Here is a 56,524-nt window from a genome sequence, read left to right as displayed (position 1 = left end):
CGAGAGCCGGCTCGTCTTCGTCCGGCGTGGGCAACTCGCGCACCGCGCGCAACACGGGATGGCGCCAGGCGATCAGGCTCAGCACCAAGGTGCCGACACCCGCAAACAGCAAGGCCGAACGCAGCCCCATATGCTCACCCAGCCAGCCACCGGCGAGCGCGCCTGGGCCAGCCGGAATCAGGATCAGCCAACGCATGGTGCTGGTCATACGGCCCAGCATTGGCGCCGGCGTTACTGCTTGGCGCAGCGACAAAAAGTTGATGAAAATCAGCACCGCGCCGACACCAAAAGCAAACAGCATGAAGGCAAAGGCCGCGATGCCGAATGTATTGGACGGCACCAAGGCCAGCAGCAGCCAACCCAGGCCAGTGACCGCAATACCGAGTACCAAGCAAGGGCCGGGGCCGAGCCGGCGGCTAATCCGGTGGCCCAAGATACTGGTCAAGACCGTGCCAGCGCCCAGCGCGACATAGCTCAAACCGACCTGCTGCGCACTCAGGCCCAGCGTGCGGGTGGCGAACAGAATCTGCACCACCTGGGCGGCGTTGTTGAACAGCTGCCAGCTGCCCACCGCACAGGCCAGGCCGATCAACAAAGCGCGCTCGCGCACAAAGCGCACGCCCGCTTTCAAGTCGCGCCAAAAGGCCGCGCCATCGCCCTTGTGCAAGACTTCATCGACCTTGATGCCGCGCAGAATCAGCGCCGAAATCAAGACCAAGATCGCATCCACCGCCAAAGTCATCGGCGCGCCCATCAGCTTGATCAACATGCCGGCAAGACCTGGCCCCGCCACCTCGGCGCCGCTGGAGGCCAGCGCATTCTTGGCATGGGCCTCAACCAAGCGGTCACGGCTAACGACTTGGGTCAAGACGATTTGCGCGGCGCTGCCTGCCGTGGTGTAGACGGTGCCCAGCACAAAGCCCACCACATAAAGCCAGGTCATGGTCAGCCAACCCATCAGCGCGGCCAAGGGCACGGTGGCCACGGCCAAGGCCAGCAGCGTCTCGCCCCAGATGTACACAGGCAGCTTGCGGACGCGGTCCAACCACACGCCCGAGGGCAGGGAGAACAGCACGAAGGGCAAGATCTCCATCGTCGTCAACAAGCCCATCTGGGTCGGGCTGGCATTGAGTAACACAGCGGCGGTCAGGGGCAGCGCCAGCATCGTGATCTGCCCACCCAAGGAGCTGATCAGGATGGACGACCACAGGCGCCGGTAAACGGCGTCGCGCAACAAGTCGGTAGCCGGCAGTGTCAGCGCACGCCGTATTCGTTCAAACCAAGAACTGAGCAGGGTTTGCTGCATGGGAATGTCTCCAAATTGCGGGCCACAACGCTGGGGTACAGCGAGGGCCGGGCATAAATCTGCTGTATTTGTTGCGAAACTCGGGCGGGTACAAGTTTCGCTGGGTAGCGCGGAAAACAGCGCGGATAAAAATCACGCGCCGGGCTGGCCGAGCACCGTCAATGCGCAAGCACCGGCGCGGGCCGACCAGCCTTGCCCGCGCGAGCGCGCACGCCAGCGGCACGGGGCGTGCTGCGTCGGGTGCGGTCGAGGAGTTTGGTCATGGCTTGGCGGTATTTTGGATTGACTTCCGTCAACTTTGAACACAATCGTAGCAGCCCCAGTCCTGCCTGAACAAGTGAAAAAAGACATGTGCCGGGCGATCTGCAGCGGACTCAGCACACCATACAGAACCTTCGGCCCGCGCTTAAAACCCCACGGCGGCACCGTCCCGGCGCGGATCACTGGCCGCCACATAGCCTTGCGCAGCAGGGTCGCCCATTCGCCAGATGAACTGGCCGGCGCCAAAATCTTGATAGCTGTCGTGGATATCGCCGATTTGATGGCCTAAAGCGCGCAGACCGTCAATGGTGGCCGCTGGCATATGTGGCTCAATATTGAGCGACAGCCCCTCGTTGAAGCGCCAGCGCGGCGCATCACAGGCAGCTTGCGGATTCTGGCCAAAGTCCAGCATACGCACCAAGGTCTGCATATGGCCTTGCGGCTGCATATTGCCGCCCATCACGCCGTAGCTCATCACCGGCCGACCATCTCGCATCAGGAATGCCGGGATGATCGTATGGAAGGGCCGCTTGCCCGGCGCCACGACGTTCGGATGGCCGGCTTCTAAGTTGAAGCAGTGCCCCCGGTTTTGCAAAGACACGCCGTAACCCGGCACCACCAAGCCCGAGCCAAAGCCCATGTAGTTGCTTTGAATAAAGCTGACCATCATGCCGCTCTCGTCGGCGGTCGTGAGGTAGATGGTGCCGCCCTTGACCGGGTTTCCGCATTTGAAGTCCTGAGCCCGGCCCATGTCCACCAGCTTGGCGCGCTGCGCCAGATAGCTGGGCTCCAGCATTTCGGCCGCCGTCACTTTCATGCTGCGGGGGTCGCTGACATAACGGTATACATCGGCGAATGCCAGCTTCATCGCCTCAATCTGCATATGTTGTGCAGCCACGCCATCCACCTCTTGCGAAGGCAGATCCAGATGCTTGAGGATGCCCAGCGCAATCAAGGCCGCAATGCCCTGCCCGTTGGGCGGTATCTCATGCAGCTCATGACCTGCATAGCTTTGCGAGATCGTCTCCACCCACTCGGGCTTGTAGTCCGCAAAGTCGGCCGCCGTCATCGCGCCACCGGTCTCGCGGGAAAATTTCTGCACCGCCTCGGCCACCTCGCCTCGGTAAAAGGCCTCGCCCTTGGTCTGCGCAATCAAACGCAAAGTTCGAGCGGCATCGGGGAACTTGAACAACTCGCCCACTGCGGGTGCCCGGCCTCGCGGCAAAAAGGCCTGGGCGAAACCGGGCTGCTCGGTCAACTCGGCAAGGGCTGCGGCCAGCGCCCATTTGCTCTGCACGATCACCGGCACCGCATACCCACGATCGGCAATCTCTATCGCCGGCGCCATCAAATCAGCAAAATCCAGCTTGCCGAAACGCTCGCTCAAAGCGACCCATCCGGCCACCGCGCCTGGCACCGTCACGCCGCCCCACCCGCGCTTGGGAGGCGCCTTGAGATCGCGCCCATAGTTCTTGAAAAAATGCTCAGGCGTCCAGGCGGCAGGCGCCGTGCCCGAGGCATTCAGGCCATGCAACTGGGTGCCATCCCACAAGATGCAAAAAGCGTCCGATCCCAGGCCATTGCTGCAGGGCTCGACCAGGGTCATGCAAGCTGCGGTGGCGATAGCAGCGTCAACCGCGTTGCCGCCTTGCGCCAGGATGCGCAAGCCCGCTTGCGCCGCCAAGGGGTGCGAGGTCGACACGATATTGCGCGCAAACACAGGGCTGCGCACGCTGGCGTAACTCTTGTTCCAGTTGAAAGGACTCGTCATGCTTGGCTCTCCCAGTGATTGGCCGGACTGTGCATTGTGAGGGGGCCGGCGCGGTGGCTGAAGCGTTCGGCGCGAACAACGCACAAGACCCCTACTTGGCCCGATCTCGATTCTCTGCTGGGCTGTTTGTAACGCTTTGCAACGCTGCGGCAACAGGGTCAACCCTTGCATCCGCAGCGTCGTTGAACCACTACCTTTCGCAACCCTTGGAGAAATCCTGATGAAGACCACCATGAAAAATGCAATGATCCCCGCTCTGCTGGCTTTCACAGTGGGCGCCGCAATGGCACAAACGGGCGCTAACGCTAGCCCTGCAGTGACAGCTACCGCCACTTCTACAGCGACAAAAGTTGCGATCAAAGCAGCGACCGACCCAGCCGCAGCCGCGCAAAAGTCCACCCTCAGCACGACCAGCACGCCCCCCACGACTACGGCAGCACCGGCAGCTATAACGGCGACAAAGACGGCAACAACAGCGGCAACGACCACTGCGCCAGCGACTGCCCCGGAGGCCAAGCATTCGGCCAAACATGGTCACAAGCACAAGGCCCTCAGCAAGCCCACCGACGCGACACCCAGCAGCGCCAGCGCTGGCACCTTGCCCGTGAAGACGGAAGCGACAAGCGCCAGCAAAAGTGCTGAGCTGAAGAAGGCCGAGGCGCCTGCCAAGTCTTGAATTGACACAAGGGTTTCTGACCTTGCAATGAAGCGTTAGGGCCGGCGCGACAGAATTTCGATCAGCGATGCTTTTTCTTTGCTTTTCGTCAAAACGCTGTCACAAAAGCCCCGCACAATAGCGTTCATTCAAGGCAAGAACCGGCTGCAGATTGGGCAGAGTTCTGGAACCCGTCACCAGTGCCAAGAAAACCGTCGCCATCCTTGATGGTGTCCGGAAGTCAGAAGGGCCACAAACCGAAAGGTGGTGGCCCTTTGCTTTTGTGCTGGCAATTTCCTTGCAGCCCATGTTGCTTGCCCCTCACGCTCTTGCTTACGGCACTTGACCCAGGCCCGGCCGCGCAGGCACACTGCGCCGCTTCCACCCCTCAACTCATCAAGGAGCACAGCATGGCCACAATTGATATTGCCTTCTCGTCGTCGGCCGCCTTGCTCCAGCACCGGGCTCTTCCCGCTGCGCGATTTATTGAGCAGGCTCTCGCCACTGCATGATTGTTTGAATGCTTGAAGCAGCGCCGCCTTGATGGCGACCCAACTGCTTCACTGGCTCGTGATCAAGCAGGCCTGAGCTACCGCCCGAACTCGCAAGTTCGCTCGCGGCCGACGTTTCGCATCCCCGCTCCGTTTGAGCCTGGCCTTGATTTGGCCCGGATCTGCGGTCATGCCCTGTGCCGCCCAATTTTTGGGACCGCCACGGGCTGGATACGTTCACCGTCAACACCCTCATGTTCAATTTAGAAGCCCATAATTTCGAAAACCTACGCACACTCGGACTCAATTTCACTCAACTTCGCCCTGCCCTTGCGGCCCTCGACTGGAGCGGCGGCGCCCGGCTCTGCCGCCTGACCGAGGTGCACCGGGATTCATTCGGCCTGCAGTCCGCCGACGCGCCGCCGCAGCAAGCGCGTGCGCTACCCGCTTTGACTCAGTCGCTGCACGCAGCAGGCGAGAACTTGAGCGTCGGCGATTGGGTGTTGGTCAGGCAAAACGACTTCGGCGAAAGCTGGATTCACGCTCGCGCCGCGCCGGTCAATAGCTTGAGCAGACGCGACCCCGAAGGGCGACGCCAAGCCTTGGTCAGCAATGTCGACTTGGCAGTGCTGGTGATGGGTTTGGACCGTGACTTCAAACTCGCCCGCCTCGACCGCTATCTGGTGCTCACGCATTCGGCCGGCGTGCCCGCCCTGATCGTCTTGAGCAAGGCCGATTTATGCCCTGATGTGGCCGCTCGAGTCGCCGAGGTGCGCGCGCACCTGAGCCGCAGCCACGGCGGCGTGCTGGACATTCTGGCCGTGGACGGCAGCGCCGCCAGCACCCGCTCAATGCTGCAACCCTGGCTGGGGTTGGGCCAAACCCTGGTGCTTTTGGGTTCCAGCGGCGCGGGTAAGTCGACGCTGACCAATACGCTGTGCCAAGCGCCCTTGCAGGCCGTCGGCAGCGTGCGCGCGGATGACAGCCGAGGCCGTCACACCACCACCGGGCGCAGCCTAAAGCGTTGCCTGGGCGGCGCCTGCATCATCGATACACCGGGTCTGCGCAGCCTGGCTTTGGACGGCGATGTTGCCAGCTTGAAGCTGGCTTTTGATGACGTTAGCGAACTGGCCAGCGGCTGCAAGTTCCGCAATTGCGCGCATCAAGGCGAGCCCGGGTGTGCGGTTCAGGGCACGCTCAGCCCGGCTAGGCTGAAGAGCTTTCAAAAACTGCAACGCGAGGCGGCGCGCGATCAGATGAGCTATCTGGACAAGCGCGAGCAACTGGCCGTTCGCAAAATCTGGGGCCGCATTGGCAACGCCGCGGTGCGGGCAAAGCGCGGCAGCTAAGCAAGGCGGCGGCTAAGCAAAGCAGCGGCTAAGCTGCTACGGCAGCCAGGGCGGGCGCATGCGAAACTGCGCCCGCCTCTCAATCGAGGCCCAAAAGCAGACAGGAACGCACCACCATGAACCGCACACCGACCGAACTCGCTCAGGACCAGTTGCTGGCCTATAACGCCAAAGACCTCGACGCCTTCGTCGCCTGCTACAGCGAGGATGTGAAGGTTTGGCGCATGCCGGCGGAGGTGCCGAATCTGCTCGGACGCGCCGCTTTTCGGGCCAGTTACCAAGCCGGGCCGTTTGCTCAGCCACAGGTGCAGGCCGAAGTCGCCCAGCGCATGGTGATGGGCAATACCGTCATCGACCATGAACTGGTGCATGGTCGCGGCGACTCGGCCCAGCAGGTCGGCGTGGTCTACCGCTGCCGCGACGGGCTGATTGCCGAGGTCTATTTTTTCGGCGCCGACTGAGGGCGAAGTTCGCACTCATGGGTCCATCTTGGTAAAGAAGTTAAAACCAGAGGCCACCAAACCCGAATAGTTGCACTGGTATGAGATGCTTGCGCCCTCAGGGTACTTTGAGTTTTCGCCGCCGCAGGCTCTGCCCCTCCTGTCGACACGAATTCGCCTTTTACTCCAGATGTTTTCCTCAAAAATTCTCGCCACTCCACTGGCGGTCTTGCTGCTGACGAGTGCCGCGCAAGCCCAAACCAAAACCGAAGCCAGCGTCGAGCCCGCGCCGGCAGCCAGCGCAGCCAAGCCATCAACACCGACCAAGGCCGAGCCGAAAGCAGCTCAACTTGAGCGCGTCGAAGTCAGCGGTAACGCCAGCGATGACGCCGCCAGACGAGCCTCCAGTGCATCCAAGATCATCATCGGCCGCGACGAGATCGAGCGTTTTGGTGACGCCACCGTCGGCGAGGTGCTCAAGCGCCTGCCCGGCGTGACGACGGGCGGGCGCCCCGGGCGCGGCGGCGACATCCGCATGCGCGGCATGGGCAATGGCTACACGCAAATTCTCGTCAACGGCGAGCGCATGTCGCCGGGCTTCTCGCTCGATCAGTTGCCGCCCGAACAGGTCGAGCGCATCGAGGTGATGCGCGCACCGACGGCCGAATACGGCGCACGCGCGGTGGCCGGCACTATCAATGTGGTGCTGCGCGAAGCCTTGGCCAAGCGCCTCAATGATCTGCGCCTGGGCCTGGCCTCGGAGCGCGGCCAGTTGCGCCCTAACGCCGGCTGGACCCGCAGCGACAAGCTGGATGAGCATGGCGGCGCCTACAACCTGAGCGTCAATTTGCAACAGGCCGACACACTGGATGACCTGAACACCGTCAACCTCACGCGCGACCTGCACAGCCAAGAAGTCAGCAGCCTGCAAACACAGGCGCAAACCAAGGCACAGCGCCAGGCGGTAAACCTGAGCGCCCGATTGCAATGGCGTTTGGGCGAGGGCGAGACTTTCAATCTGCAGCCCTTTGCGATCGCCTCACGCAATAGCAGCGACAACAACTCGCAACTGACGCACCAGCCCTTGCCGACTGACGGCAGCTATTACTACGACCACTCGCAAAGCCATGGCGACAGCCGCAATGAAATGCTGCGCTTGAACACGCAGTGGCAAAAACAACTCGACGAAAGCAGCAAGATCGATCTGCGCGCCGGCTTGGGGGCCGCGCAGGCCAATGGCAGCAGCACGCTGCGGCAGTATCTGGGCGACGCCCACAAGCAAGTGCGAGAACAGGTCGATCACAACGACAGCCGCGACCGCAGCTGGAGCCTCAACGGCAAATACTCGCACCAATTGGAAAACGAGCACAGTCTGGTCGGCGGCCTGGAAGGTGAAGGCACACAGCGCGAGCAAACCAAGACCTGCCTGCAAGACGGTCTGAGCTGCCGCAGCCAGCTGGAATTCGGCGATGAGCTCTTGGCCAGCACCCAACGAATCGCCGCTTACGCCCAAGACGAATGGAGCGTGGGCAAGCAGTGGTCGTTCTACGTCGGCTTGCGCGGCGAGACGATTGCCACCAAGAGCAGCTCCATCGCCTATGCGGTCAGCAACCGCTCCAGCGTCTGGACACCGCTCTTACATGGCGTTTGGAAGTTTGATGAAAAAAGCCGCGACCAATTGCGCGCCAGCCTGACGCGCAGCTATCGGTCTCCCAATTTGCAAGACCTGATCGCCCAACCGGCCATCAACTCACAATACCCCTGCCCGGCCAATCAGCCTTGTGGCCCCAATACCGTTGACCACGCCGACCGTTCGGGTAACCCGAACCTAAAGCCTGAGTTAGCCACTGGGATTGATGTAGCCTACGAGAACTATCTGAGCAAGGGCGGCATTCTCAGCGCCAGCGCCTTTGTGCGCCGCATCAACGACCTGATGCGCAATGTGACCTCGCTGCAAAACGTCGCCTGGGCGGACGTGCCGCGCTGGGTGTCGCAGCCCATGAATATCGGCCGGGCCACGACCTATGGGCTGGAACTCGAGGCCAAATTCCGCCTTGACGAATTCTTCAGCGAGGCTTGGCCCGTGCAGGTGCGCAGCAATCTAAGCCTGTTCCGCTCTTCGGTGGACGGCATCCCCGGCCCGAACAACAAGCTTGATCAGCAACCCAAAGCCACAGCCAATCTGGGCGCCGACTACCGCCTGCGCAGCCTGCCACTGAGCATGGGCGCCAGCATCAATTGGACGCCCGCCAACACAGTGCAACAAACCCTGATCACCGAGGCCAGCACCAGCCGCAAATTGGTGGCCGATGCGTTCGCCCTGTGGACCGTCAATCAGCAAACCTCCTTGCGACTGTCAGCCAGCAACTTGGCGCCACTGGACTACAGCAATGGCAGCGTTACGCTGACGCCCGACAGCCAAGTGACGAGCAAGTCGAGCGGCGCCAGCTATACCCAATGGGCGTTGCGGCTGGAAATCAAAATCTGATCAATGCTTGCTGCTGCCGAGCAAACGCGCGGGCAAGTGCAAGAGCGTGCGCAGCAAGTCAAACAAGGCGTCCACGCTGATGCCGATCAATCTGAAGGGCAGGCTCAAGAGCCACAACAGCGGCCAAAGCAGCAGCGCCAACAAGGCCAGCGGCCAGCACAGGACCAGCAAAATCAGCCAGAGCAGTAAGTTCATGAGGGCACGCACCGGTTCCTTGGATGGCCCCATCATAGAAACAGCTGCCACCACAGGGAGGCAACTTTGCGACCAAGCGGCGTTTGGGCGGTTCAGGCCGCTAGAGCGGTCACCGCATGCGGCGGCGCCTCAGACTCCGGCAGGCCGATATAGCCCTGCGCAAACGCTTGGGCCGCCAAGCTCAGGGCCAGCAAAATCGACCAGGGCACAGTGCGGCTCGCCTTCTTCATTTCGACTCCTTCCATGGGCAGACGCCGCGATTGTGTGGGCAGCAAAGCCGACTCAGGCCCATCGGTCACCGACTGTTACCGCTGTACACTTGGGCTAACAGTTTTGCTCAGCTGACAAGCGCGAGTAACACTTGAAAAAACGAGGCCCCAAGTAGCCAGGATGCTGTCATGAACGCAATTCCTTTTGTTTTGGCAGGCGCGCAACTCCTGATCCCTTTGGCGTCCGACGCTGCTGAGCCCGGCCAAGCACAGACCCTCAACAGCATTGGCATGCAGTTGGTGCGCATTCCGGCGGGCAACTTCATCATGGGTAGCGAGGAATCTGCCGACAGCTTGGCCAAGGCCTTCCCGCATTTGCCGCGCAAGCGTTTCGAGAACTTGCAGGATGAGGCGCCCGCCCACCCTGTGCGCATCAGCCGTGACTTTTGGTTAGGTGCCCATGAGGTGACGGTGGGCCAGTTTCGACGCTTTGTCGAGGCGAGCGGCTTTGTGCCCGAGTCCATCCAGGATGGCACTGGCGCATATGGCTATCGCAAAGACTACGACCCCAGCCTAACCGTGCGCGGCGACGCCTTCGAGGGTCGAAACCCACGCTACTCCTGGTTGAACCCGGGCTTCGCGCAGACCGACGCGCACCCGGTCGTCAACATCAGCTATGCCGATGCCCAGAGCTTCGCCGCTTGGTTGAGCCGGATTGAGGGCCAACACTATCGTCTGCCGACCGAGGCGGAGTGGGAGTATGCGGCCCGTGCCGGTACGCGCACGCGCTACCACTCCGGCGACGACCCGGCTTCCCTGCTCAAGGTCGCCAATGTGTTCGACGCCGACAGCGCGGTCAATTGGCCCCGCTGGACAGACATGGCCTTGAGCGGCCATGACGGCTACGCCTTCACCGCGCCGGTCGGCAGCTTCGCGCCCAATGCTTGGGGGCTGTTTGACATGCATGGCAATGCCTGGGAATGGGTGTCGGACTGGCATGACGACGACTATTACGCCAAGTCACCCGAAGTCGACCCACAAGGCCCGGCCACCGGGGACGCGCGGGTGCGGCGCGGCGGCTCCTGGCACACCTGGCCGTTTTACGCCCGTGCCAGCTACCGCAACTACAACGAGCCCAGTTCCCGCTACACCTTGCTGGGCTTCAGAGTGGTGCGCGAAATTAGCAGCTCTGGCACACCCTGAACGCCTCGCCAGCCCTAGGCAGAAGTGATCAAGGCCTGACCCTGAGGCGAATCAAGATGGGGCACAGTGTTGAAGGTCAGCATGGCGTGGCGCTTAGGCCCGAAGCTGAATTCACTGACCGCGCTATTGCGGATGCGCAGATTCAGGTCAATGACGGCCTCGCAGGACGCTTGCAAGAGCTGACCGATAGCGCTGGAAATGGGCCCGCCGCTGGACACCAGCAAGACCTGACCCTCGCATTGCTCACGCACCTCGGTCAGCACGGCGGCGATGCCGGCCGAGAACTCGGCGTAACTTGGCATACCCTCGGGCTCGGTCTGGCCCGACATCCAAGCCCGCAGGCCTGCCCGCAGCAGGCGGAAATACTGGCGCGCTGATTCCGCGTCGCGCGGCCTGTCCAACGGCCCGCTGAACACGCTGCGGATCAAGGCCTCACTGTCATATTCGTTCAAACCGGGGCGACGCTGCACTGCCGGCAACTCGGCTTGCCCCAAGCCCTCGGCTATGGCGGCCAGCGACTGCGCATGGCGCTTCATACCGCCGCACAAGACCGCATCAAAGCGCAGGCCGCGGCTGCGCCAATACTCGCCCAATAGGCGGCATTGCTGCTCACCGAGCGGGCTGAGTTGGTCGTAATCGGACGCCCCCAAGGAGGCCTGACCATGGCGGACGAGATAGAGAGTTCCCATGCCTCACATCATGAGGGCAAGAGGGAGGAAGCGCTGTCGCAAGTGCGACCGCCTCCACTGCAAGCACCGCGCACCAAGGTGCGGCGGCACGCACCAAGAAGGCGCGGCCACAGCTACACACCAAGGTCCGTCAAATATCGCTCATCACGATCAACCATTGCCCTTCGCCCATCGTGGCGGCATCCGCCTCGTGCAGCCTGAAACTCAGGCGCTTGCTCAGGCTCCGCTTGCGCGCATTGCTGGGCACATGGGCGGCAGACATGGTGGGGTTGTAGGTGCTGGGGGTTTGCGCCAAGACCGTCAAGTCCTGAGCCGGCGCGCCCGCACGCCGCCGCAGCGCCTCCCGGTGCAGCCACAGCAGCAACTCCGGCGGCAAAAAACCCCTCTCGAAGTGCCCGCCAATAAAGTACTCCGCCATTAAACGGCGCGCCAAAGGGCTGCGCCACAGGCAGCGTCCGTCGGCCTGCGCGACGGTCAAGCAGGCATAGCCAAAAGCATCCAAGGCGGCGCGTGGCGCGTCGATGGCGGGGTCACTGTCTGGGAAGTGGGCATGCACTGCGTTCATAGATGAGCAAGCTATGCAAGCCGCGTGCCAAGGCTTGTGACGCTCGAATTGAAGGTCAGGCACGCTGGCATTTGCTTTTCCCCTTCTTTTCCTGCTATCAACTCTGACCTCAGCGCTGCCGCAGGGCTTAGAGTTCAGGCACCATGACGGGGTCTGCCGATTGATCGTGCAGCGCACTGCCAATGATCGTTGCACAGGCTTTCAAGCGGCCCTTTTATCTCAATCCCCAAAACAACCGCATCCATGGATCGACTGGCCGAGCAGGTGGTGGCATGGCATAACCGCCACCCCCTTGCAAAACGGATCACCATTTACGACGTCCACACGATTGGCGTCGTGGCTTTGCCGTTCATGCGCAACGCGCAAGCCGATGCGGCCGCCCGCGGCCGCGGCGCCAAGGGCAAGGTCGAGCCGGTATTGACCGATGAGATCTCGCCCGAGAGCTTGGCGGCCGCCTGGGATGAGGAAGGCCTGACGATAGCGGTAGACCCCAACGCCGCCCACCTCGACGCGCTCGCTGACCAAGAGCCGCCGCCCAAGCAAGGCCAGCCAGCTTGGCGCGAACGGTTGAGCCGATTCGCTTTTTGGCGCAAGCCAAGCGCTACAGAGGCCAAGTCTTGGCCGGTGTTCAGCGAACGCTTTGTCAGCCATTTGTCGCCCAAACGGATTGCCGCGTTCGCACAAGCGCATGGCTACACCAGCCAACCCGGCGATGCATCCTGGCCGCAGCGCATCATTCCGATCGACGAGACACTGATGGACAGCGACGGGAAAGCCGGTTCAAAAGGTGGCGGCGCTTGGCCCTTCGAGCTCTATGTGATGAGCGCTGCGATAGACGCCGGCCGCTCGCGCAGCCGCATCTTGCTGGGCCGAGGCCGCCAGCCGGCCATCACCGGGCGCCGCTGTTTGAGCCCGCGCCGTTTGGCCTTGGTCGCCTTGCTGCTGCTGGCTTTGCTGGGCGCAGGCGCTGGGCTGCTGCTGCCCAGCGCGAAGAAAGCGGATCCGGCCTTGGGCCCGGACCCCGCTGCTTCGGCTGCGGCAACGTCCGCCTCGGCTGCGGCCTCCCCGCCTGCCCCGCTGCCCGCCCCTCAAGAGGCTTCTGCGCCACCGCAAGCCGCTTCAGAAGCGGCCTCAAGCACTGCGCCGGCAGGCTTGCCACTGACACCGCTGAACGCCACCAGCGTCGATGGCAGCGGGGCCGTGGCCTCAGCAGCGGCATCTGCAGCAGTAACGGGCACTGCTGCCGCACCCCAAGAAGCAGCATCGCCGGAAGAGCCCAGCATGCTGAAACCGGACATCCGGCCGATGTTCGTCAAACCTATTCCGGGCCGCACAGCGCCGCCGCTGGGCGCGCCGCCCAAGCAGGCGCAACTGGCCGAGCCCGATGAGGCCAAAAAAGAAGATAAGAAGCCGGAGGACAAGAAGGCCGCTGCCGACCTGAAAGCCCAGCCCGAGCCGCCTCAAGAGGAGCCGCCAAAACCCAAGGCCAAGTCTGCGCTGGCTCATGTCCACAAGCCCAAACTGAGCTCGGAAGGCAGCGAAACAGCCGCGCAGAATGGTTCGGCAGCGACGCCCGCCGCGACCACGCCAGCTGGCAAAACAGAGACAGCGACGACTGCGCCTCCCAGCGGCAAGGCCATCGCCAAGGCGGCCGCCCTGGCCAACAAACCCGTGGTTGCCCTGGTCGGACCCATCAGCGCCAACAAGGCCGATGCAGAAGCCACCCTGGCTCGCATGCGGGCGATGCTGTCCCCGCAACAAGGCGGGGCCGGCGGTGCGGCCTTGCAGGCGCAGGTGTTTCAAACACCCGAAGGCTGGCGCCCGGCGGTCTGGCCTTTTGCCAGCCGCGAGGAGGCTCAGCTGATCAACGCCACCTTGATCGCGCGCGGCATGCGCACGCGGGCGGTGGACTTCTGATCAACTAACGGTCAAGACCGGTAGTCGGCGTTGATGCTGACGTAATCGTGGCTCAAGTCGCAGGTCCACACGGTGGCCGAGGCCGCGCCGCGATGGAGGCTGACGCGCACCGTGATCTCGGCCTGCTTCATCACGCGGGAGCCGTCTTCTTCGCGGTAGGCTGGGTGACGCCCGCCCGCCTGCACGACCAAGACCTCGTCCAGGTGCATATCGATCAGGGTCTGGTCCAGATCATCGATGCCGGCATAGCCGACCGCCGCCAGAATACGGCCCAGATTCGGGTCGCTGGCGAAAAAGGCCGTCTTGACCAGTGGTGAATGCGCAATGCAATAGGCCGCCTGTTTGCACTCGGCCTCACTGCGCCCGCCCTCGACGACGATGGTGATGAACTTGGTCGCGCCCTCACCATCGCGCACGATGGCTTGCGCCAGCTGCTGCGACAGCTCAATCAGCGCCGCGCGCAAGGCCTGTCCCTCGGCCGAGTCCAGGGACTCGATGCGCGCATGCTTGGCTTGGTGCGTGGCGATCAGTACAAAGGAGTCATTGGTGGAGGTGTCGCCGTCAATCGTGATGCGGTTGAATGAGGCGTCAGCGGCTTCGGTCACCAGCGCCTGCATCAGCGAAGGGTTGATGTTGGCGTCGGTCGCGACATAGCCCAACATGGTGGCCATATTCGGGCGGATCATGCCGGCACCCTTGCTGATGCCGGTGAGTGTGACCGTTTGGCCCTGGATCTGAATCTGGCGCGACGCGGCCTTGGGGATCGTGTCGGTGGTCATGATGCCCAAGGCCGCCTGCCCCCAAGCATCCGCGCTCAAGGCGGCAATGGCCGCAGGCAAGCCGGCAATGATGCGATCGACCGGCAAGGTTTCCATGATCACGCCGGTCGAGAAGGGCAGGATCTGCTCAGACCGCACGCCCATCAAGCCGGCCAGCGCTTCGCAGCTCTGCTGGGCGCGAGCCAGGCCATCGGCACCGGTGCCGGCGTTGGCATTGCCGGTATTGACCAGGATCGCGCGGATGGCATGGCCGGCAGCCAAATGCTGGCGGCAGAGTTGTACCGGTGCTGCGCAAAAGCGGTTACTGGTGAAGACACCGGCGACGCTGCTGCCCTCGACCAACTCGATCACGCTGAGGTCACGCCGGTCAGCCTTGCGTATGCCGGCCATCGTGACACCTAAACGGACGCCGGGCACGGCATGCAAGGAGGCGGGATCGGGTGCGTGGAGATTGACGGGCATGGTGAAAAACTCTATTCAAAAAAATACAAAAAATGACTGCGTCCAGGCTTCAGCGAATCGGTGCCAAATTGCGCACCGCATGAATAGCGCCCTCGCCCATGGCCGCACCAAAGCGCTTGGCCAGCCGTTCGGCGACGTTGTCGCGCGGGGTGTAGTCGATCACCTCTTCGGCCTTGACGACCTCGCGGGCCACATAGTCGAGATTGCCAAAATGGTCGGCCAAGCCCAGCGTGACCGCCTGCTCGCCGTTCCAGAACAGGCCAGAGAAGGTCTCCGGTGTTTCCTTCAAGCGCTTGCCGCGCCCTTCACGCACGACCGCGATGAACTGCTGGTGAATTTGGTCCAGCATCGCCTGCGCAAAGGCTTGTTGCTTAGGGCTGACCGGCGAGAACGGGTCCAGCATGCCCTTGTTGGCGCCGGCCGTCAGCAGGCGACGCTCGACACCGAGCTTGCCCATCAGGTCGGTGAAGCCAAAGCCGTCCATCAAAACACCGATCGAGCCGACCACCGAGGCCTTGTCCACATAGATTTCGTCCGCCGCAGCCGCGATGTAGTAAGCGCCCGACGCGCACATTTCCTCCACCACCGCATAGACCTTTTTGCCATGCTTCACTTTGAGGCGCTTGATCTCGTCATAGACGATGCCGGCCTGAACCGGGCTGCCGCCGGGTGAATTGATGCGCAAGACCACAGCCTGCGAGCCGCTGTCTTCAAACGCGCTCTTCAAGGCGGACAGCAGCAATTCGGCGCTGGCCTCGGTATCGGCTGCGATCTCGCCACGCACCTCAACCAAGGCGGTGTGAGGGGCATTCGGGTTTTGCATATGGTGACGCTGCAAGAACAGCGACCAAACCACCACCGCGATCAGCGCCAGCCAGAGCAGCCTGAAAAACAGCTTCCAGCGCCGCTCGTTGCGCTTGTCCAGCAGGTACTCGCGAGCGAACTGGGCCAGCAAAGGCTCGTAGCTCGCGGCGCTGGGCCGGGGTGATTCAGGGGAGGCTGTTTGTGCCGTGATGCCCGCCTGCGGGTCATGGATGGGCTTGGGCAAATCGTCGGATGAGTTCATTGTTGTAATTGTGAGGTCGTTCGCTGGGTTCAGTCTTCGAAAGCCGGTTTGGTGTCGCGTGAAGGGTACCAATAGACCTGACCTTCACGTTCCTGCACCTCGATTTTCGTCAGCCCTATGCGCCCGCACATGCCCGTCACGCAGCGCCCGGTCAGCGGGTCATAGACCGCACCATGGATGGAGCACATGATGAATTGCTTGTCGCCGTCGAGGAATTCGCCTTCTTGCCAGTCCATCTCGGTCGGCACATGGGCGCAGCGGTTCAAGTAGGCGACCACCTGACCCTCGAAACGCAAGGCAAAGGCGCGCGCCGGTTGGCGGTACTGCAGCACGTCGAAGCTGTGTGCCTTGCCGCGCTCGACCAAGTCGTCAGAAGAGCAAAGCGGCAGCGCGGGTGTGGATTCTTCGGTGGGATTCATATCAGGCATTCTTGATCAGCCAATCGTGCAGTTCACGCACCGAATGCGCCACATGCAAAGGGGCAAACTCGCCAAAGCTGCCATGGTCATGGGCGCCATAAGAAACGCCGACGCTGGCCGTGCCGGCATTGCGGGCCAGTTGCAGGTCGTGCGTCGTGTCGCCAATCATCAAAGTCCGCTCCGGCGCGACAGCAAATTCACGCATCAGCTCGTTCAACATCTGCGGATTGGGCTTGCCGGCGGTCTCGTCGGCCGTGCGCGTGCCGTCGAACAACCCGCGCAAACTGTCCACATCCAGCACCTCGTCCAAGCCGCGCCGGCTTTTGCCGGTCGCCACCGCAAGCCAATGGTGGCGAGCCTTCAAGGCAGCCAACAAGTCCAGCACGCCGTCGAACAGCGTCACCTGATGTTGGGCGGCGAGGTAATGGTGGCGATAGCGCTGGCCCAGCTCGGGGTAGCGGTCCGGGCTCAATTCCGGCACCGCATAGGCCAAGGCTTCCTGCAGCCCCAAACCGATCACATAGCTGGCCTGCGCGTGACTGGGCTGGGCCAAGCCCAGGTCTACAGCGGCGGCCTGGATGCTGCGGGTGATCACGGCGGTCGAGTCGAACAGCGTGCCGTCCCAGTCGAAAACGATCAGGTCAAACTGTTGAGGTCTCATTTTTTCTTCAAGGCCAGAATCAATTGCTCACATTCGAGCGGCAGCGGCGCGGTCAACTCCAGCTCGCCCGTGCCGGCCGGGTGCATGAAGCGCAGGCGCTTGGCGTGCAAAAACATCCGCTCAAAGCGGAGTGCCCCGCGCGCCAAGGCCCGGTTGGCCTCGAAATCGCCATATTTGGGGTCACCGACGATGGCATGGCCGCCATAAGCCAGATGGACTCGAATCTGGTGGGTGCGGCCGGTCTTGATGGTCACGTCCAGCAAGCTGTAACCGTTCAAGCGCTGCGCCACCTTGACCAAGCTGATTGAGCGCTTGGCTTGGTCTGCGGACGGATCGTTCGGATTGGGCAGCGCCCTGACCCAGCGCTCGCCGTCACTGCCGATGAACTTCAGCAAGGGCACGTCGATGACTTTTTTATTGTCGGCCCAGTCGCCTGCCACCAGAGCCGCGTAGGTCTTGCCGGTCTCGCGCTCGCGGAACTGTTCCTGCAAGGCGACCAAGGCGCTGCGCTTCTTGGCGATCAAGAGCAGGCCCGAGGTTTCCTTGTCCAGCCGGTGCACCAATTCCAGGAACTTGGCCAACGGCCGAGCTTGGCGCAGCTGCTCGATGACGCCAAAGCTGACGCCGGAGCCACCATGTACGGCCACGCCGGCCGGTTTGTTGATGGCGAGCAGGTGTTCGTCCTCAAACACGACCTCGAATTCGCGCGCCGGCACATAGTCGGGCCGCTCCAACACGCGCTCGGGCAGGCGCACCGGCGGCACGCGCACCTCGTCGCCCAGTTCCAGCCGGGTGTCGGCGTGCGCCCTGCCCTTGTTGACGCGCACCTCGCCAGCCCGGATGACGCGGTAGATATGCGTCTTGGGCACGCCTTTGAGCTCGCGCAATAGAAAGTTGTCGAGGCGCTGGCCGGCGGAGTTTTCATCCACTGTGACGCGGCGCACGGCCGGCGCCACTGCAGGGGAAGGCGCGGCGACCACCTGTGCGGGCGCCGGCGCCACCGGGCGTGCTGCCGGCCTGGGCACAGTTGGCACTCGCTCACTTCGCACCTGGCCTCGTGCAGGGCTGTTAGTCCCGCGCGCAGGCAGCCCGCTGCCGGGCCGCGCAGCCGCTTTTCTGCGGGTTTGTGTGGCGGCCGGCGCTTTGGCTTTAGCCCTTATAATGTTGCTCACCACGTTATAGCCGTAAGTATTTGATTTATCTGATTTTACCTGGGCCATGGCCACAGGCAGTTTTGCTGAAATCAAAGCTGAAACCTAGATAGATCAGTGGCGAACAGGTGGCATACAAAGCGCTAAAGTCGCGCCTCGTATGGAACAAATAGGTGATGCAACGCGCATCGGCTGTAAGCGGGCCTTGTCCCCATGTGACAAGGCGGCTTCGGGTGTAGCGCGGCAGAGCAATAAAGATAGAGCCACGCTGATGCGACTTGCAGTTCGAATAAGAACAAGAGCCGCCTCGGTATAGACAAGGTTTTTTAAAGACATGAGGCAGTTCGGGTCAAGAGCCTAAGCGCCTCGGTTTAGCGTCCAACAGTCCTCGCGGATGATCGCCAATCCCCTCACCCCCCACCGCTCATCTCGAACACAGCCCCGGCCCAGCGCCGGCGAGGCTGTTGGGATTGGCCGTGGCCGGGCCGCGCAGCACCACCGGGCCTCGGCCCGGGCTGCGCGTTCATGGGACGGGCCATCCGCGCCGCCTGCTGCGTCGCACGCGCCAACGCTGAATTGCTGATCGCACGCCGAACCCGGTAGCGTCTCAATTCAGTCCAGGGCGATTCCTTCCTCGGTTCATCGACTATTGCTCGTGCATCAATGTGTTGCCGTAGCGGCCGCCTGAGCGGGGCTGCTGCTGCAACGTGTTGTAGCGCGTTCGCGGGCTTGATGCCCCGGGCGCAACAGGAGTAAGACATGAAACGCATGTTGATCAACGCGACGCAGGCTGAAGAACGTCGCTTGGCCATTGTTGATGGCCAAAAGCTGATGGACTTCGAGACCGAAATCGAAGGCCGTGAGCAGCGCAAGGGCAATATCTACAAAGCCGTTGTGACCCGCGTCGAGCCCTCGCTCGAAGCTTGCTTTGTCGACTACGGCGAAGACCGCCACGGTTTCCTTCCCTTCAAGGAAATCGCTCGCCAATACTTCCGCGAAGGCGTGGACGTGCGCACCGCACGCATCCAGGACTGCATCCGCGAAGGCCAGGAACTGCTGGTTCAGGTCGAAAAAGAAGAGCGCGGCAACAAGGGCGCGGCTCTGACGACTTTTGTCTCGCTGGCAGGCCGGTATCTGGTTTTGATGCCTAACAACCCACGCGGCGGTGGCGTGAGCCGTCGCATCGAAGGCGAAGACCGCGAAGAGCTGAAAGAAAACCTCGACCAGCTCGAGTACCCGAAAGGCATGTCGCTGATCGCCCGCACCGCCGGCATTGGCCGCTCAGCCGCCGAGCTGCAGTGGGACTTGAACTACATGCTCAAGCTCTGGACCGCCATCGACGATGCGGCCAAGGGTGGCAAGGGTGCCTACCTGATTTATCAGGAATCCTCGCTTGTGATCCGCGCGATCCGCGACTACTTCACCGCCGATGTCGGTGAAATCCTGATCGATACCGATGACCTGTTCGAACAGGCGCATCAGTTCATGAACCACGTGATGCCCGATCAGGGCCACCGCGTGAAGCGCTACCGTGATGACGCGCCGCTGTTCAGCCGTTTCCAGATCGAGCATCAGATCGAAACAGCGTTCAGCCGTACCGTCAACCTGCCTTCCGGCGGCGCGATCGTGATTGACCACACCGAGGCGCTGGTTTCGGTCGACGTCAACTCGGCCCGCTCGACGCGCGGCAGCGACATCGAAGAAACCGCCACCCGCACCAATCTGGAAGCGGCCGACGAAATCGCCCGCCAGATGCGCTTGCGTGACCTGGGCGGCCTGATCGTGGTCGACTTCATCGACATGGAAGAGTCGAAGAACCGCCGCGAGGTCGAGCAACGCCTGCGCGACGCGCTGCGCCCCGACCGCGCCCGCGTGCAGTTCGCTTCGATCAGCAAGTTCGGCCTGCTGGAAATGAGCCGCCAGCGCCTGCGCCCAAGCCTGAGCGACGGCAACCACATCACCTGCCCACGCTGCAACGGCACCGGCCACATCCGCGACACCGAATCCAGCGCGCTGCAAATCCTGCGCATGGTGCAAGAAGAGTCGATGAAGGACAACACGGCGGCCGTGCATGTGCAGGTGCCGGTCGAAGTGACCAGCTTCTTGCTCAACGAGAAGCGCACCGAAATCACCAAGATCGAACTCAAGCAGCGCGTCACCGTGCTGCTGGTGCCGAACAAGCACCTCGACACGCCTAACTACAAGCTCGAGCGCCTGCGCCACGACGACCCGCGTCTGGAGAACTTGCAGGCCAGCTACACCATGATCGAAGAGCCGCAGGATGAGGTGGGCATTACCCGCCGCAACGATGCGGACAAGATCAAGAACAAGCAAGAGCCTGTCATCAAGGGCGTCTTGCCCGAGATGCCGCCTCCGACGCCGGTGGCACCGGTTGCCAAGGCCGCTGCGCCGGTCGCAGCGCCTGCGGCGGCGCCAGCCGAAGCCAGCGGTGGTTTCTTTGGCTGGATCAAGAGCCTGTTCGGCGTCAGCAGCCCAGCTCCGGTGGAAGCGCCGGCTGCACCGGCCAAGTCAGCCGCCGGCGGCGAGCGCAAGCGTGAAGGTGGACGCGATGGTGGCCGAGAAGGTGGTCGCGACGGCGGCCGCGGTGGCCGTGGTCGCAACGGCGAGCGTGGTGGCGAGCGCAGCGGTTCAGACCGTGGCGAGCGCAATGCCAAGCGCGACGGCGCCCGCAGCGAACGTCCGCAAGAAGCCCGTCCGGAGGGACAGAGCCAAGCTCAGGGTCAGCGCCCCGAGCGCAGTGAACGTGGTGAGCGTGGTGAGCGTGGCAGCAATCGTCGCCCAGACCGGGCCGACAAGCCGGCCGAAGGCGGCAATGAGGTTCGCGCCGAGCGTGGTGAACGCAGCGAACGTCCAGACCGTAGCGAGCGCCCAGAAGGCGGACGCCGCCCACGCGGCGAACGCACCGAGCGCAATGAGGAAGGCCGGAATGCCGCGCCTCTGGCCGCCACAGGCGCTGCAGCCAATGTCGCCAGCTCAGCAACACTGAGTGACTATGACGCGGCGGCCTTGGATCAAAGCCAGGCCGAGATCAATAACGCTGCCATCGCCGAGGCCACAGGCCAGAGCGAAGACCGTGGCGCCCGTGGTGGTCGCCGTCGTCGGCGCGGTGGTCGCGACCGTGAAGACGGTCGGCCAACAGAAGCCGGCGAAGCGCGTGAGAACAGCGAAGGCAACGCGGCACAAGCCGCTGGCGCCGACGCCGAAGCCGAAGCCAGCAGCGAGACCGCTCAAGGCAGCGAAAGCGAAGGCAATACCGACGGCCAGGCCAATGACGGCCGCCGCCGCCGTGGTGGACGCGACCGCGTGCGCCGTGAGCGCCGCGACGATGCACCGGCCGCCGAAGTTGGCGCCGATGCGACCGCAGTGGTCGCTGTGGTCGCTGAGGCCGCCAAGTTCGAGGCCGGCGCAGCCGAAGCAGTCGTAGAGGCTGTGGTCGCTGCGGCGCCTGCAGCAGCTGCCGAAATCGCAGCTGCTACTCCTGCTGCACCTGCAGTTGCTCCGCCTGCTGTTGTGGCGGCGCCGACTCCAGAGCCAGCGCCTGCCGTCGCAGCCGTAGCAGCTGTCGCAGCGCCGTTCGTGCTGGAAATCGACGCCTTGCAGGCTGTCGCTCAGTCCAGCGGCTTGCAGTGGGTCAACTCGGATGCAGAAAAGATCCGTGCCGCCCAGGAAGCCATCGCTGCCGAGGTAAAGCCGGTCCATGTGCCGCGCGAACGCGCTGCCGTCGTCAGCATCGAAGAAGGCCCGCTGGTCTTGGTCGAGACCAAGAAGGATCTGGCTCAGATCAAGCTGCCGTTCGAGCATTGATGCGGGTCGCTGCCTAACTCGCAGCACTTAACAGAAACGCCGCCGGGGTGAAAACCTCGGTGGCGTTTTCTTTTGCCCAAACCCTTTTCTACGTGTATTATTGAATCAATACACCAATGCACATATCGATCCCGTAACCGCCCATGCACTTCGACATCAAACCCAGCGACACCTTGCCGATCTACCGGCAGATCGTCGAGCAGGTGCAGCGCATGATCGCCGGCGGCGCCTGCCGGCCCGGCGACGAGCTGCCCAGCGTACGCGCGCTGGCGCAAGCCCACGCGATCAATCCGATGACGGTCAGCAAGGCCTATAGCCTGCTTGAGGCGGAGGGCCTGCTGGAGCGCCGGCGCGGCGTCGGCATGCTGGTCGCGGCCCAAGTGAGGCCCAAGCGTGACCGCGCGCAATGCCTGAGTTTGCTCAAGCCGGCGACCGAAGCGGCCGCCGCGCAGGCGCTGCAGTTGGGCGTCGACGCCGATGCGGCGATCGCCCTGCTGCGTCAATGTTTTGCTGAAATTCAATCAAGGAAGCCGGAATGAATTCGAGACCTGATAGCGCCCATATCACACCGATCAGCGCCGCCGGCCTGCATCTAAGCCTGGGCGCCAATACGGTGCTGCGCGGCCTCGATCTAGCCGTGCCGGCCGGCGCGGTGGTCGCCCTCTTGGGCCGCAACGGCGCAGGCAAAAGCACCTTGATCCGCTGCCTGGTGGGCCTGAGCGTGCCCGATGTCGGCGCCTGCAGTCTGGCCGGTTGCCCGTCCATGGCCTTGAGCGAGGCGGTGCGCCAGGGCCTGGGCTATGTGTCGCAAACGCCGGATCTGCTGGACTGGCTGAACGGCTATGAGCATCTAGAGCAACTCGGCGGCCTCTATGCCGGCTGGGACAACAGCCATGCCCTATGCCTGGCCGCCCTGCTGCAATTGCCCTTGGGCGTCAAGGCCAAGAACTTGTCGCTTGGCGACCAGCAAAAACTCAGTCTGGTGCTGGCGCTGGGCCACCGGCCCGAGCTGCTGATCCTGGATGAGCCCGCCGCCAGCCTGGACCCAATCGCCCGGCGCGCCTTCATGAACGCCTTGTTCGACGATCCGGCCGGCGCCGCGCCGCGCACGGTGCTGATCTCCAGCCACTTGCTGGCCGATGTGGAACGGCTGGCCAGCCATCTCGCCTTCATGCGCGACGGCCGCATCCAGCTGTTCGGCGAGCGCGATGCGCTGAGCGAGCATCTGCGATTGCTTGAATGCGCGCCCGCGCAAGTCAGCGCCGAGCTGAGCGCGCAGGCGCTGCACCAACGCTGGACCGACGGGCGCCTGCATCTGCTGCTGGATGGGCGCGTCTCGGCGCAAGCCGAACAGGGCCGGCCGCTGAGTTTGGACGAGTTGTTTTTGGAGCTCAACCAATGAGCCCCTGGCGAGTCGCAAAGCCCCCGGCCCTGCTTGCCACCCCACCGCTGGGGCAGGTCTGGTTGATGATCGAGCTCCTCTGCCTCGCACTCAGCGGCATGGTCATCAGCCAGACCATCGGCGACGCGCAGCGCCATCCGGCCAACTACGCTGCCGGCCAACATCGCGGCCTGCTTTTGATGATGGCGCTGCTGAGCCTGGCGCTGGTGCCGGCCTTTTTGTCGCGCTTGCCGACGCTGGAACGCGTGTTGCGCCAACGCATCGCGCCCGACGACAGCTTTGAGCGCTGCTTGCGGCAAGCCCTGCGGCGGCTGCTGACGGGCTGGCTGCTGCTAAGCCTGCCCTTGGCGATTGAAGCGGCACTGCTGACCGATCTGAGCGCGCCCACCCTGTTGGCCGGGCCGGCCTGGCTCGCGTTGACCTTGCTGTGCAGCCTCTGGACTTTCGCCGCCTGGCATGGCTGGATCGCAGCCGGCTGGCTGATGCCGCTGGCCCCGCTGGCCCCGCTGCTGGTGCTGAGCCTGTTCGGCCAAGCCAGCCAATGGCAGGCCTGGCGTGAGCTGGGCTGGGGTGCCCATCTGGCCGGCTGCCTGCTGCTGCCCTTGAGCCTGTGGCGCTTGAAATGTCAGTTAGCACAGAGCCACAAACACACCAGGTCGCCGGCCCAGCGGCTCGGCGCTTGGTTAAGCCAAACGCTGCGGCGCGGGCGCCAGCTGGACGGGGCAAGCAGCTACTGGTTGATGCTGTTGGTGCTGATGATGACAACCATGACCCCATTGCTGGCCGGGTCCGGCGCGGGCAACTTGCTGCTGGCTGACTGGGGCCAGCCTTTGGGCTTTGCACATCTTGCCCGCTTGCTCTTCATGACCGCGTGGCTGTCTAGCTCACTGCGCTCGCGTGATCTGCATTGGCGCCGGCTGCTGGCCCCGCCGGGCCACTTCCGCAGCGGGCTGGCCCTACGTCTGGCGGCGGACAACTGGCTGCCCATAGTCGTCCCGGTGATGCTGTTGTCGCTGCTGGGCGTGGCCGGCCAGGTGCTGATCTTCAAACGCAGCCTGGACTCGGCCTTGTTCAGCAACCTGACGCTCGCGCTACCCTGGTTGTGCGACCTCAGCCTGGCACTGATGCTGGCCTTGCTGCTGCGGGGCAGATTGACGCAGGGCTGGATCGCCGGCGGCCTGTTCGGAGTGGCCTTCGGCCTGGGCGGCTTGCTGTGGGTTTTGCTGGGTGCCTCGTTTTGGCAAGGCTCGACAGGCTGGCTAAGCCGGGGCTGGGTCAGCTCGCTGCTGGAACTGGCCGTCGCCGCCTTGCTGCTGCGCTGGGCCCAGGCGGTCTGGGCCCGCAAGGATCTGCATGAATTGATGAGATCCTCCCAAACCCGCCGGAAGACGGGCTGGGAAGACTACTGACGTGCCCTTACTTCATCAACAGATGCGGCAGCCACAGCGAGATGGCCGGCACATAGGTGACCACGCCGAGGAAGATCAGCATCGTCAACAGCCATGGCCACACCGCCACCGTCAGCTCCGAGATGCCCATCTTGGTGATGCCCGAGGCCACATACAGGTTCAGCCCCACCGGCGGATGGCACATGCCGACCTCCATATTGACGATGATCAGGATACCGAAGTGCACCGGGTCAATACCTAACTTGATGGCCACCGGGAACAAGATAGGCGCCAGGATCAGGATGATCGAGCTGGGCTCCATCACATTGCCGGCCAAGAGCAGCAAGATATTGACGACCAGCAAGAAGGCAACCGGACCAAAGCCCTGGCCGATCAACCAGTCGGCCATCGCCTGCGGGATGTTTTCGCTGGTCATCAAGAAGCTGAACAGCACTGCATTGGTGATGATGTAGAGCAGCATCGCGCTCATGCTGGCCGAGTCGAGCAAGACCTTGGCAACACGCTTGAGCGGCAAGTCCTTGTAGATGAACACGGCCACGATGAAGGCATAGACCGCCGCCATCGCCGCCGCTTCGGTCGGCGTGAAGATGCCGCTGTAGATGCCGCCCATCACGACGACGATCAGCAGCAGGCCCCAGACGCTTTCACGGAAGGCCGCCCAGCGCTCACCCCAAGTTGCTTTGTCCAAGCGCGGGTAATTGTTCTTGCGCGCGATGAACCAGGTCGTCGCACCCAAGGCCGTGGCCAGCATCAGGCCCGGCACCACACCGGCGATGAACATCGCGCCCACCGAGGTGCTGGTTGAGACCGAATACATCACCATCGCGATCGAGGGCGGAATCAAGATACCCAGCGAACCCGAAGTGGTGATGATGCCGGCGCCAAAGCGCTTGGGGAAGCCCTGCTTGACCATGGCCGGCAGAATCACCGAGCCGATCGCGACCACGGTGGCAGGTGATGAGCCCGACACCGCCGCGAACAGCGCGCAGGCCGCCACACCAGCAAGACCAAGCCCGCCATGCCAATGGCCGATCATGGACGAGGCGAAGCGGATCATCCGCCGCGCCACGCCGCCGTGGGTGAGGAAGTTGCCGGCCAGGATGAAGAACGGGATCGCCATGATCTCGAACTTCTCGATGCCGGTGAACAGCTTCAAGGCGACCGACTGGATCGGCACATCGGTGAGTGTGAACAAAAAGGTCAGCACCGTCAGGCCGAGCGAAATGCTGATCGGCATGCCGGTCAGCATCAGCACGATCAAGAGGACAAAGATGATGGCGGCGTTCATGCTTTTGCACCCACTTCTGTTTCGGTATCGGCTTCCAGACCTTCAACGTGGCCGTGGTCATGGTGCGGCAATTCACCTGTTTTGCTATAGCTCCAGGCCACTTGCAAGAAGCGATAGCACATCAGCGATGAGCCCAGCGGCACACACAGATACACCCACCACATCGGGATCTCCAGATCGGCGGAGGTCTGATCGGTCTGCGCGATATGCCAGACAAAATTGCCGCCCAACGCCGCCACCGTGCCGGTGAACAAGGCGCCGGCCAGCAAGCCGAACAAGACCAGATATTGCTGCGGCTTGCCGCTCAACTTGCGCAGCACCACGTCCACGCCTACGTGGATGCCGGTGCGCACCCCGTAAGCGGCGCCGAACTTGGCCATCCACACAAACATGAAGATGCAGAGCTCTTGCGCCCAGCTGAGGTTGATCTGCACCGTGTAGTCCTGGATCACCGGGATACCGGAGACATAACGGTGTACGACGGCGACAAAGATGACCAAAGTGGCCGCGCCGATGAGGAAGGCAATCAGCCACTCCTCCAAATGATTGAGCAGGCGATTGATCATCGTTGCATGCCTCTTGTTCTCTTTTTTCTATGCTTACTTCGGTGCGACGAAACCTGCCGCCTTGTAAACCGCTGCAATCGTGGCCTTGCCGACACGCGATTCCATCTCCTTGTGCACCGGCATCAAGGCCTTCTTCCACTCATTCGATTCGGCATCGGTCAGGGTGTAGATCGTGGTCTTGCCACTGGCCTTGATCTTGTCGAGCGCCACAGCGTTCTCGGTCTGGGCGATTGCATTCGCGTAGATGGAGGCGTCCTTCATCGCCACCTCAAGCATGCCGCGCACATCAGCCGGCAGACCGTCCCAGAACTTCTTGTTGACGATCACCGCATAGGCCAGATGGCCATGGTTGGATATGGAGATGTGCTTTTGCACTTCGAAAATACGCTGGGTATAGAAGTTAGACGGTACGCCTTCGGTGCCATCCACCACGCCCGACTGCAGCGCCTGATACAACTCGCTGAAGGCCATCACTTGCGGGATCGCGCCGAGCGCGCGCATCTGCGCGTCCAGCACCTTGCTGGACTGGATACGCATCTTCAAGCCTTTGAAATCGGCCACCGCATGCAGCGGCTTGTTGGCGCTCATGATGTGGAAGCCGTTGTCCCAATAGGCCAAGCCCTTGATGCCTTTAGGCTCCAGCTTGCTGAACAAATCAGCTCCCACTGGGCCATCGGTGACGGCGCGGAAGGCGGCCGTGTCCTTGAAGATGAAGGGCAGATCGAAGACCTCGAAGTCCTTCACGCCCAGCGGACCGAACTTGGCCAGCGAAGGTGCAAGCATCTGCACCGAGCCCAGTTGCAAGGCTTCGAGCTCTTCCTTGTCCTTGTAGAGCTGGCTGTTTGGATACAACTCGACCTTGACCTTGCCGGCGCTGCGCTGCTCGACCAGCTCCTTGAAGCGCTGCGCGCCCTTGCCCTTGGGGGTGTCGGGGGCGACCACATGGCTGAACTTAATCACGATGGGAGTCTGCGCCTGCGCCCAAACGGGCAGAGCCACGGTCAAGGCGGTCAGCGTGCTCAGCAGCAAGCGGCGGGCGAAGAAGGGGGTTTGAACTTGAGGCTTATTCATTTCGGTCTCCAAAGCATGGCACTGATGAAATTGGGATTGGCCACTGTGCGCAGATTGTGAAAGCTCGGACGCCGGCCGGGTAGTTGTGGAGTTCCACATTTAAGCGCCTCGCTCAGCCCGCAGCACAGAGCTGGCACTTAGACTTTGCATCATGCCCAGCCAACAAGCCCCTGCCGCCGCTAGCCCATCAGATATCAGCAAACGCTCGCTGATGCGCGCCTGGCTATGGGCGCTGCCCTTGCTGCTATCGCTGGGCTTTGTGCTGGGCGTGCTGGTTTGGGCGCGCAATAACGAAGCAGAAGAGCGGGCCTTGCAGCGCCAGACCATGATCTCAGATGCGCTCAGCACCGAGGCCCAGTTGCGAGCCAAGCTCGATGACGAGCTCGGCCATCTGCGCGAATTGGCCGCTAGGCTGCAGGGTCACAAGCCCAGCGCAGAGAGCCTGGCGGCCCAGCCCGAGCTGAATGCGGGTCTGCGCCGGCTCTGGCTATCGGTGACCTGGTTGGACCTGCGCAACCGCGTCCAGGCGCAGCTGCCGGCAGCTGCCGAAGGCCAGCGGCCGATTGAGGAGGATGGGCTGTCATTGCACCTGACGGCCCCGGTGGGCAAAGATGGTGCCGAAGGCATGCTGGTGGTGCGTTATTCACCGGCCCTGCTGCTCAAGCGCGGCGTGCCTTGGTGGCTGAGCCACAAATACGATATTCAGATGGTGGACAGTGCCGACCAAGTGATTGCCTCCAGTACCGAGGGCAGCGTGCGCTTGGCCCAAGGGCCGCGCCCCAGCTACCGCGTCAGCTTCCCGGGCCCCTTGCGCGCCAGCCCGCTGAGCGAGACAACGCTCAGTGACGCCGCCTTGGAGCTGACGCTGCGTGATCCGCCAAGCATCTCGACGCGGCCGCTGGCCTTGGTCTTGACCGCCGGCTTCTTGCCGCTGATTGCAGGGGCCAGCTGGCTGCTGCGCCGCCAAGTGCGGCAGATCACCAGGACCGAAGCCGCCTGGCGTACCGAAGCCGCTTGGCGCCGAGCCATGGAGGACTCGGCCCTGGTCGGCCTGCGTGCGCGTGATGCGGATGGCCGACTGCTCTATGTCAACCGGACCTTTTGCGACATGGTGGGATTCAGCGCGGAGAGCCTCTTGGGCCTGCGCCCGCCCATGCCTTATTGGCCCCCCGATGCCCTGGAAGAACTGACGGCCCGCAACAGACTGAATCTGGCAGGCCATGCCCCCCGCGAAGGCTTCGAGGCGCGCTGGCGGCATGCCGATGGGCGCACGCTGGAGGTCAAGGTGTTCGAGTCACCGCTGGTCGATGCGGCGGGAAAGCAGATCGGCTGGATGGGCTCCATCATCGACATCACCAATGCCAAGCGGCTTGAAGAAGGCGAGCGCCGCCAGGTCGAAGCCATGAGCCACAACGCCCGGCTCACCATGCTGGGTGAAGTAGCGTCCACGCTGGCGCATGAGTTGAATCAGCCCCTGACGGCGATTGCCAGCTACAACGCAGGCATCACCAACTCGCTCGCCAAGCTCGGCATCGACGACGCGGCGGTACTGGGTGCGCTGCAACGTCTCGGACAACAAGCGGCCCAGGCCGGTCGCATCGTGCAGCGGATCAGACAATTCTTGACCCGGCGCGAACCGCAACGCGAGGCTTGCGACCTGCAGCAGGTGATCACCGACGCGGTGGCCCTGCTGGGCCGCGAGCTCAGGCGCACCCAGGTACAGGTGGAACTGCAGTTAGCTGAAAGCTTGCCGCCCCTGTTTGCCGACGCCGTGTTGATCGAGCAGGTCGTCATCAACCTGGTGCGCAACGCAGCCGACGCGCTGCAGGCCAAGGCGCAAGACCGGCGCATCATCGTTTGCTGCGGTCGTTCGGACGTTTCTTCTTCGGCTCCGCAGACCGAATACTTGCGTGTTGATGTGAGCGACAACGGCCCAGGCCTCGCCGGGCGCGACGCCCAGACCTTGTTCGCGCCTTTTTACTCGACCAAGCGCGAGGGCATGGGCATGGGCCTGGCGATTTGCCGCTCCATCATCGAGGCCCACCAAGGCCTGCTCGAAGCCGGCGAATCAAGCAGTGGAGGCGCGCGCTTCTCATTCAGCCTCCCCTTGCATGAACAGGCCCGTGACGCCCTCAACAGCGGAGAATCCAACCATGACTAAGCCCCATATCTATCTGGTTGATGACGACCCAGCGGTACGCGACGCCTTGGCCTTCTTGCTCGCCTCACGCGGCCTGCAGGTGCTCAGCTTCGATGGTGGCCCGGCCTTGTTGGCGAGCTTGGATGCCAAGAGCCCTGCCGCACCATATGGGGTCTTTTTGCTGGACGTACGGATGGAGCCTATGTCCGGCACCAAGCTGCATGACGAATTGCTCGCGCGGGGCCTGCGCAACCCGGTGCTGTTTTTGACCGGCCATGGCGACATCCCCATGGTGGTGGAGGCGCTCAAAAAAGGTGCTTTCGACTTCCTCGAAAAGCCCTATAGCGACAACGCGCTGGCTGACCGCCTGGAGCAGGCCCTCGCGGTCGATGCGGCAATGCGCGTCGAAGGCGCGCATGCCGGCGAGCGCCATGCCCGCCTGGCCAGCCTGACCGAGCGCGAACGCGAGGTGATGGGCCGGGTCGCAGCCGGCAGACTCAACAAGGTGATCGCCGATGAGCTGAATGTCTCGGTGCGCACCATCGAGGTCCACCGCGCCCGCGTGTTTGCCAAGTTAGGCGTGCGCTCGGCGGCCGAGGTGGCGACCCTGCTGGCGCAGGGCTGAGGTTTGCAGCTTTAGCTGAGGCTCACCAAGGCCTGGTGATAGGCCGGCTCATGCATCAATTCGTCCCAGGTCAGCGGCGCAGTTTGTGGCAGCAGGCCTGCGCGCCGGGCTTCGCTCTCAGCGCTCGGCAACCAGCTTCCTGAAGCCTGTGCCTGGCTCAGATCGGCCAGCACTTCATCCAAGGCACTGCCCTCGTCGACGCCGGATTGGTTGCACAGCAAGACCATGTCACAGCCAGCCTGCAAGGCGGCCAGCGCGGCTTGCGTGAAGCCGATGGCCTGCCCGTCCAGCACGCGGGCGCCGGCCATGCCGAGATCGTCGCTGAAGATCGCGCCGCCAAAACCCAATCGCTCACGCAGAATCTCCTGCAACCAGCGCTCGCTGAAGCCGGCCGGCCTGGCATCGACCTTGGGGTAGATCACATGCGCCGGCATCACCGCGCCCATGCTCATGACCAGCCATTCAAACGGTTTCACATCCTCGGCCATGATGGCCTTGAGGCTGCGCTTGTCGACCGGCACGTCCACATGGGAGTCGGCCTTGACGAAACCATGGCCGGGGAAATGCTTGGCGCAGGCCTGCATACCGGCCAGCAAGAGGCCATGCATCAAGCTCTTGGCCAGCAGCGCGACCACGCGCGGGTCGCGGTGGAAGCTGCGGTCACCGATCACCGAACTGGCGCCATAGTCGAGGTCAAGTACCGGCGCAAACGAGAAATCCACGCCGCAGGCGCGCAGTTCGCTGGCCAGCACATAACCGGCTGCAGTTGCGGCAGCGGTGGCGCGCATCGCGTCTTCCATCCACAACTCGCCCAAGGAACGCATCGACGGTAGATGGGTGAAGCCGTCGGTCTGGAAACGCTGGACGCGGCCACCTTCATGGTCAACGGCAATCAAGACGTCGGGGCGGATCGCCTTGATCTGCGCCGTCAACGATGTCAGCTGGGCGCGACTTTCGAAGTTGTGCGCAAACAGGATCAGGCCGCCGACCAACGGATGCTTGAGCCGGCGCCTGTCGTCGCTGTCCAGCGCCAGCCCAGCAATATCGAGCACCAGCGGTGCGTGGATGGATGAGGCCTTGTCGGCTGTCGTCATTTTTTAGTCCTTGCTTTCAACGATTACAAAAGTGCTGGCGTAGTCGGTCTCGTCGCTGACCGAAACATGGGCTTTGAACCCCTTGCTCTCAAACCAGCGCGCTAACTCGCCATGCAAACGGATCTCGGGCTTGCCGCTGGCTGTGTTGACAATCTCGCAGTCGCGCCAGGTCATCGGCATGCGCATGCCTGTACCGATCGCCTTGGAGAAGGCCTCCTTGGCCGAGAAACGGGTGGCCAGATAGCTGACACCGCGGGCGGCCACCTTGGCACTGCGAGCGCGGAACACCGCCAACTCCTGCGGACCCAACACTTTCTCCGCGAAGCGCTCGCCGCGCCGCGCCAAAGTGTCGCGGATGCGGCGGACGTCGCAGATGTCGGTACCAATGCCGTAAATCATTCCAAACGCTCCAGGGCGGGCCAGCCCAGCACCTCGTTGCGGTGCTGCTCGCCACCCAACTCGAACCAGGTTTCGCCCCAATAGGCGGCACCTTCGCGGCGATAAAAACGCAGCGCATCTTCATTGCCGACCCAGGCGCTCAGCCACAAGGGCTGCTCGGGCCACTCTTGCCGGCATTGACGCAGCACGCGAGCACCCAAGCCCTGGCCCTGGCTGCGCGGCGAGACATAAAGCCGCTTCAATTCAACCGCCGGGCCACCCACATCAACCGGGCAAGGCGAGGCATCATCGAGCTGCGCCCAGGCCAACAAGGTATCGCCCCGCTCCACCAGCCAATGGCGGCCAAGGTCCAAGGCTTGGCGCAATGCTTGCTCGTCGAATTCCCGCCTCAGATAGTCCGCCACATCGCCGTTGACACCGTCAATGGCATAGCGGTCCAGCCAGACCCAGCGCGCCAGCGCGGCGATGCGCAAGGCATCTTCGGGCCGGGCGCGGCGCATCAAAACTTCAGCAGTCGTCACCGCCCAATGCTCCGCTCAATGTTCCGCACAAAAGCGCTGCTCACAGCGCCGCATAGGCGCGCTGGATGCAGCGCTGATAGTCGCGCACCGTCTCCGTATAGCCAAGCTCCAAGGCATCAGCCACCAGCGCATGGCCGATCGAGACCTCTTGCACACCGGGCACGGCGCGCAGAAAGGCCGTCAGGTTGTCGCGATTCAAATCATGTCCGGCGTTCAGCCCCAGGCCGAGTGCGAGCGCGGCTTCAGCGGTGCGCGTGAAGCCGGCCAATACCTCGGCCTGACGCTCGCTGCCAAAAGCGCTGGCGTAGGTCTCCGTGTACAGCTCGACCCGCTCGGCGCCAAGTTCGGCTACATAGGCCATGGCCTCGGGCAATGGGTCCATGAACAAGCTGACCCGCACACCGCAGGCACTAGCCTCCGCGACCAAGGGGCGCAGACGATCCATGTCTGCCGGAAATTGCCAGCCATGGTCGGACGTAAATTGGTCCTCGCTATCGGGCACAAAAGTCACTTGATGGGGCCGCAGCTCACGGACAAAGTCCATCAGATTCTGGGTCGGGTTGCCCTCGATATTGAACTCGGCTTGAGGCCAGGCCTTCATCAGCGCCGCCAACTCATGCACATCCTGCGTACGAATATGGCGCGCATCGGGGCGCGGGTGCACGGTGATGCCTTGCGCACCGGCCAACAGGCAAGCCTCGGCCGCACGCAGAACGCTGGGGATGCCCAGATGCCGGGTATTGCGCAGCAGCGCGACCTTGTTGACATTGACCGACAGGGCGCAGCGCGCGCTGTGCGTGCGGGAAGACTCGGGAGCGACAAGTGGGTTCATGGGGCTTATCTATTTATCAATCAAGAAGTTTTTGCAAGTCCTGCATGACCTGGCGGGTGCGCAGCGGCCGCTGCCCGAGATGATAGTGAAGCAGGCCACGCAAAGTCGATCGCAGGGCCGGCAGCACAGGGCTACAGGCCTGCTGCAAGGCCACCATGCTGCCATGCAAGAGGGCTGCTTGCAGCTGCACCAAGGCCAAACCACTGAAAGCCGGCGCATCAGCCTGCGGCGGCAGCACCCCGGCTTCGGCATTCAACATATATTGCCGGTCCAAGTCCAGCGGCTGCTGTGTCAGGGTCGACAAACTCAGATCAGGCAGCAGCCCAATTTCCCGCAATAGTCGCAGCTCAAACGCTCGCAGCGCCGCCTGCGACTGAGCGTCTTCATTGGCGTGCAAAGCCGGCAGCGTGGCGGCATAAGCATCAAACAACGCGGTATGCGGATCCTGGCGCGCCAGCAACTTGAGCAGCAACTCATTCAGGTAGTAGCCGGAAAACAGCGCCGCGCCGGCCGGCATGGTGGAGCCACCCGCCCATTCGGCGCCGCGCAGCGTGACCACCTCAGGCCCTGGCGCGTCACCGACGCCATCTGCCGATTTGACCGGTTTGGATAGGCTGACCTGGATGCGCTGAAACGGCAGCAGCACCGCACGCATTTGCGAATAAGGCCGCTTGGCCCCCTTAGCGACCACGGCAATGCGGCCCTGCTCGCGCGTAAACAGATCGAGGATCAGGCTGGACTCGCTCCAGTCGTAATGGTGCAGCACAAAAGCCTGCTGGATCGCGGGTGCGCGCGCGCCGCGAATTGCCATAACCTTGAATCTCGATCGAAGCTTAGAACTTACTCGTAGCCGTAGGTGCGCACGCGCTCTTCGGTGTCGGCCCAGCCCGAACGGACCTTGACCCATAACTCCAGGAACACGCGGCCCTGCATCAAATGCTCAAGCTCTTGACGTGCTTCGGAGCCGATGCGCTTGAGGCGCTCGCCGCCCGAGCCAATGATCATGCCCTTGTGCGCGTCGCGCTCGACCACGATGGAGGCCGAAATACGACGCAGCTCGCCCTCGTCTTCCCATTTGTCGATGACAACAGTGGACGTATAGGGCAGCTCATCGCCGGTCAGGCGGAACAGCTTTTCGCGGATGATTTCGCTGGCCAGGAACTTCTCCGAGCGGTCGGTCAGTGCATCTTCCTCATAGAACCAGCCCTGCTCGGGCAGATAAGGTTTGAGGATCTTGAACAGCCGTGTGACGTCGGACTCTTTCTTGGCCGACAGAGGTACGAACTCGGCAAAGTTGCGGCGCTCGGCCATGCTCTTGAGCCACGGCGCCAGCTCGGCCCGGCGCTGCACCGCGTCGAGTTTGTTGGCGATCATCACGACCGGCTTGTCTTCGGGCAAGAGCGACAGCACCTTGGCGTCATCGAGGCCAAAGCGCCCTGCTTCCAGCACATATAGCACCAGATCGACGTCACCCAGCACGCTGTGCACAGTGCGGTTCAGCGTGCGATTGAGCGCTGCGTTATGTTTCATCTGGAAGCCAGGCGTGTCGACAAAGACAAACTGGGCTTCTTCAATGGTGCGCACGCCGGTGATGCGATGGCGCGTGGTTTGAGCCTTGTCAGACGTGATGCTGACTTTTTGGCCCACCAAGGCATTCAGCAGCGTCGACTTGCCGACATTGGGCCGGCCGACGATGGCGATCAGACCGCATCGCTTTGGGATAGCCGGGTCCAACGTTGAAACATCAGGGCTAGCGGTCAGCTCAGCCACCGGGGAAGCAGCGGTCGGTGGGCGGGTGTTTTCGTTCATGGTGTGGGCGGTGGTGAGACCGGCTCCTTCAGTCGCGCAAGCCAGCGTTTGGTTTGTCGCGGGCAATCAATTCGTCGAGTAAGCGACGGGCGGCGTTCTGTTCGGCAATGCGCCGCGAACGACCCTCGCCGCGCTTGGAAATCTTCAGGGCAGGCACCGCGCATTCGATCTCGAAGGTCTGCGCATGAGCTTGGCCGCGGGTTTCGGTAATGGTATAGCTCGGCACTGCCATTCGGCGCGCTTGCAACCATTCTTGCAAGGCTGTTTTTGCATCTTTGGCCCAGTTATCCATCACCGAACCATCAATCAACTCGCCCAACAGGCGGCGCACCAACTCATGCGCTGGTGCGTAGCCTGCATCCAGGAACACCGCGCCGATCAAGGCCTCGGTGGCGTCAGCCAAGATAGAGGGCCGCTGCGCGCCGCCGCCCTTGGCTTCGCCTTCACTGATGCGCAGCACCTTGGGCAACTCCAAGCTGAGTGCCAAACGATGCAAGCTCTCCTCGCGAACCAAGTGGGCGCGCACGCGGGTCAAATCGCCTTCGTCTGAGGCGCCAAAGCGCTCATACAGCAAGGCGGACACCGCCAGGCTGAGCACAGCGTCGCCCAAGAATTCGAGACGCTCGTTGTGATCGGCACTGAAACTGCGGTGCGTGACTGCCCGAGTCAGAAGCTCGGGCTGCTTGAAACTGTAGCCGAGCCTTTGCTGCAGGGAAGCAAGCTGCGGACTCATGAAAACAAGCCTCGCATTTAGCGCGAGCGCCCTTCGTACTTGATCAACAAGTACACCGGGCCGCCCAGCTCGATCTGCTTGTCGTAAGCAAAGCTGATTTGCAATTTGTCGTTTTCTTTGCTGATCACCAGATCTTTGGAGTTGATGCTGGTGATCGAATACTCGACTTGCTGCGCCCTATCAAAGTCGGCCCGTACCGCCGGCACCGTGGCCGGGTTGGAGGCCGCGATGCGGTCCACCGTTCTTTGAATGGTGTAGAACTCCAGCACGGTCGGAAACACGCGTGCGCCCACCACACCGACAAAGGCCAGCAGCACGCCCCAGAACAAGAGGCCCAGCAGGCTGACGCCGCGCTGTCCATGGCCTTGCCCACGCATTTGCCCACTCAGCTTCAAGTTATGCCGGGCCCTGACAAATCCGGTCTGACGCATGGCTTGCTTCCTCAGATGATGGTGTTGGCAATTCAAGTTCAATTGAAGGCGCCAATGCGCTTGAGGTTACCGAAATTCATCCAAACAAAAAAGGCCTTGCCGACAATGTTTTCGTCGGGCACAAAACCCCAGAAACGTGAATCGCCGGAATTGTCACGGTTATCACCGACCAAGTAGTAGTGGCCGGCCGGGATCTTGCAGCTCACACCTTCCGGGCTGTACTTGCAATTTTCCTGGAAGGGGAAGGGGCCGCCGGCTCGGTTGGGGCTGAACAGCGGCGAGCGCTGCGGGTCCACCAGCAACTGATGCTCTTTCTCGCCCAGCTTCTCGGTAAAACGCGGCCGATAGGTCATCGAACTTTCGTCATAAAAGTCGCCTTGCGCCTGCACCGGCACCAACTCGCCGTTCACATACAGGCGTTGATTCAAATAACTGACCTGATCACCGGGCAGTCCAACCACGCGCTTGATGTAGTCGATGCTGGTGTCACCGGGCCAGCGGAATACCATCACGTCACCCCGCTTGACGTCATTGTTAGCGATGATCTTTTTATTGATCACCGGCAAACGAATGCCGTAATGGAACTTGTTGACCAGAATCAAATCACCCACCAGCAGCGTAGGCACCATCGAGCCGGACGGGATCTTGAAGGGCTCAAACAAGAAGGAGCGCAGCAAAAAGACCACCAAGATCACCGGGAACAAGCCCGCCGTCCAGTCCAACCACCAGGGCTGCCGCAGAATTTCCTGACGGGCTACTTCGACGTCACCGTCAACCCGTTTGATGCCTTGGGCGGCCAGGGTCTGGCGGCGCTGAGCGTCGGCTTCCAGCAATTGCGCCGCCGCGCGGGCCCGCTTGGGCTCGAAGTGAAAACGCTCGGCCAGCCAAAAGCACAGCGTGACCATCGTCAGCACGAACAGCAAGAAGGAAAAGTTACCGCTCCAGAAGCCGGTGTACCAGCCTCCCAGATAGGCGGCGAGCAAGGCGTAAAGAATTCCGGTCAGAGCACTCATCAATGGTCTACTTGGGTTCGTTCGATTAATCGTCAACTTGCAAAATCGCCAGGAACGCTTCCTGCGGCACCTCGACGGAGCCGATTTGCTTCATGCGCTTCTTGCCGGCCTTTTGCTTCTCGAGCAGCTTGCGCTTACGCGACACGTCACCGCCATAGCATTTTGCCAGCACGTTCTTGCGCATCGCCTTGATGTTCTCGCGCGCAATGATGTTGGAGCCGATCGCCGCCTGAATGATCACGTCATACATCTGGCGCGGAATATGCTCACGCATCTTGGCCGCCACACCGCGGCCACGGAACTGGCTCTGCACCCGGTGCACGATGATGGACAAGGCATCAACCCGGTCGCCGTTGATCAAGATGTCCACCTTGACCACATCGGACGCGCGGTACTCTTTGAACTCATAGTCCATCGAGGCATAGCCGCGTGACACGCTCTTCAATTTATCGAAGAAATCCAGCACGATTTCAGCCAGCGGCATCTCATAAGTCAGCATCACCTGACGGCCGTGATAGGCCATATTCAGCTGATTGCCGCGCTTTTGATTGGCCAGTGTCATCACCGGGCCGACATAGTCTTGCGGCATGTAGAGATGCACGGTCACGATGGGCTCGCGGATCTCCTGGATCTGGCCCAGCTCGGGCATCTTTGATGGGTTTTCGACCGAGATCACCGTCCCGTCATTCAGCATCACTTCGTACACAACGCTGGGTGCCGTGGTGATCAGGTCTTGATCGAATTCACGCTCCAGGCGCTCCTGCACGATTTCCATATGCAGCAGGCCCAAGAAGCCGCAGCGGAAGCCAAAGCCCAGCGCCTGCGACACCTCGGGCTCATAGCGCAGCGAGGAGTCATTGAGCTTGAGCTTCTCCAGCGCATCACGCAACTGGTCGTACTCGCTCGCCTCGGTCGGGTACAGACCGGCAAACACCTGCGGTTGAATTTCCTTAAAACCCGGCAAGGCCTGTTCGGCCGGGCCCAGATTGTTCGGCAACTTCTTGTCGACCGTGATGGTGTCACCCACCTTGGCCGCTTGCAACTCTTTGATGCCGGCGATGACGAAACCCACTTCGCCCGCATTCAACTGCTCACGCGGCTCGGACTTGGGCGAGAACACGCCCAGGTTGTCAGCCGGGTAGACCGCATTCGAGGCCATCATGCGGATGCGCTCGCCCTTCTTGAGCGTGCCGTCAACGACGCGCACCAACATCACCACACCGACATAGGCGTCGTACCAAGAATCGATGATCATCGCGCGCAGCGGCGCATCCACCACACCCTTGGGCGGCGGCATACGGGCGATCACGGCTTCGATGATTTCATCAATGCCCATGCCTGTTTTGGCGCTGCAAGGAATCGCATCGGTGGCATCAATGCCGATGACGTCTTCGATTTCTTCCTTGGCGTTTTCCGGATCCGCATTCGGCAGATCCATCTTGTTGAGCACCGGCACCACCTCGACGCCGAGCTCCAGCGCGGTGTAGCAATTCGCCACCGTCTGAGCCTCAACACCCTGGCTGGCATCGACCACCAAGAGCGCGCCTTCGCAGGCCGACAGCGAGCGACTCACCTCGTAAGAGAAGTCCACATGGCCGGGTGTGTCGATCAAATTCAGGTTGTAGACCTTGCCGTCCTTGGCCTTGTATTGCAGCGCGGCAGTCTGCGCCTTGATGGTGATGCCGCGCTCGCGCTCGATGTCCATCGAGTCCAGCACTTGCGCCTCCATCTCACGATCGGCGAGCCCTCCGCAGCGCTGAATGATGCGATCCGCCAGCGTGCTCTTGCCGTGGTCGATGTGGGCGATGATGGAGAAATTGCGGATGTGATTCATTGCTTTAATCGGAAGCAGAGCTCGCTGAGGCTACAAGGGCTTAGCCCCTGCATGGAAGGCTCATATCGCGCAGCGATGTGAAGCCGCGTCAGCGGCGTGCCGGACATAAAAAAAAGGCACGTCGAAATGGTGACGCGCCTTCCAACAAAACGTTTGGCAACTGCATGCTGGGCATCCATTGTAGCGAAAAGGCTCGAATTGGACACCCGGCTAAGGCCAGATAGGGGGTCGTTGCGGCTCACCAACAATGAGTTACCAACATGTTATGCACAGAATGATCACAAGAAAATCCTGCGATCTTGTGGATAACTTTCGCATCTCAAACACCTATCCGGCGTTGCCTAACGCCAGCAAGGCAAATAATGCCTCGCAATCGCGCATTCTATCCGACCGCGTCAACAATGACACCAAGCCAAGGCCAGTCAAACAAGCGAAGCGCCAGAATTTACTCAATTCTGGCGGCATCTGCGAGTTGATCAATGAGCTCCAGCCAAGGCAAAAGACTTCACGATGCGGAAAGACCCGCAAGGCTAGTCAGCCATAGCCGGCGCGTTGCACCAAGGCGCCTAGGCCTTTGAGCTAGCGATCAGCGCGCAGGGCGCAGCAAAACAAAGCTGACCACGTCATCGCGGCGCACCAGCAGATTGATCAGCTTGGCCTTTTCCGCCTTGCTCATCAGGGTCTGAAATTGCTTGACGCTGCTCACTTCGGTGTTGTCCACGGCCAAAATCAAGTCGCCTTCCCGCAAACCGGCGCGAGCAGCAACGCCGCTGGCCGCATCAACCCGCACGCCGGCACGCAGCTTCAAGTCCCGCTTTTGGGCGTCACTCAAGTCAGAGACCTGCAAGCCAAGCGCCGCCACCGCACCCACAGCCGGCTTGGGCTCGACCTCACCGGCGCGGGCCTTGGAGTCGTCGGGCATCTCACCCACGGTGAGGTTCAGCTCCTTCATTGCACCGCGCCTGAATACCTGCACCACCGCCTTGCTACCCGGCTTCAAGCCACCCACGATGCGGCGCAGATCGCTTGCTTTTTCAACCACCTTGCCGTCGAACTTGGTGATCACGTCGCCGCCTTCAATGCCGGCCTTGTCCGCCGCGCCGCCCGCCGTAACGCTGCGAATCAAGGCACCGGAGGCCTTGCCCAGGCCAATTGACTCGGCCACTTCCTTGCTCAAATCATCGGGTGCCACGCCGATATAGCCGCGCACCACCCGGCCGCTGCCGCGCAGCTGATCGGACACTCGAACCGCCTCATCGATCGGGATGGCGAAAGAGATGCCCATGAAACCGCCGGACTGGCTGTAAATCTGCGAGTTGATCCCAACCACCTCGCCGCGCATATTCAGCAATGGGCCGCCCGAGTTGCCCGGGTTGATGGCCACATCGGTCTGGATCAAGGGCAAAAAGTCACCGGTATCGCGCGCCTTGGCACTGACGATGCCTGCGGTGACGGTGTTATCGAAGCCAAAGGGTGAGCCGATCGCCATCACCCATTCGCCGACCTTCAAGCGCCCCACATCTCCGATCTTCACTGCTGGCAAACCGCTCGCCTCAATCTTCAAAACCGCCACATCGGAGCGGCGATCGGCGCCCACCACTTTGGCCTTGAATTCACGCTTATCTGTGAGCGTGACCCAGACTTCATCGGCGCCATTCACCACATGGGCGTTGGTCATCACATAGCCGTCGGCACTGAGGACGAAGCCGGAGCCGACACCGCGGCGCTGAGGCGCCTGATCTTCATCGGCATTGCCGTCGCTGCCCCTGTCGCCACGCGGCGGCGCCCGGCGCTGCCCCGGCACCGGGATGCCGAAGCGGCGCAAAAATTCCTGCATTTGTTCATCGATCTCGGGCATGCCGTTAGCGGCATTCCCAGCAGCACGCGCACGCTCCGAAGTACGGATATTGACTACCGCCGGGCCCACACGTTCAACCAACTCGGTGAAGTCCGGCAAGTCCCTTGCCTGCGCATGACTCTGCCCGGGAAGCAGACTCAAACTCAGTGACAGCGCGGCAGCAGACAGAATCAGACGCGAGAGGCGCAGTGGACGATAAGCAGACTGAAATTTCATGACTTGACTCAAAGTGCTAACTGTTGAATTGATGAATGCACCAACCATGATGGCAGCGCAGACGCAGCATAGCGAAAGTCATGGGCGGCTCCAAGTTAGCCTGGGCTTTGGCGAGCGCTGTAAAGCACGGCTCGCAGCGTCCCCCATTGCGGGCCCTGGGTCGATCGAGACAAAGGCAGATAGGTGGGCTCGGACCACCCCTTGGAGCGGCGGTCGGCGCGCAGAAGCAAGGCAAAGCCTAGATCGAATACCACCGTCAGATGCACCGGTGCCGGCTCATCAGGGCTTGGGCTGAAGGACGCCGAGCCGCGCGATCGATCGTACAGGTGCCACTCCTGCCCATCCCAGCGCAGCATCCGCGGCGCAATTGCTGAACAGCGCCAAGCAAGCAAAGCACCCAAGGGCGACAGCACCAGCAAAGGCGAAAACGCCGGGAAATGCGCCGCCAAGGCCAGGGTCAGCGACAAGACGGTAAGCGAGCCACTCACCGCCATCAGACTCTGCAGCGCTGGCAGCGGCTGCGTTTGCAGTTGGAAGGGCGCAGCGGAGCGTTTCAAGGCCAAGCCCTCCTGGCTTCGAGCAACCCAGACTCTCAGCGCGGGCAACAGCAGTTGCTGCAGCCCGTCAAGCAAACGTCAGATGCGCTTGAAGATCAAGGTGCCGTTGGTACCGCCAAAGCCAAAATTATTCTTGGCTGCGTATTCCATATTCATCGGCCGCGCTTCGTTCGCACAGTAATCAAGATCGCATGCGGGATCTTGATTGAAGATATTGATGGTCGGAGGTGCCACCTGGTTCTTCAAGGCCAGCACCGTGAAGACCGACTCGATGCCACCGGCACCGCCGAGCAGATGCCCGGTCATCGATTTGGTTGAGCTGATCACCAGATTGCTGGCGTCAGCACCGAATGCCAGCTTGATGGCATTGGTTTCGTTCAAGTCACCCAGCGGCGTCGAGGTGCCGTGAGCATTCATGTATTGGATTTGATCGGTATTCAAACCGGCATTGCGCAGCGCCGCGCGCATCGAGCGCTTGGGACCGTCAACACTTGGGGCGGTCATGTGATAGGCGTCAGAGCCCATGCCGAAACCAACCAGTTCGGCGTAAATCTTGGCCCCGCGCTTTTTGGCATGTTCGTACTCTTCGAGCACCAGCACGCCGGCACCCTCACCCAGCACAAAGCCGTCGCGGTCTTTGTCCCATGGGCGGGAAGCGGTCTTTGGATCCTCGTTGCGCGTCGACAGAGCGCGCGCCGAGGCAAAGCCTCCGAGGCCCAAAGGCGAAATGGTGGCCTCGGAACCACCGGCCACCATCACATCCACGTCACCGTATTCAATCATCCGGCCTGCCTCGCCAATGGCGTGCAACCCAGTGGTGCAGGCTGTCACGATGGCCAAGTTGGGGCCGGTAAAGCCGTACTTGATCGAGACATGGCCCGAGATCATATTGATGATCGAGGCCGGCACAAAAAACGGTGAGACCCGACGCGGGCCGCGCGTCATCAGTTCGCCGTGGGTGGCTTCGATCATCGGCAAGCCGCCGATACCCGAACCCACCAGCACGCCGATGCGCTCGGCCTGCTCTTCGGTCAACTGATCCCCGGTCGGCAAGCCGGCATCCTGCACCGCTTGGATGGACGCAGCCATACCGTAGTGGATGAAGGTATCCATCGCGCGCGCATCTTTGGCCGAAATGTATTCGGTCACATCGAAGCCCTTGACCTCGCCTGCGATATGGCAGGAGAAGCCCGAGGCATCGAAATGTGTGATGCGGTCAATACCGGACTGACCGGCCAGGATGTTGCTCCAGGCCTCAGCTACCGTGTTACCCACGGGGCTGATCAGACCAAGTCCAGTAATGACAACGCGACGACGGCTCATGCGATTAGGGGATTAGTTAGTGACTGCCAGACAAGCTCAAGGGCTTGTTCAGGCCTTTTGGTGCGTGACGGCGTAATCAATCGCCAGCTGAACGCTGGTGATCTTTTCGGCTTCTTCATCGGGGATTTCGATGCCGAACTCGTCTTCGAGAGCCATCACCAATTCCACGGTGTCGAGGGAATCTGCGCCCAGATCAGCCACGAAAGCCTTCTCATTGGTCACATCGGCTTCAGGCACGCCGAGTTGCTCGGCGATGATTTTTTTGACACGTGCTTCGATATCGCTCATGACTCCTCCAGGAGGGGGTTTGTTGGGAACAGCCCGGGATTCTAAGGCCTCTAGTGTGACTCGCCTAAAACTTGGCATTTCTTCACGCTAGAGAACCCTCACCGGCCGGGCAAATCCGGTGGGCGAAAGCGGGATGCTCTCGCCTCAATTCAAATCAACTCATGTACATGCCACCGTTGACATGCAATTCGGTACCCGTAATGTAGGCTGCCTTGGGTGACGCCAGGAAGGCAACCGCCTCGGCGATTTCCCGGGGTTCACCCAAGCGGCCGACCGGGATTTGCGCCAGCAAGGCGGCTTTTTGTGCCTCGGGCAAGACTTCGGTCATATCGGTCGCGATGAAGCCAGGCGCTACGCAATTGACGGTGATGCCGCGGCTTCCCAGTTCGCGCGCCAGCGCGCGCGTCATGCCGGCCACGCCGGCCTTGGCGGCCGCGTAGTTGGCTTGGCCCGCATTGCCCGATGCACCGACCACCGAGGTGATGCTGATGATGCGGCCGAAACGCTGCTTCATCATGGTACGCATCACCGCACGGCTCATGCGGAAAACGGCCTTCAGATTGGTATCGAGCACCGCGTCCCAGTCCTCGTCCTTCATGCGCATGGACAAGGTGTCCCGCGTAATTCCAGCGTTATTGACCAAGACCTGAAGGCCGCCATGGGCTTTGACAATGCCGTCAACAGCTGCTTCCACCGCCGCCGCGTCATTGACATCCAAGACCAAGCCGCGACCACCAAGAGGCGCCAGCGCCTCGCCAATCGCTGCAGCGCCGGCTTCGCTGGTGGCCGTGCCGATGACCACAAAGCCCTGCTCGGCCAGAGTCATCGCAATCGAGCGGCCAATGCCGCGGCTCGCGCCAGTCACCAGGGCGACCTGGCCTTTTTCAGAGGTGATTTCAGTCATGTCTTTCTTTCAGCCCAGCAAGGCGCGCGCTTCGGCCAGCGTGGCCGCGTCCAGCACCGAAGCGCCGATGAGTTCACTGTCAATTCGCTTGACCATGCCGGCCAAAACCTTGCCTGGGCCACATTCGATGATGTGCGTCAAACCCTGAGCCTTCAAGGCCTGCACCAGTTCGACCCAGCGCACTGCACCAAAAGCCTGGCGGTACAGCGCATCACGCAGGCCGTCGGCATCAGCCACCATGGCCACGTCCACGTTGTTGATGACAGGGAACTGCAGAGGCGCGAATTGGGTGGTGGCCAGCTTGGCCTTCAAAGCCTCGGCCGCTGGCCGCATCAGGCTGGAATGGAACGGGGCCGACACGGCCAAGAGCAAGGCGCGCTTGGCTCCGGCTGCTTTGAGCAGCTCACAAGCCTTGTCCACGCCGGCCTTGGTGCCAGCAATCACGGTCTGCTTAGGGTCATTGAAGTTGGCTGCCTCTACCGCCTCGCCTGTCGCCAGGGCAGCTGCCGCGCAACCGTCACGTACCGCCTGCGCATCCAGCCCCAAAATAGCGGCCATCGCACCGACGCCGACTGGCACCGCCTCTTGCATGGCCTGCGCACGAAAACGCACCAGCGGCAAGGCCTCGCTCAGGCTCAGCGCACCGGCTGCCACCAAGGCGCTGTACTCGCCCAATGAATGGCCTGCGGCAAAAGCCGGCTGCAAACCCGTTTCGGCAATCCAAGCGCGGTAGCAAGCAATCGCTGCGGTCAACATCACCGGTTGCGTGTTGGTGGTCAGATCAAGCTGCTCTTTCGGGCCAGCATGAATCAGCGCCGCCATATCTTGGTCGAGCGCCGAAGAGGCCTCGGCCAGCGTACGCACCACTTCGGGATGATCACCCCAGGCATCCAACATGCCGACGGCTTGCGAGCCCTGGCCGGGAAAGACAAATGCAAATTTAGCAGTCATATTTTTTAATCAAAAGGAGTCAGATCGAGCGCTTAAAAATCAAGCAGCACGGCGCCCCAGGTGAAGCCGCCGCCCACACCTTCCAGCATGACCGTCTCACCGGCCTTGATCTTGCCCGCACGTACCGCCGCATCAAGTGCCAAGGGGATGGACGCGGCCGAGGTATTGCCATGCTGATCAACGGTCACGATCAGCTTGTCCAAGGGCAATTTCAACTTCTTGGTGGTGCTGTGCATGATGCGGATATTGGCTTGATGCGGAATCAGCCAATCCACATCGGACGCCTCGCGGCCGGCTTTCTCAAGCACGCCGCGCGCGACTTTCTCCAGCACACCGACCGCCAGCTTGAACACCGCTTGGCCGTCCATCTTCAGCAGCGGATCGCCCAAAACCTTGCCGCCGACAACCGTACCCGGCACACATAGGATGCCGGCATGACTGCCGTCGGCATGCAGCTCACAGGCCAAGATGCCAGGCACTTCGCTGGCTCCCAACACCACGGCACCGGCGCCATCGCCAAACAAGACACAGGTGGTGCGGTCCTTGAAATCAAGAATGCGCGAAAACACTTCGGCGCCGATCACTAAGGCCTTGGATGCCGCACCGGTACGGATCATTGAGTCGGCCACCGTCAGCGCATAGACAAAACCGGAGCACACCGCTTGCACGTCAAACGCCGCCGCACCTGCCACGCCCAATTTGGCCTGCAGCAAGCAGGCGGTGGACGGAAAAATCATGTCGGGCGTAGAAGTCGCGACGATGATCAGGTCAATCTCACTGGCGTCCACGCCGGCAGCAGCCAAGGCCGCTTGGGCCGCAGGCAGCGCCAGGTCGCTGGCCGTGACACCGGCTTCAGCGAAGTGACGCGCGCGGATGCCGGTGCGCTCAACAATCCACTCATCTGAAGTCTCGATGCCGTCTTTGGCCAGTTGCTCGACCAAGTCGGCATTGCTCAGGCGTTTTGGCGGCAGGTAGCTGCCGGTGCCTAGGATGCGTGCATAACGAGGAATACCAGCATCAGGGCGGGAAGCAGATGGTTGGACGGTCTGAGTACTTGATGTCATGCAGCTTGTACGACTTGGGTCGCCTTGTCTTCGGAATCTACAGTGCCGACGGTTACACCTTCGGTCGCTGAAGGCGCAGCCTGCAAGGCTGCGATGATGCGATCGTGCACCCGGTCGAGTAGGCGATTGCGGGCGGCATCATACGCCCGGTTCAAAGCCGTCCCAAAGGCCAGCTGGTCGGCCGCGCCATGGCTCTTGAACACCAGGCCGCGCAGCCCCAAGAGTGCTGCACCGTTGAAGCGGCGATGATCAACCCGCGACTTGAAGCGCTTCAGCACCGGCATCGCCAGCACAGCTGCGGCCTTCGTCAGCCAACTGCGCCCAAATTCCTGCCGAATGATGGAGATGATCATCGTCGCCAAGCCCTCGGCAGTCTTCAAGGCCACATTGCCGACAAAGCCATCGCAGACCACCAAGTCCACCTCGCCGGTAAAAATATCTTTGCCTTCGACATTACCGATGAAGTTCAGCTGACCGCTGGCCCCGGCCTGCCGCAGCAATTCACCCGCACGCTTGATCGTCTCACTGCCCTTGATGACTTCTTCACCAATATTCAGCAAACCAACCTTGGGCTCTTCCTTGCCATCCACCGCCGACACCAGGGCGCTGCCCATCAATGCAAACTGCAGCAGATGCTCGGCCGTGCAATCGACATTCGCCCCCAAGTCCAACATGGTGGTGTAGCCGCCGGTTTGAGTCGGCATCACCGAGGCGATCGCCGGCCGGTCGATGCCGTCCAGCGTCTTCAACAAATAGCGTGAGACCGCCATCAGCGCACCCGTATTGCCGGCCGACACACAGGCATCGGCCAGTGGCGGCGCACCATCAACCGACTTCAGCTGATTGATGGCCACGCGCATCGACGAATCCTTCTTGCGCCGCAAGGCCACCTCGACGGTGTCATCCATTTGCACAACCTCGGACGCCGCCACGATGCGGCAGCGCGGCCAGCTGGCGGCCTCCTTCAAGGCCTCGGGCAAGCCCACCAAGAGCAATTCGGCATGCGGGTGAAGGGCCAAGAAGGCCTTGGCCGCCGGCAAGGTGACCGAGGGGCCGTGATCGCCACCCATGCAGTCGATCGCCAAGCGCACAACATCGAGTGGCGCGGCCGACTGAGCGACAGGCTTGCTTGGCAGACTTGGGTCGAGTGTTGACATCAAAACGGGCCGAGGAGTGAGTTCGGCAATATATGCAAATCAAATTGCGCTACAAAAACACAAAAACCCGGCACTGCAACAAGGCACAGGCCGGGGATTTGTGAGCCATAGCAGATCAAAGCAACGCACCGCTCGAGAGCCGTGCGCAAGCAGAAATCTTAGGAGGCGTCAGCCTTGGTCTTCAGGACCTTGCGGCCACGATAGAAGCCGGTTGGGCTGATGTGGTGACGCAGATGCACTTCACCCGTTGTAGGCTCAATGCCTGTACCTGGGGTGGCCAGGGCAGTATGCGAGTTGTGCATGCCGCGCTTGGATGGGGACTTTTTGTTTTGCTGAACTGCCATGAAATTCTCCTAAGGCTCCGGTGATTGAGAGCACGCCCGGCAATGAACGGCTGATGTTCATCACTGATCTTGCGGCCCTGACTCCCCGGGAGCCGCGTTGTTTTGCTAAGTAGTTTTGCTATGTACTCAAGCGTCACGAGCTTCTGCGCACCATGCGCCAGCTGCCTGCAAATACTGACGCTGGCTTTGGGCTCGCATTTTTGCTGAGCTTTTTGCCATCCGCCAATCCCTGCGACATGCCATCTTGATTCTCGAACCGGGGAAAGCCCGCGATTGTAGCATGCGCAGACGCTTTTTCAAAGCGCCTGCGCAAGGAAACCGCTTGCACTATTGACTCCAGTCGCACTGCAGGCAAAGCCGAACGCCAAGGAGCTACTGGGCCGGCCCCTGCTTCTTCAGCGCCGCAAGCGCGGCAAAGGGATGAGGGCGCTCCGCACCCTGCTCGGCCTCGGTCAGCGGCTGATCAAGCGGCAGGGTGAGCGGTTCGGGGCATTGCTCATGGCGCGGCACTAAGGGGAGCGACAAGAGCAGCTCGTCCTCAATCAGCTCGAACAAATCGAAACTGCGCGACAAGACCAAGACATCCTCTTCCGTTTCAGCGTCAATGGCCGCCGCAGCCGCCTCGTCGTGAACAAAGTGGAACCAGCGATCAAACTCGACATGCTCCTTCACTGGCCGCAAGCAGCGCTGGCAAGTCATCTGAGTTTCGGCCGAGGCCTCAAGATGCAGCCAGACCTGTGCCTGCGCACCGCGCGGCTCACGCCGCTCGCCGGTGGCCGACCATTTGACCGCCGGCCACGCCGTAGCGGGCGCCTCTGCAGCCGCCGCGTCGGCCAATCGCGTCAAGCCACCCGCAGGCAACTCGCCACTCAATTGCCCAGCGTCGCGGGCAAACGCCGCAACATCCAATCGTTCAGGGAAAAACAAATGCTCTTTCATCCCTGAAGTGTAGAGGCCGACGCGATCAAGCTGCGCGCACTGATCAACGGCAATGCGAAAATCACGCCATGAATGACACCCTCCCCCACCGAAGCCTGATCCTCGGCTCCAGCTCACGCTATCGACGCGAACTGCTGGAGCGCCTGCGTTTGCCCTTTGAAGTCTTTGCCCCCGACCTGGATGAGTCCCCGATGCCGGCCGAAACCCCGCTGCAGTTGGCGACCCGACTGGCCATGGCCAAAGCGCAGGCGGTGGCCAAGCTTTACCCTCACGCCATCGTCATCGGGTCCGACCAAGTCGCCGACCTCCATGGCCGCGCCATGGGCAAGCCAGGCGATCATCAGCGCGCAGTCGAGCAGCTCAGGGCAATGAGCGGCCAGGAGGTGGTGTTCCACACGGCTGTGGCCGTGGTTTGCGCCGAGACAGGCTTCCACGCCGGCGATGTCGCGCCAGTGCGCGTCAAGTTCAGAAATTTGAGCACCGCAGAAATAGAAAATTATCTGCACGCCGAACAACCCTATGACTGCGCCGGCAGCGCCAAGTCCGAGGGCCTGGGCATTGCTTTGCTCGCCGCGATTGAGTCGGATGACCCAACGGCCTTGATAGGCCTGCCCTTGATTCGCACCACACAACTGCTACGCCAGGCCGGGTTGGACCCCTTGCTTGCGCTCAAGAACGGAGCAAACGCATGATAAAAGGCCGCCTCTATCTGGTCCCGAATACCTTGGACTTCGGCGTCGAAGCCGCTGCCGTCGATCTGCAACAAGTGTTGCCGATGCACATCATCCAGACCGCCGCGCGGCTGGAATATTGGGCTGCCGAGAGCGCAAAGACGACGCGCGCCTTCCTGAAACGCGTGGACGCCTTGGTGCCGCTGACTCAGCCTCTGCAAAACCTGCAGATCACCGAGTTGCCGCGCCCACCCAAGGGCCGCATGGCCGACGCCGCACAGCAAAACCAGGCTTGGTACGCCCTGCTCGCGCCAGCCTTGGCGGGCCACGACCTGGGCCTGATCTCTGAAGCTGGCCTGCCTGCCGTGGCTGACCCCGGCGCCTTGTTGGTCGCAGCCGCCCATGAGGCGGATATCGAGGTCACCCCCTTGAGTGGGCCCAGCGCTTTGATGATGGCCTTGTCGGCCAGCGGCCTGAACGGGCAGAGCTTCGCCTTCGTCGGCTATTTGCCGGTCGAAGCGCCTGCACGCGCTGCGCGAATCCGCGAGCTCGAGGCCTTGTCCGCCCGCCAGCAACAGACACAGCTGATGATTGAAACGCCCTACCGAAACTCGGCCCTACTCCTGGCTTTGCTGAGTACGCTGAAATCGCACACCAAATTGTCAATCAGCTGCGGCCTCAGCCTAGAGCAGGGCTGGACGCGCAGCGCGACGGTGGAGCAATGGCGCAGTTCGGGCGAGTCATTGCCGGACAAGATTCCGGCGGTATTTGCGCTGCTCGGCTAAAGCGAGTTCAGTGCTGTCCTGAGTCCCGGCTCAGGACTCGACCGCGCTCTCAGCAGGCTTGGCACCAAACAGAGCAGCGACCTTGCGCTTAGGCCTGATATTCGCAGACAAGCCGCGCGGCGCCACGGTGGCGGCACCTTTGTCCCAAGACGGCAACTCTGCGCTGGCGCTGGCCTCGTAAGGCTTGTCAAAGAAGGCGTCGCGCGGAGGGGTCGGGGCCCGATAGCTTGAGCGCTGAGCGGCAACAGGGGCAGTCGCATCCCCGGCCGGGCGGGCATCCCACTCGCGTGGCGCACGCTGGGGCCGCTCCGACCGCTCGGGCCGAGCACCCGGCCGCGTGTCTTCCAACTCGATCGGTGACAACTCGATCGTTCGCTTGAGCAGCTTCTCAAGGTCCGCCATCAAGCGCGCGTCCGAACGCGTCACCAAGGTCACCGCCACACCCGAAGCACCGGCGCGACCGGTTCGCCCGATGCGGTGAACATAGTCCTCCGCATTGAAGGGCACATCAAAATTGAATACTGCCGGCAGGTCGGCGATGTCCAAGCCACGCGCCGCAACATCCGTCGCCACCAAAATGTCGACCTCGCCGGCCTTGAAGGCTTCGAGTGACTTCAAGCGCTCGTCCTGAGATTTGTCGCCGTGCAGCGCCGAAGTGCGCAAGCCATCGCGCTCGAAGGAGCGCGCCAAGCGAGCCGCACCGAGCTTTGAATTGACAAACACAATTGCCTGCTTGATGCCGCGCTGACGCAAGGTCTGGGTCACGGCCAAGCGCTTTTCGTCGTCTGTGACGCTGTAGAACACCTGCTCGACATTCGTGGCCGTCGCGTTCGGGCGCGCCACTTCGACCAACAAGGGATCTTGCAAATAACTTTGCGCCAGGCGCTTGATCTCGGGCGAGAACGTCGCCGAGAAAAGGAGGGTCTGGCGAGCTTTCGGCAGAAAACTCAAGATACGCTGTAGATCGGGCAGGAAGCCGATGTCCAACATGCGGTCAGCCTCGTCCAGCACCACGTACTCAACCTGATTCAGCACGCAATTCTTGGCCTCGATATGGTCAAGCAAGCGGCCAGGCGTGGCGATCAAAACCTCAACGCCGCCCTTCAGGATGGCCGTCTGCGGCTTCATATCGATACCGCCAAACACCACGGTCACCCGCAGATTGGTGTGCTTCGCGTAGGCCTTGATATTGTTGGCAACCTGGTCGGCCAACTCACGCGTTGGCGCCAGCACCAGCGCACGCACCGGGTGCCGCGCCGGCGAAGCACTGGCGTTTTCATGCTTGAGCATGCGCTGCAAGAGTGGAATCGAAAATGCAGCCGTCTTGCCGGTGCCGGTCTGGGCCGCACCCATCACATCGCGCCCTTCCAAAACGATAGGGATCGCCTTGGCCTGAATAGGCGTCATCAGGGCGTAACCCGAGTCGGCCACGGCGCGCAAAAGCTTGGCGTCGAGGGGCAGCGTATCGAAACGCGCCGGAGTAGGTTCAGGAGCAGCTTGCGTGATTTGAGTGTCGGTCATCCACAGATTATCCGCTATAAGCGCCGCTTACTCGGGTTTGTCCGAAGCGTTGGCCCGAACCGAGGGGGCACTGCCCCCCATCACATCGCCCCGAAACACCATCCACCGAGGTGTTCTGAAACGAACAATGCGCCAATAAATGCCCACGTAAGTTGCGCCGAACAAAAGCATGCAGGCCAGCAACATCGGTGTTGAATCCCAGAACAGCAAAGCCGGCGCCAAAGAAGAAACACACAGCGTCCACAGATAAGGTGCGGTCATGGAATTGCGCCGCGTCATGGCGCGCGCATCACGCGCGCCTACCGCCCAACGCATCAAACGGCGATAGATCAGCGAATGCAAATGAATGCCATCAGGCTGGCCGGAAGGCTCAGCCCGGATGAAGCGGCGCCGATAAACCGAGAACAAGGTCTCAAACACAGGGTAGATGCACACCATCAAAGGAAACAGCGGCGACACCTCGGTGTGGCGGGCGATCAGCAAAATCCCGATTTCAGCCGTGAAGAAACCTAAAAAGTAAGCGCCGCCATCACCCAGAAAAATCAAACCCGCAGGGAAGTTCCAAACGAAAAAGCCCAGAATCGCCCCAACGCCGGCCAGCGCCCACAAGGCCAACTCGATATCGCCAACCTGAAAAGCTACGAAGCCAAACGTCATCAACATCAAGCTAACGCACATCGACGATAAGCCGTTGAAACCGTCAATGATGTTCACCGAATTCGCCACGCCGGCCACGGTGAACACAGTGGCCACCAGAGAGCCCGCCGTTGTCGCTACGATCCAGTCAAGCCCGGGGACGTCGGTACGCGTGATTTGCGCATCCAAGAGCCACCAAGCCAATGCGCCGGAGACGGCCGTCGCCAACAGCCGTTTGGCCGGCGACACGGTCTTGGTCAAATCCTCAACCAAACCGGCGCCAAAAGCTGGCAGCCCACAGAAAAGCAACATAAACCCGAGCTTGGCGTCCGCCCCGCCCCTGAACCAGACAACAGCGGCCAGGGCCAGCAATGCCAAATACATGCCCAGCCCACCCACTCGCGGCACGGGCGCTGCATGGAATTTTTGCGGGCCTGACAAGTCGGTGTCTGCCGACAAATGGCCATGTGTACGGGCCGAATGAATCACGAAAAGTGTGATGGCGGCGGAAAAAAAAAACGGAAGAATGAGATGCAGCATGGGCGCAAGTGTAGCCAGTGGCCCGTGGGCTTTCCCGCAGTTGCCGGAAAACGCCAGCTAGAATGCCCTCCGCCATCAAGTACCTCCAGCAGGTAGGCACTTGTAGAACAACACCAAGCGAGAGTAAATGAAGGTCAGCAAAATTGGGCAATCGGCCATCAGCACACAAGATTCATGTCTGCTTGCACAAGCTAATCAAGGGTTTCGGACAGCCCTTCTGAGGTTGACCCGTGTTGCCGCCTTGACCGTAGCTCCGCTGCTCATCGGCCAAGCCACTGCTCAGCCGATTACCGGCCCGATATCAGATGACTCCAGTCAAACAGGCGGGCCAGTTCGGCTTAACGAAGTTAACCGAGCCAACACCGTAACACCAATTGAAATTGTTTCGATCCAGTCTGCACAGACAACTCCCAGCGAATTCGAGCGCTACGTAGGTGGAGAGATACGCCGCTTTGGATCCGAGTTGATGACCCCAGCTGGCCGTGAAAACCTGGTGCAAGAAAGCGCCAGCCAAATCCCGTCTGACTACATCATCAGCGTCGGCGATGAAATCCTGGTCACCCTCTGGGGCTCGGTCGAAGCAGACCTGCGCTTGACCGTCGATCGCAGCGGCCGCATCACCCTGCCCCGCGTCGGCCCCGTGCGTGTGGCGGGCGTGCGCTATATCGACCTCGCACCCGCCATTGACCAGCGCGTCAGCCAAGTTTTCCGCAACTACCAGCTCTCAGCCTCGCTGGGCCGGCTGCGCAGCATCCGCATCTACGTCACCGGCTTCACCCAGCGCCCCGGCGCCTACCATGTCAGCGGGCTGACCACCTTGGTCAACGGCTTGATGCAGGCAGGTGGCCCCTCTGCAGCGGGCAGCTTCCGCCAGATCGAGCTGCGCCGTGCCGGCAAGACCATCAGCATCTTCGATTTTTATGATTTATTGATCAACGGCAACAAGACTGCAGATCAAACGCTCCAGGCCGATGACGTGGTTCATATCGGACCAGTGGGTCCTCAGGTCGCCCTACTGGGCAGTGTCAACAAGCCTGCCATTTTCGAGTTGAAGGCGCAAGACACTTTGGCAGACGTTCTCGCAATGGCCGGTGGCTTCAGTGCAGTTGCCGATCGCAGCCGCTTTGCACTAGAGCGACTCGATGCGCGCAATGAAGCACGCATCATCGAAGTCCCCTTGCCTTTGCTGATCAAGGACAAGCCGCGCGATGGGGATGTGCTGCGCGCCTTCAGCAGCGTTGATGCCGCCTTGCCTCAGCACCGTCAGAGCAAGCGCGTCAAGGTGGAAGGTGAAGTGCAACGGCCGGGCGAATTCATTTTGCCCGCAAGCAGCACCTTGGCCGACGCCATCAAGGCAGCCGGTGGCTTGACCCCAGGGGCCTACGTCTACGGCACCGTTTTCAGCCGCGAGAGCGTGCGTATCTCGCAGACCGAAAACTACGAACGGGCCTTACGTAACTTGGAAACCGACCTTACTCGCTCCAGCGCCAGCCAAAAAGTCTCAGCCGGCGTAGATAGCGGCACCCAAGCCGCAAAAATGCAAGGCAACGAGCGCCTATTGGCCACTTTGCGAAACATCAAACCCACCGGCCGCATCGTTTTGCAACTGCCACCAATTGCAAGCAGCCTGCCTGAATTGATTGTCGAGGATGGCGACCGCATCCAGATCCCAGCCCGCCCTTCCAGCATTGGCGTGTTTGGCAGCGTCTTCAACGGCGGCAGCTATCTGTATGCTCAGGGCAGCTCGGTTGGCGACTTCATGAAGCTTGCTGGCGGCCCAACCAAGGGTGCAGACAAAGGCAGCACCTTTGTGGTCCGTGCCAACGGCAGCGTCGTCAGCGCCAAGCAAAGCGTGGGGGGCTGGTTGATGTCCGGCAGCGTCGACGGCCTCGCCGCCGAACCTGGCGACACTGTCTTTGTGCCAGAAGAAATGGACAAGACCACATTCATGCAAGAGGCCAAGGACTGGACGCAAATTCTTGCTCAGTTCGCCTTGGGTGCTGCGGCGTTGAAGACCCTCAAGAATTAATCAATTGATCAGTGAATCGATTGGCCGCGACTACGGAGCCTTTTTACCTGTGACTCAAGTGAACCCAATTCAAGACGGAAAAACGCCGCACGCCCAACAAGAAGACGATGACGGCATTGATCTTTTGGACTTGCTGACAATACTCGCAGCGCACTGGCGTTTGTTGACCTTTGGCCCCATCGTCGTAGGTGCCATAGCATTTGGAGCGACCTATTCGATCGCCCCTACCTTTACCTCCAAATCCACTTTTTTGCCACCGCAACAACAGCAAAGCTCGGCCGCGTCGGCTCTGGCCTCGCTAGGTGCTTTGTCCGGTTTGGCGGGAGGTGGGGCGGGCATCAAGAGCCCGGGCGACCAGTATGTAGCACTGATGCAAAGCGTCAATGTTCAAGACTCTGTCATTGACCGATTTAAGCTGATGGATATCTACCAGGCTAAGTACCGGTTCCAGGCGCGTGCGGCATTGCAGCAGAACGTCCGAATTTCACTTGGCAAGAAGGATGGTTTGATCACGGTTGAGGCCGATGCAAAAGAACCCAACATGGCAGCAGATTTGGCCAACCAATATGTTGCAGAGTTGCGCCGCTTGTCTGGTGAACTGGCTCTAACAGAAGCACAGCAACGCCGCGCTTTCTTCGAAGCCGAGGTAAAGCGCACGCAGATCAAACTTGCTGAGGCACAAAAGGTCTTGCAAAGCAGCGGTTTCAATCCTGGCGCACTTAAGGCGGAACCCAAAGCTGCCGCCGAAGGCTATGCCAGCTTGAAGGCTCAACTCACCGGTGCCGAGGTTCGACTTCAGATTATGCAGCGAGGCTTGGCCGAGTCAGCGCCAGAACTCCAACAACAGACGGCGTTACTAGGCGCGCTACGCGCCCAACTTAGCAAGATTGAAAGCTCTAGCGAAAATGGTGAGAAAAAAGATAGCGACTACATCAGTCGCTACCGGGAATACAAATACCAAGAAACCCTATTTGAGATGTTTTCGAAGCAGTTTGAATTGGCGCGATTAGACGAAAGCCGTGAGGGAGCAATGATACAAGTGGTAGACATCGCAACACCGGCAGAATGGAAAAGTAAGCCGCAACGCGTCTCGACTGCAGTGACGGCCGCCTTCAGCACATTTTTTCTGCTCCTGGTCTTGGTGCTGGTAAAAAGTTTTTTTCGTAATATCTCCGATAATCCAGCCAAAGCTGAAAAACTTTCGCGACTGCGGGCGGCTGTGCGTGGAAGAAATTGACACGGCCAGCTTTAAAGATTAGGCGAGACTAGAAGCACCGGGGCGCACCATTGGATTAAGGTACAACGGCAAAGCCATTCTGCTGATTATGGTGGGATGGGTGGTATTGAGCTTCGAGAGAAAATCCACACAGCATGCTTGTATTAAATATGAAAAAAATATTAGTAGCCAGTCTTTTAATCGCAGTCTTGATGCCCGGCTACATTTTAAGCGACAACGCATACGCCGATAAAATCATCTCAGAAAATAATTTAAAAAATCCCCGCGATATATTTTTTTATCTGACAGCAAATAAAGTTCAAGCACCAATAGGTTCCCCTGTATTGGCAGGAGATTCATTTGTTCACATGATGCACCGCAAGGGAGGCTGGCTATGGTGTGACGAAGCCGCAATTGCAATGGCCATCATGGCCCAAAGATTGAATTACAAAACCA

54 protein-coding genes (1 of these 54 cut by a window edge) are annotated in these 56,524 nt (G+C 61.4%); 17 read left to right on the top strand and 37 right to left on the bottom strand.

Annotation, left to right across the window (positions count from 1 at the left end):
- The 3 genes from LNV08_RS00270 to LNV08_RS00260 all read right to left on the bottom strand — a co-directional run.
- On the bottom strand, positions 1–1,306 hold the 5' portion of the coding sequence (locus LNV08_RS00270; RefSeq protein WP_263531660.1) for an MFS transporter. 50 nt of this gene lie to the left of the window's left edge; 1,306 of the gene's 1,356 nt are visible here — the first part of the coding sequence; it begins with the start codon at positions 1,304–1,306; the stop codon falls past the left edge of the window.
- Between the two features lie 406 nt (positions 1,307–1,712).
- Positions 1,713–3,338 carry a gamma-glutamyltransferase family protein gene (locus LNV08_RS00265; RefSeq protein ID WP_263531659.1) on the bottom strand — a complete coding sequence of 542 codons (1,626 nt, stop codon included), beginning with the start codon at positions 3,336–3,338 and terminating at the stop codon, positions 1,713–1,715.
- Positions 3,339–3,872: 534 nt separating this feature from the next.
- Entirely contained in the window at positions 3,873–4,022 is a 150-nt protein-coding gene (locus LNV08_RS00260; RefSeq protein ID WP_263531658.1) for a hypothetical protein, read from the bottom strand.
- Positions 4,023–4,738: 716 nt separating this feature from the next.
- On the opposite strand from LNV08_RS00260, the gene rsgA reads away from it, so the two are divergent.
- The 3 genes from rsgA to LNV08_RS00245 all read left to right on the top strand — a co-directional run bounded on the left by rsgA (position 4,739) and on the right by LNV08_RS00245 (position 8,761).
- Positions 4,739–5,833, top strand: a complete 1,095-nt coding sequence (rsgA, locus tag LNV08_RS00255; protein ID WP_263531657.1) for a ribosome small subunit-dependent GTPase A — start codon at positions 4,739–4,741, stop codon at positions 5,831–5,833.
- A gap of 116 nt (positions 5,834–5,949) precedes the next feature.
- Positions 5,950–6,294, top strand: coding sequence for a nuclear transport factor 2 family protein (locus LNV08_RS00250; protein ID WP_263531656.1), 345 nt, complete (start codon positions 5,950–5,952; stop codon positions 6,292–6,294).
- Positions 6,295–6,463: 169 nt separating this feature from the next.
- A complete protein-coding gene (locus tag LNV08_RS00245; protein WP_263531655.1) occupies positions 6,464–8,761 on the top strand; it encodes a TonB-dependent receptor plug domain-containing protein in 2,298 nt (765 codons plus the stop codon).
- Here the strand turns inward: LNV08_RS00245 and LNV08_RS00240 are convergent, their stop codons facing one another.
- Positions 8,762–8,956 (bottom strand): hypothetical protein, encoded by a 195-nt coding sequence (locus LNV08_RS00240; RefSeq protein ID WP_263531654.1) that lies wholly within the window; start codon positions 8,954–8,956, stop codon positions 8,762–8,764.
- A gap of 92 nt (positions 8,957–9,048) precedes the next feature.
- Complete coding sequence (locus LNV08_RS00235; protein ID WP_263531653.1) at positions 9,049–9,186, bottom strand: hypothetical protein; 138 nt, start codon at positions 9,184–9,186, stop codon at positions 9,049–9,051.
- 168 nt (positions 9,187–9,354) lie between these two features.
- Between LNV08_RS00235 and LNV08_RS00230 the strand changes: the two genes are divergently transcribed.
- On the top strand, positions 9,355–10,368 hold the full coding sequence (locus tag LNV08_RS00230; RefSeq protein ID WP_263531652.1) for a formylglycine-generating enzyme family protein: 1,014 nt from the start codon (positions 9,355–9,357) through the stop codon (positions 10,366–10,368).
- Positions 10,369–10,382: 14 nt separating this feature from the next.
- Here LNV08_RS00230 and LNV08_RS00225 read toward each other — a convergent pair whose 3' ends face one another.
- Together LNV08_RS00225 and LNV08_RS00220 are read right to left on the bottom strand one after the other, a co-directional pair.
- Entirely contained in the window at positions 10,383–11,057 is a 675-nt protein-coding gene (locus LNV08_RS00225; protein ID WP_263531651.1) for a histidine phosphatase family protein, read from the bottom strand.
- Positions 11,058–11,187: 130 nt separating this feature from the next.
- Positions 11,188–11,622 (bottom strand): hypothetical protein, encoded by a 435-nt coding sequence (locus LNV08_RS00220; protein WP_263531650.1) that lies wholly within the window; start codon positions 11,620–11,622, stop codon positions 11,188–11,190.
- A 243-nt stretch (positions 11,623–11,865) separates the two neighbouring features.
- On the opposite strand from LNV08_RS00220, the gene LNV08_RS00215 reads away from it, so the two are divergent.
- The gene (locus LNV08_RS00215; protein WP_263531649.1) at positions 11,866–13,539 is read left to right on the top strand and encodes a hypothetical protein; all 1,674 of its coding nucleotides are present in this window, start codon (positions 11,866–11,868) and stop codon (positions 13,537–13,539) included.
- 11 nt (positions 13,540–13,550) lie between these two features.
- Here LNV08_RS00215 and argJ read toward each other — a convergent pair whose 3' ends face one another.
- From argJ to LNV08_RS00190, 5 genes are read right to left on the bottom strand one after another with little or no spacing between them, the layout of a single operon-like run.
- Positions 13,551–14,780, bottom strand: coding sequence for a bifunctional glutamate N-acetyltransferase/amino-acid acetyltransferase ArgJ (gene argJ / locus LNV08_RS00210; protein WP_263531648.1), 1,230 nt, complete (start codon positions 14,778–14,780; stop codon positions 13,551–13,553).
- 49 nt (positions 14,781–14,829) lie between these two features.
- Positions 14,830–15,846, bottom strand: coding sequence for a S49 family peptidase (locus LNV08_RS00205; RefSeq protein ID WP_263531647.1), 1,017 nt, complete (start codon positions 15,844–15,846; stop codon positions 14,830–14,832).
- A gap of 29 nt (positions 15,847–15,875) precedes the next feature.
- A complete protein-coding gene (locus tag LNV08_RS00200; RefSeq protein WP_409993966.1) occupies positions 15,876–16,274 on the bottom strand; it encodes a Rieske (2Fe-2S) protein in 399 nt (132 codons plus the stop codon).
- Positions 16,267–16,926: an HAD-IA family hydrolase gene (locus LNV08_RS00195; protein ID WP_263531645.1), complete on the bottom strand. Its 660-nt coding sequence runs from the start codon at positions 16,924–16,926 to the stop codon at positions 16,267–16,269. Before LNV08_RS00195 ends, LNV08_RS00200 begins: the two co-directional genes overlap by 8 nt.
- Complete coding sequence (locus tag LNV08_RS00190) at positions 16,923–17,870, bottom strand: RluA family pseudouridine synthase (protein WP_318014093.1); 948 nt, start codon at positions 17,868–17,870, stop codon at positions 16,923–16,925. Before LNV08_RS00190 ends, LNV08_RS00195 begins: the two co-directional genes overlap by 4 nt.
- A 966-nt stretch (positions 17,871–18,836) precedes the next feature.
- Between LNV08_RS00190 and LNV08_RS00185 the strand changes: the two genes are divergently transcribed.
- From LNV08_RS00185 to LNV08_RS00170, 4 genes are all read left to right on the top strand, one after another.
- Complete coding sequence (locus tag LNV08_RS00185) at positions 18,837–21,902, top strand: Rne/Rng family ribonuclease (protein ID WP_263531644.1); 3,066 nt, start codon at positions 18,837–18,839, stop codon at positions 21,900–21,902.
- 143 nt (positions 21,903–22,045) lie between these two features.
- Entirely contained in the window at positions 22,046–22,441 is a 396-nt protein-coding gene (locus LNV08_RS00180; protein ID WP_263531643.1) for a GntR family transcriptional regulator, read from the top strand.
- On the top strand, positions 22,438–23,304 hold the full coding sequence (locus LNV08_RS00175; protein ID WP_263531642.1) for an ABC transporter ATP-binding protein: 867 nt from the start codon (positions 22,438–22,440) through the stop codon (positions 23,302–23,304). Before LNV08_RS00180 ends, LNV08_RS00175 begins: the two co-directional genes overlap by 4 nt.
- Positions 23,301–24,713 (top strand): hypothetical protein, encoded by a 1,413-nt coding sequence (locus LNV08_RS00170; RefSeq protein WP_263531641.1) that lies wholly within the window; start codon positions 23,301–23,303, stop codon positions 24,711–24,713. Before LNV08_RS00175 ends, LNV08_RS00170 begins: the two co-directional genes overlap by 4 nt.
- Before the next feature lie 7 nt (positions 24,714–24,720).
- Here LNV08_RS00170 and LNV08_RS00165 read toward each other — a convergent pair whose 3' ends face one another.
- From LNV08_RS00165 to LNV08_RS00155, 3 genes are read right to left on the bottom strand one after another with little or no spacing between them, the layout of a single operon-like run.
- Complete coding sequence (locus LNV08_RS00165) at positions 24,721–26,001, bottom strand: TRAP transporter large permease (protein ID WP_263531640.1); 1,281 nt, start codon at positions 25,999–26,001, stop codon at positions 24,721–24,723.
- A complete protein-coding gene (locus tag LNV08_RS00160) occupies positions 25,998–26,567 on the bottom strand; it encodes a TRAP transporter small permease (protein ID WP_263531639.1) in 570 nt (189 codons plus the stop codon). Before LNV08_RS00160 ends, LNV08_RS00165 begins: the two co-directional genes overlap by 4 nt.
- 33 nt (positions 26,568–26,600) lie before the next feature.
- Positions 26,601–27,638 carry a TRAP transporter substrate-binding protein gene (locus LNV08_RS00155; protein WP_263531638.1) on the bottom strand — a complete coding sequence of 346 codons (1,038 nt, stop codon included), beginning with the start codon at positions 27,636–27,638 and terminating at the stop codon, positions 26,601–26,603.
- A gap of 151 nt (positions 27,639–27,789) precedes the next feature.
- Here LNV08_RS00155 and LNV08_RS00150 point away from each other — a divergent pair, with 151 nt between their 5' ends.
- A complete protein-coding gene (locus LNV08_RS00150) occupies positions 27,790–29,799 on the top strand; it encodes a two-component system sensor histidine kinase NtrB (protein ID WP_263531637.1) in 2,010 nt (669 codons plus the stop codon).
- Positions 29,792–30,403 (top strand): response regulator transcription factor, encoded by a 612-nt coding sequence (locus tag LNV08_RS00145; protein WP_263531636.1) that lies wholly within the window; start codon positions 29,792–29,794, stop codon positions 30,401–30,403. The genes LNV08_RS00150 and LNV08_RS00145 overlap by 8 nt, the downstream gene beginning before the upstream one ends.
- Positions 30,404–30,414: 11 nt before the next feature.
- Here the strand turns inward: LNV08_RS00145 and nagZ are convergent, their stop codons facing one another.
- Genes nagZ through lepA form a run of 10 tightly spaced genes read right to left on the bottom strand, consistent with a single transcriptional unit; the run spans position 30,415 to position 39,069 of the window.
- On the bottom strand, positions 30,415–31,497 hold the full coding sequence (gene nagZ / locus LNV08_RS00140) for a beta-N-acetylhexosaminidase (protein ID WP_263531635.1): 1,083 nt from the start codon (positions 31,495–31,497) through the stop codon (positions 30,415–30,417).
- 3 nt (positions 31,498–31,500) lie between these two features.
- Positions 31,501–31,896 carry a holo-ACP synthase gene (acpS, locus tag LNV08_RS00135; RefSeq protein WP_263531634.1) on the bottom strand — a complete coding sequence of 132 codons (396 nt, stop codon included), beginning with the start codon at positions 31,894–31,896 and terminating at the stop codon, positions 31,501–31,503.
- Positions 31,893–32,417, bottom strand: a complete 525-nt coding sequence (locus LNV08_RS00130) for a GNAT family N-acetyltransferase (RefSeq protein WP_263531633.1) — start codon at positions 32,415–32,417, stop codon at positions 31,893–31,895. The genes acpS and LNV08_RS00130 overlap by 4 nt, the downstream gene beginning before the upstream one ends.
- A gap of 40 nt (positions 32,418–32,457) precedes the next feature.
- Positions 32,458–33,249: a pyridoxine 5'-phosphate synthase gene (locus LNV08_RS00125; RefSeq protein ID WP_263531632.1), complete on the bottom strand. Its 792-nt coding sequence runs from the start codon at positions 33,247–33,249 to the stop codon at positions 32,458–32,460.
- A 16-nt stretch (positions 33,250–33,265) separates the two neighbouring features.
- Complete coding sequence (gene recO / locus LNV08_RS00120) at positions 33,266–34,054, bottom strand: DNA repair protein RecO (protein ID WP_414858673.1); 789 nt, start codon at positions 34,052–34,054, stop codon at positions 33,266–33,268.
- A gap of 35 nt (positions 34,055–34,089) precedes the next feature.
- Positions 34,090–35,058: a GTPase Era gene (era, locus tag LNV08_RS00115; RefSeq protein WP_263531630.1), complete on the bottom strand. Its 969-nt coding sequence runs from the start codon at positions 35,056–35,058 to the stop codon at positions 34,090–34,092.
- Positions 35,059–35,086: 28 nt separating this feature from the next.
- Positions 35,087–35,791 (bottom strand): ribonuclease III, encoded by a 705-nt coding sequence (gene rnc / locus LNV08_RS00110; protein WP_263531629.1) that lies wholly within the window; start codon positions 35,789–35,791, stop codon positions 35,087–35,089.
- A 17-nt stretch (positions 35,792–35,808) separates the two neighbouring features.
- A complete protein-coding gene (locus tag LNV08_RS00105) occupies positions 35,809–36,222 on the bottom strand; it encodes a DUF4845 domain-containing protein (RefSeq protein WP_318014071.1) in 414 nt (137 codons plus the stop codon).
- A gap of 38 nt (positions 36,223–36,260) precedes the next feature.
- Positions 36,261–37,235 (bottom strand): signal peptidase I, encoded by a 975-nt coding sequence (gene lepB / locus LNV08_RS00100; protein WP_263531628.1) that lies wholly within the window; start codon positions 37,233–37,235, stop codon positions 36,261–36,263.
- A gap of 25 nt (positions 37,236–37,260) precedes the next feature.
- Positions 37,261–39,069 carry a translation elongation factor 4 gene (lepA, locus tag LNV08_RS00095; RefSeq protein ID WP_263531627.1) on the bottom strand — a complete coding sequence of 603 codons (1,809 nt, stop codon included), beginning with the start codon at positions 39,067–39,069 and terminating at the stop codon, positions 37,261–37,263.
- Positions 39,070–39,343: 274 nt separating this feature from the next.
- On the opposite strand from lepA, the gene LNV08_RS00090 reads away from it, so the two are divergent.
- Positions 39,344–39,613 carry a hypothetical protein gene (locus LNV08_RS00090; protein WP_263531626.1) on the top strand — a complete coding sequence of 90 codons (270 nt, stop codon included), beginning with the start codon at positions 39,344–39,346 and terminating at the stop codon, positions 39,611–39,613.
- 42 nt (positions 39,614–39,655) lie between these two features.
- Here the strand turns inward: LNV08_RS00090 and LNV08_RS00085 are convergent, their stop codons facing one another.
- The 10 genes from LNV08_RS00085 to LNV08_RS00040 form a co-directional block, all read right to left on the bottom strand.
- A complete protein-coding gene (locus tag LNV08_RS00085) occupies positions 39,656–41,143 on the bottom strand; it encodes a Do family serine endopeptidase (protein WP_263531625.1) in 1,488 nt (495 codons plus the stop codon).
- A gap of 95 nt (positions 41,144–41,238) precedes the next feature.
- Entirely contained in the window at positions 41,239–41,700 is a 462-nt protein-coding gene (locus tag LNV08_RS00080) for a hypothetical protein (protein ID WP_263531624.1), read from the bottom strand.
- Positions 41,701–41,778: 78 nt separating this feature from the next.
- Positions 41,779–43,023 carry a beta-ketoacyl-ACP synthase II gene (fabF, locus tag LNV08_RS00075; protein WP_263531623.1) on the bottom strand — a complete coding sequence of 415 codons (1,245 nt, stop codon included), beginning with the start codon at positions 43,021–43,023 and terminating at the stop codon, positions 41,779–41,781.
- Between the two features lie 48 nt (positions 43,024–43,071).
- The gene (gene acpP, locus LNV08_RS00070; protein ID WP_263531622.1) at positions 43,072–43,311 is read right to left on the bottom strand and encodes an acyl carrier protein; all 240 of its coding nucleotides are present in this window, start codon (positions 43,309–43,311) and stop codon (positions 43,072–43,074) included.
- 154 nt (positions 43,312–43,465) lie between these two features.
- Complete coding sequence (gene fabG, locus LNV08_RS00065) at positions 43,466–44,215, bottom strand: 3-oxoacyl-ACP reductase FabG (RefSeq protein ID WP_263531621.1); 750 nt, start codon at positions 44,213–44,215, stop codon at positions 43,466–43,468.
- Between the two features lie 9 nt (positions 44,216–44,224).
- Complete coding sequence (gene fabD, locus LNV08_RS00060; protein ID WP_263531620.1) at positions 44,225–45,166, bottom strand: ACP S-malonyltransferase; 942 nt, start codon at positions 45,164–45,166, stop codon at positions 44,225–44,227.
- Between the two features lie 32 nt (positions 45,167–45,198).
- Complete coding sequence (locus LNV08_RS00055) at positions 45,199–46,176, bottom strand: beta-ketoacyl-ACP synthase III (protein ID WP_263532270.1); 978 nt, start codon at positions 46,174–46,176, stop codon at positions 45,199–45,201.
- Between the two features lie 50 nt (positions 46,177–46,226).
- Positions 46,227–47,321, bottom strand: a complete 1,095-nt coding sequence (gene plsX / locus LNV08_RS00050) for a phosphate acyltransferase PlsX (RefSeq protein WP_409993967.1) — start codon at positions 47,319–47,321, stop codon at positions 46,227–46,229.
- A 224-nt stretch (positions 47,322–47,545) separates the two neighbouring features.
- On the bottom strand, positions 47,546–47,731 hold the full coding sequence (gene rpmF, locus LNV08_RS00045; RefSeq protein ID WP_263531618.1) for a 50S ribosomal protein L32: 186 nt from the start codon (positions 47,729–47,731) through the stop codon (positions 47,546–47,548).
- A 372-nt stretch (positions 47,732–48,103) separates the two neighbouring features.
- On the bottom strand, positions 48,104–48,670 hold the full coding sequence (locus tag LNV08_RS00040) for a YceD family protein (protein ID WP_263531617.1): 567 nt from the start codon (positions 48,668–48,670) through the stop codon (positions 48,104–48,106).
- Positions 48,671–48,738: 68 nt separating this feature from the next.
- Between LNV08_RS00040 and LNV08_RS00035 the strand changes: the two genes are divergently transcribed.
- Complete coding sequence (locus LNV08_RS00035) at positions 48,739–49,362, top strand: Maf family nucleotide pyrophosphatase (RefSeq protein ID WP_263531616.1); 624 nt, start codon at positions 48,739–48,741, stop codon at positions 49,360–49,362.
- Complete coding sequence (locus tag LNV08_RS00030; RefSeq protein ID WP_263531615.1) at positions 49,359–50,126, top strand: SAM-dependent methyltransferase; 768 nt, start codon at positions 49,359–49,361, stop codon at positions 50,124–50,126. The genes LNV08_RS00035 and LNV08_RS00030 overlap by 4 nt, the downstream gene beginning before the upstream one ends.
- A 30-nt stretch (positions 50,127–50,156) precedes the next feature.
- On the opposite strand, the gene LNV08_RS00025 is transcribed toward LNV08_RS00030, so the two are convergent.
- Both LNV08_RS00025 and LNV08_RS00020 read right to left on the bottom strand, forming a co-directional pair.
- Entirely contained in the window at positions 50,157–51,647 is a 1,491-nt protein-coding gene (locus LNV08_RS00025; protein WP_263531614.1) for a DEAD/DEAH box helicase, read from the bottom strand.
- A 27-nt stretch (positions 51,648–51,674) separates the two neighbouring features.
- Positions 51,675–52,823, bottom strand: coding sequence for an MraY family glycosyltransferase (locus tag LNV08_RS00020; RefSeq protein WP_263531613.1), 1,149 nt, complete (start codon positions 52,821–52,823; stop codon positions 51,675–51,677).
- A gap of 466 nt (positions 52,824–53,289) precedes the next feature.
- Here LNV08_RS00020 and LNV08_RS00015 point away from each other — a divergent pair, with 466 nt between their 5' ends.
- The 3 genes from LNV08_RS00015 to LNV08_RS00005 all read left to right on the top strand — a co-directional run.
- Complete coding sequence (locus tag LNV08_RS00015) at positions 53,290–54,852, top strand: SLBB domain-containing protein (protein WP_263531612.1); 1,563 nt, start codon at positions 53,290–53,292, stop codon at positions 54,850–54,852.
- Between the two features lie 4 nt (positions 54,853–54,856).
- A complete protein-coding gene (locus tag LNV08_RS00010) occupies positions 54,857–56,089 on the top strand; it encodes a Wzz/FepE/Etk N-terminal domain-containing protein (RefSeq protein WP_263531611.1) in 1,233 nt (410 codons plus the stop codon).
- A 134-nt stretch (positions 56,090–56,223) separates the two neighbouring features.
- Positions 56,224–56,524: hypothetical protein (locus tag LNV08_RS00005; protein WP_263531610.1), on the top strand; the 301-nt coding region annotated here is incomplete at its 3' end.

This window comes from Paucibacter sp. TC2R-5 (assembly GCF_025717605.1).
GTDB lineage: Bacteria > Pseudomonadota > Gammaproteobacteria > Burkholderiales > Burkholderiaceae_C > Paucibacter_A > Paucibacter_A albus.
The sequence above is the reverse complement of the archived record's forward strand: the minus strand, read 5'-3'. Positions and strand labels throughout refer to the sequence as shown.

Bases quoted from the DNA above. Each gene is read 5' to 3' on its own strand.
- LNV08_RS00185 (WP_263531644.1), top strand. From the start codon at position 18,837: ATGAAACGCATGTTGATCAACGCGACGCAGGCTGAAGAACGTCGCTTG.
- LNV08_RS00015 (WP_263531612.1), top strand. From the start codon at position 53,290: ATGACCCCAGCTGGCCGTGAAAACCTGGTGCAAGAAAGCGCCAGCCAA.
- LNV08_RS00105 (WP_318014071.1), bottom strand. From the start codon at position 36,222: ATGCGTCAGACCGGATTTGTCAGGGCCCGGCATAACTTGAAGCTGAGT.
- LNV08_RS00030 (WP_263531615.1), top strand. From the start codon at position 49,359: ATGATAAAAGGCCGCCTCTATCTGGTCCCGAATACCTTGGACTTCGGC.
- acpP (WP_263531622.1), bottom strand. From the start codon at position 43,311: ATGAGCGATATCGAAGCACGTGTCAAAAAAATCATCGCCGAGCAACTC.
- LNV08_RS00040 (WP_263531617.1), bottom strand. From the start codon at position 48,670: ATGAAAGAGCATTTGTTTTTCCCTGAACGATTGGATGTTGCGGCGTTT.
- LNV08_RS00165 (WP_263531640.1), bottom strand. From the start codon at position 26,001: ATGAACGCCGCCATCATCTTTGTCCTCTTGATCGTGCTGATGCTGACC.
- LNV08_RS00250 (WP_263531656.1), top strand. From the start codon at position 5,950: ATGAACCGCACACCGACCGAACTCGCTCAGGACCAGTTGCTGGCCTAT.
- acpS (WP_263531634.1), bottom strand. From the start codon at position 31,896: ATGATTTACGGCATTGGTACCGACATCTGCGACGTCCGCCGCATCCGC.
- fabD (WP_263531620.1), bottom strand. From the start codon at position 45,166: ATGACTGCTAAATTTGCATTTGTCTTTCCCGGCCAGGGCTCGCAAGCC.
- LNV08_RS00240 (WP_263531654.1), bottom strand. From the start codon at position 8,956: ATGAACTTACTGCTCTGGCTGATTTTGCTGGTCCTGTGCTGGCCGCTG.
- LNV08_RS00235 (WP_263531653.1), bottom strand. From the start codon at position 9,186: ATGAAGAAGGCGAGCCGCACTGTGCCCTGGTCGATTTTGCTGGCCCTG.
- LNV08_RS00215 (WP_263531649.1), top strand. From the start codon at position 11,866: ATGGATCGACTGGCCGAGCAGGTGGTGGCATGGCATAACCGCCACCCC.
- era (WP_263531630.1), bottom strand. From the start codon at position 35,058: ATGAACGAAAACACCCGCCCACCGACCGCTGCTTCCCCGGTGGCTGAG.
- lepB (WP_263531628.1), bottom strand. From the start codon at position 37,235: ATGAGTGCTCTGACCGGAATTCTTTACGCCTTGCTCGCCGCCTATCTG.
- argJ (WP_263531648.1), bottom strand. From the start codon at position 14,780: ATGCCCGTCAATCTCCACGCACCCGATCCCGCCTCCTTGCATGCCGTG.
- LNV08_RS00090 (WP_263531626.1), top strand. From the start codon at position 39,344: ATGATCACAAGAAAATCCTGCGATCTTGTGGATAACTTTCGCATCTCA.
- LNV08_RS00025 (WP_263531614.1), bottom strand. From the start codon at position 51,647: ATGACCGACACTCAAATCACGCAAGCTGCTCCTGAACCTACTCCGGCG.
- LNV08_RS00175 (WP_263531642.1), top strand. From the start codon at position 22,438: ATGAATTCGAGACCTGATAGCGCCCATATCACACCGATCAGCGCCGCC.
- LNV08_RS00020 (WP_263531613.1), bottom strand. From the start codon at position 52,823: ATGCTGCATCTCATTCTTCCGTTTTTTTTTTCCGCCGCCATCACACTT.
- fabG (WP_263531621.1), bottom strand. From the start codon at position 44,215: ATGACTGAAATCACCTCTGAAAAAGGCCAGGTCGCCCTGGTGACTGGC.
- LNV08_RS00035 (WP_263531616.1), top strand. From the start codon at position 48,739: ATGAATGACACCCTCCCCCACCGAAGCCTGATCCTCGGCTCCAGCTCA.
- LNV08_RS00220 (WP_263531650.1), bottom strand. From the start codon at position 11,622: ATGAACGCAGTGCATGCCCACTTCCCAGACAGTGACCCCGCCATCGAC.
- LNV08_RS00155 (WP_263531638.1), bottom strand. From the start codon at position 27,638: ATGAATAAGCCTCAAGTTCAAACCCCCTTCTTCGCCCGCCGCTTGCTG.
- LNV08_RS00125 (WP_263531632.1), bottom strand. From the start codon at position 33,249: ATGAACCCACTTGTCGCTCCCGAGTCTTCCCGCACGCACAGCGCGCGC.
- LNV08_RS00245 (WP_263531655.1), top strand. From the start codon at position 6,464: ATGTTTTCCTCAAAAATTCTCGCCACTCCACTGGCGGTCTTGCTGCTG.
- LNV08_RS00085 (WP_263531625.1), bottom strand. From the start codon at position 41,143: ATGAAATTTCAGTCTGCTTATCGTCCACTGCGCCTCTCGCGTCTGATT.
- LNV08_RS00160 (WP_263531639.1), bottom strand. From the start codon at position 26,567: ATGATCAATCGCCTGCTCAATCATTTGGAGGAGTGGCTGATTGCCTTC.
- fabF (WP_263531623.1), bottom strand. From the start codon at position 43,023: ATGAGCCGTCGTCGCGTTGTCATTACTGGACTTGGTCTGATCAGCCCC.
- LNV08_RS00195 (WP_263531645.1), bottom strand. From the start codon at position 16,926: ATGAGACCTCAACAGTTTGACCTGATCGTTTTCGACTGGGACGGCACG.
- rnc (WP_263531629.1), bottom strand. From the start codon at position 35,791: ATGAGTCCGCAGCTTGCTTCCCTGCAGCAAAGGCTCGGCTACAGTTTC.
- LNV08_RS00200 (WP_409993966.1), bottom strand. From the start codon at position 16,274: ATGCCTGATATGAATCCCACCGAAGAATCCACACCCGCGCTGCCGCTT.
- LNV08_RS00225 (WP_263531651.1), bottom strand. From the start codon at position 11,057: ATGGGAACTCTCTATCTCGTCCGCCATGGTCAGGCCTCCTTGGGGGCG.
- LNV08_RS00265 (WP_263531659.1), bottom strand. From the start codon at position 3,338: ATGACGAGTCCTTTCAACTGGAACAAGAGTTACGCCAGCGTGCGCAGC.
- rpmF (WP_263531618.1), bottom strand. From the start codon at position 47,731: ATGGCAGTTCAGCAAAACAAAAAGTCCCCATCCAAGCGCGGCATGCAC.
- LNV08_RS00150 (WP_263531637.1), top strand. From the start codon at position 27,790: ATGCCCAGCCAACAAGCCCCTGCCGCCGCTAGCCCATCAGATATCAGC.
- LNV08_RS00180 (WP_263531643.1), top strand. From the start codon at position 22,046: ATGCACTTCGACATCAAACCCAGCGACACCTTGCCGATCTACCGGCAG.
- LNV08_RS00205 (WP_263531647.1), bottom strand. From the start codon at position 15,846: ATGAACTCATCCGACGATTTGCCCAAGCCCATCCATGACCCGCAGGCG.
- LNV08_RS00170 (WP_263531641.1), top strand. From the start codon at position 23,301: ATGAGCCCCTGGCGAGTCGCAAAGCCCCCGGCCCTGCTTGCCACCCCA.
- lepA (WP_263531627.1), bottom strand. From the start codon at position 39,069: ATGAATCACATCCGCAATTTCTCCATCATCGCCCACATCGACCACGGC.
- rsgA (WP_263531657.1), top strand. From the start codon at position 4,739: ATGTTCAATTTAGAAGCCCATAATTTCGAAAACCTACGCACACTCGGA.
- LNV08_RS00145 (WP_263531636.1), top strand. From the start codon at position 29,792: ATGACTAAGCCCCATATCTATCTGGTTGATGACGACCCAGCGGTACGC.
- LNV08_RS00230 (WP_263531652.1), top strand. From the start codon at position 9,355: ATGAACGCAATTCCTTTTGTTTTGGCAGGCGCGCAACTCCTGATCCCT.
- nagZ (WP_263531635.1), bottom strand. From the start codon at position 31,497: ATGACGACAGCCGACAAGGCCTCATCCATCCACGCACCGCTGGTGCTC.